This window comes from Mycobacterium sp. ACS1612 (assembly GCF_001667505.1).
In the GTDB taxonomy this organism is placed as follows: Bacteria; Actinomycetota; Actinomycetes; order Mycobacteriales; family Mycobacteriaceae; genus Mycobacterium.
In genome coordinates, this window is the sequence record NZ_LZHZ01000001.1 from 55858 (window position 1) to 111674 (window position 55817).

61 protein-coding genes (2 of these 61 only partly in view) are annotated in these 55817 nt (G+C 66.6%); 15 read left to right on the top strand and 46 right to left on the bottom strand.

The window, feature by feature from the left end:
- From A5724_RS00280 to alr, 14 genes are all read right to left on the bottom strand, one after another.
- A protein-coding gene (locus tag A5724_RS00280; RefSeq protein WP_067794392.1) for a hypothetical protein crosses the window boundary here: on the bottom strand, positions 1–353 show its 5' portion. Its footprint begins 118 nt before the window's first position; the window shows 353 of its 471 coding nt (coding positions 1–353); the start codon lies at positions 351–353; its stop codon lies beyond the left edge, outside the window.
- An 84-nt stretch (positions 354–437) separates the two neighbouring features.
- The gene (locus tag A5724_RS00285; RefSeq protein WP_067794394.1) at positions 438–986 is read right to left on the bottom strand and encodes a hypothetical protein; all 549 of its coding nucleotides are present in this window, start codon (positions 984–986) and stop codon (positions 438–440) included.
- Positions 987–1066: 80 nt separating this feature from the next.
- Positions 1067–1429, bottom strand: a complete 363-nt coding sequence (locus A5724_RS00290; RefSeq protein ID WP_067794396.1) for a hypothetical protein — start codon at positions 1427–1429, stop codon at positions 1067–1069.
- A gap of 193 nt (positions 1430–1622) precedes the next feature.
- Positions 1623–3155 carry an adenylate/guanylate cyclase domain-containing protein gene (locus A5724_RS00295; RefSeq protein WP_067794398.1) on the bottom strand — a complete coding sequence of 511 codons (1533 nt, stop codon included), beginning with the start codon at positions 3153–3155 and terminating at the stop codon, positions 1623–1625.
- Between the two features lie 98 nt (positions 3156–3253).
- Positions 3254–4768, bottom strand: a complete 1515-nt coding sequence (locus tag A5724_RS00300) for an adenylate/guanylate cyclase domain-containing protein (protein WP_067794400.1) — start codon at positions 4766–4768, stop codon at positions 3254–3256.
- Between the two features lie 127 nt (positions 4769–4895).
- Entirely contained in the window at positions 4896–6515 is a 1620-nt protein-coding gene (gene groL, locus A5724_RS00305; protein WP_067794402.1) for a chaperonin GroEL, read from the bottom strand.
- 78 nt (positions 6516–6593) lie between these two features.
- On the bottom strand, positions 6594–6896 hold the full coding sequence (groES, locus tag A5724_RS00310; RefSeq protein WP_015305122.1) for a co-chaperone GroES: 303 nt from the start codon (positions 6894–6896) through the stop codon (positions 6594–6596).
- 181 nt (positions 6897–7077) lie between these two features.
- Positions 7078–7533, bottom strand: coding sequence for a nuclear transport factor 2 family protein (locus tag A5724_RS00315; protein ID WP_067794404.1), 456 nt, complete (start codon positions 7531–7533; stop codon positions 7078–7080).
- Complete coding sequence (tsaD, locus tag A5724_RS00320; protein WP_067794406.1) at positions 7530–8555, bottom strand: tRNA (adenosine(37)-N6)-threonylcarbamoyltransferase complex transferase subunit TsaD; 1026 nt, start codon at positions 8553–8555, stop codon at positions 7530–7532. Before tsaD ends, A5724_RS00315 begins: the two co-directional genes overlap by 4 nt.
- Positions 8552–9004, bottom strand: coding sequence for a ribosomal protein S18-alanine N-acetyltransferase (rimI, locus tag A5724_RS00325; RefSeq protein ID WP_067794408.1), 453 nt, complete (start codon positions 9002–9004; stop codon positions 8552–8554). The genes tsaD and rimI overlap by 4 nt, the downstream gene beginning before the upstream one ends.
- Positions 9001–9594, bottom strand: coding sequence for a tRNA (adenosine(37)-N6)-threonylcarbamoyltransferase complex dimerization subunit type 1 TsaB (tsaB, locus tag A5724_RS00330; RefSeq protein ID WP_082964778.1), 594 nt, complete (start codon positions 9592–9594; stop codon positions 9001–9003). The genes rimI and tsaB overlap by 4 nt, the downstream gene beginning before the upstream one ends.
- Positions 9579–10046, bottom strand: a complete 468-nt coding sequence (tsaE, locus tag A5724_RS00335) for a tRNA (adenosine(37)-N6)-threonylcarbamoyltransferase complex ATPase subunit type 1 TsaE (RefSeq protein WP_067794412.1) — start codon at positions 10044–10046, stop codon at positions 9579–9581. The genes tsaB and tsaE overlap by 16 nt, the downstream gene beginning before the upstream one ends.
- A complete protein-coding gene (locus A5724_RS00340; RefSeq protein WP_067794414.1) occupies positions 10039–11160 on the bottom strand; it encodes an alpha/beta fold hydrolase in 1122 nt (373 codons plus the stop codon). The genes tsaE and A5724_RS00340 overlap by 8 nt, the downstream gene beginning before the upstream one ends.
- The gene (gene alr, locus A5724_RS00345) at positions 11157–12326 is read right to left on the bottom strand and encodes an alanine racemase (protein ID WP_067794622.1); all 1170 of its coding nucleotides are present in this window, start codon (positions 12324–12326) and stop codon (positions 11157–11159) included. The genes A5724_RS00340 and alr overlap by 4 nt, the downstream gene beginning before the upstream one ends.
- A 349-nt stretch (positions 12327–12675) precedes the next feature.
- Here alr and A5724_RS00350 point away from each other — a divergent pair, with 349 nt between their 5' ends.
- Entirely contained in the window at positions 12676–13380 is a 705-nt protein-coding gene (locus A5724_RS00350) for a TMEM165/GDT1 family protein (protein WP_067794625.1), read from the top strand.
- Here the strand turns inward: A5724_RS00350 and A5724_RS00355 are convergent.
- The 3 genes from A5724_RS00355 to A5724_RS00365 are packed head-to-tail and all read right to left on the bottom strand — an operon-like array spanning position 13377 to position 16696.
- On the bottom strand, positions 13377–14759 hold the full coding sequence (locus tag A5724_RS00355) for a glutamate decarboxylase (protein ID WP_067794416.1): 1383 nt from the start codon (positions 14757–14759) through the stop codon (positions 13377–13379). The genes A5724_RS00350 and A5724_RS00355 overlap by 4 nt on opposite strands.
- 12 nt (positions 14760–14771) lie before the next feature.
- Positions 14772–16184, bottom strand: coding sequence for an NAD(P)H-hydrate dehydratase (locus A5724_RS00360; RefSeq protein WP_067794418.1), 1413 nt, complete (start codon positions 16182–16184; stop codon positions 14772–14774).
- Between the two features lie 41 nt (positions 16185–16225).
- Positions 16226–16696, bottom strand: coding sequence for a CGNR zinc finger domain-containing protein (locus A5724_RS00365; RefSeq protein ID WP_232004647.1), 471 nt, complete (start codon positions 16694–16696; stop codon positions 16226–16228).
- A gap of 84 nt (positions 16697–16780) precedes the next feature.
- Here A5724_RS00365 and A5724_RS00370 point away from each other — a divergent pair, with 84 nt between their 5' ends.
- Positions 16781–17650, top strand: coding sequence for an alpha/beta fold hydrolase (locus A5724_RS00370; protein ID WP_067794423.1), 870 nt, complete (start codon positions 16781–16783; stop codon positions 17648–17650).
- Here A5724_RS00370 and A5724_RS00375 read toward each other — a convergent pair.
- Both A5724_RS00375 and glmS read right to left on the bottom strand, forming a co-directional pair.
- The gene (locus A5724_RS00375) at positions 17639–18016 is read right to left on the bottom strand and encodes a DUF1622 domain-containing protein (RefSeq protein ID WP_067794425.1); all 378 of its coding nucleotides are present in this window, start codon (positions 18014–18016) and stop codon (positions 17639–17641) included. The two genes, A5724_RS00370 and A5724_RS00375, sit on opposite strands and share 12 nt — an antisense overlap.
- Positions 18017–18070: 54 nt before the next feature.
- A complete protein-coding gene (glmS, locus tag A5724_RS00380; RefSeq protein ID WP_067794427.1) occupies positions 18071–19939 on the bottom strand; it encodes a glutamine--fructose-6-phosphate transaminase (isomerizing) in 1869 nt (622 codons plus the stop codon).
- 55 nt (positions 19940–19994) lie between these two features.
- On the opposite strand from glmS, the gene A5724_RS00385 reads away from it, so the two are divergent.
- Together A5724_RS00385 and A5724_RS00390 are read left to right on the top strand one after the other, a co-directional pair.
- The gene (locus A5724_RS00385; RefSeq protein WP_067794429.1) at positions 19995–20840 is read left to right on the top strand and encodes a dienelactone hydrolase family protein; all 846 of its coding nucleotides are present in this window, start codon (positions 19995–19997) and stop codon (positions 20838–20840) included.
- 37 nt (positions 20841–20877) lie between these two features.
- Positions 20878–21915: an LLM class F420-dependent oxidoreductase gene (locus tag A5724_RS00390; protein WP_067794431.1), complete on the top strand. Its 1038-nt coding sequence runs from the start codon at positions 20878–20880 to the stop codon at positions 21913–21915.
- Here A5724_RS00390 and A5724_RS34325 read toward each other — a convergent pair.
- A complete protein-coding gene (locus A5724_RS34325) occupies positions 21912–22115 on the bottom strand; it encodes a hypothetical protein (protein ID WP_067794433.1) in 204 nt (67 codons plus the stop codon). The two genes, A5724_RS00390 and A5724_RS34325, sit on opposite strands and share 4 nt — an antisense overlap.
- Positions 22116–22185: 70 nt before the next feature.
- Here A5724_RS34325 and A5724_RS00400 point away from each other — a divergent pair, with 70 nt between their 5' ends.
- A complete protein-coding gene (locus A5724_RS00400) occupies positions 22186–23058 on the top strand; it encodes a LysR family transcriptional regulator (RefSeq protein WP_067794435.1) in 873 nt (290 codons plus the stop codon).
- Here the strand turns inward: A5724_RS00400 and A5724_RS00405 are convergent.
- From A5724_RS00405 to A5724_RS00460, 12 genes are all read right to left on the bottom strand, one after another.
- The gene (locus A5724_RS00405; RefSeq protein WP_067794437.1) at positions 23021–23212 is read right to left on the bottom strand and encodes a hypothetical protein; all 192 of its coding nucleotides are present in this window, start codon (positions 23210–23212) and stop codon (positions 23021–23023) included. The genes A5724_RS00400 and A5724_RS00405 overlap by 38 nt on opposite strands.
- On the bottom strand, positions 23209–24567 hold the full coding sequence (locus A5724_RS00410) for a hypothetical protein (protein ID WP_067794440.1): 1359 nt from the start codon (positions 24565–24567) through the stop codon (positions 23209–23211). Before A5724_RS00410 ends, A5724_RS00405 begins: the two co-directional genes overlap by 4 nt.
- A gap of 3 nt (positions 24568–24570) precedes the next feature.
- Positions 24571–24876 carry a type VII secretion target gene (locus A5724_RS00415; RefSeq protein WP_067794442.1) on the bottom strand — a complete coding sequence of 102 codons (306 nt, stop codon included), beginning with the start codon at positions 24874–24876 and terminating at the stop codon, positions 24571–24573.
- Positions 24877–24920: 44 nt separating this feature from the next.
- Positions 24921–26258, bottom strand: coding sequence for a phosphoglucosamine mutase (glmM, locus tag A5724_RS00420; RefSeq protein ID WP_067794444.1), 1338 nt, complete (start codon positions 26256–26258; stop codon positions 24921–24923).
- A gap of 112 nt (positions 26259–26370) precedes the next feature.
- Complete coding sequence (locus A5724_RS00425; RefSeq protein ID WP_067794446.1) at positions 26371–26928, bottom strand: hypothetical protein; 558 nt, start codon at positions 26926–26928, stop codon at positions 26371–26373.
- 327 nt (positions 26929–27255) lie between these two features.
- The gene (locus A5724_RS00430; RefSeq protein WP_156752064.1) at positions 27256–27666 is read right to left on the bottom strand and encodes a hypothetical protein; all 411 of its coding nucleotides are present in this window, start codon (positions 27664–27666) and stop codon (positions 27256–27258) included.
- 236 nt (positions 27667–27902) lie between these two features.
- Positions 27903–28361 (bottom strand): 30S ribosomal protein S9, encoded by a 459-nt coding sequence (gene rpsI / locus A5724_RS00435; RefSeq protein WP_197518505.1) that lies wholly within the window; start codon positions 28359–28361, stop codon positions 27903–27905.
- A gap of 5 nt (positions 28362–28366) precedes the next feature.
- Positions 28367–28810, bottom strand: a complete 444-nt coding sequence (rplM, locus tag A5724_RS00440; RefSeq protein WP_067794451.1) for a 50S ribosomal protein L13 — start codon at positions 28808–28810, stop codon at positions 28367–28369.
- Positions 28811–28982: 172 nt separating this feature from the next.
- On the bottom strand, positions 28983–29252 hold the full coding sequence (locus A5724_RS34330) for a hypothetical protein (protein ID WP_232004648.1): 270 nt from the start codon (positions 29250–29252) through the stop codon (positions 28983–28985).
- 218 nt (positions 29253–29470) lie between these two features.
- Positions 29471–30532, bottom strand: coding sequence for an alcohol dehydrogenase AdhP (adhP, locus tag A5724_RS00450; RefSeq protein WP_067794454.1), 1062 nt, complete (start codon positions 30530–30532; stop codon positions 29471–29473).
- Between the two features lie 52 nt (positions 30533–30584).
- Positions 30585–32108, bottom strand: coding sequence for an aldehyde dehydrogenase (adh, locus tag A5724_RS00455; protein WP_067794456.1), 1524 nt, complete (start codon positions 32106–32108; stop codon positions 30585–30587).
- 87 nt (positions 32109–32195) lie between these two features.
- Positions 32196–33464, bottom strand: a complete 1269-nt coding sequence (locus A5724_RS00460; RefSeq protein WP_082964781.1) for a GAF domain-containing protein — start codon at positions 33462–33464, stop codon at positions 32196–32198.
- Positions 33465–33665: 201 nt separating this feature from the next.
- On the opposite strand from A5724_RS00460, the gene A5724_RS00465 reads away from it, so the two are divergent.
- Positions 33666–33863 (top strand): excalibur calcium-binding domain-containing protein, encoded by a 198-nt coding sequence (locus A5724_RS00465; RefSeq protein ID WP_067794634.1) that lies wholly within the window; start codon positions 33666–33668, stop codon positions 33861–33863.
- A 68-nt stretch (positions 33864–33931) separates the two neighbouring features.
- Here the strand turns inward: A5724_RS00465 and A5724_RS00470 are convergent, their stop codons facing one another.
- The 4 genes from A5724_RS00470 to eccCa all read right to left on the bottom strand — a co-directional run bounded on the left by A5724_RS00470 (position 33932) and on the right by eccCa (position 39403).
- Complete coding sequence (locus A5724_RS00470) at positions 33932–34228, bottom strand: WXG100 family type VII secretion target (protein WP_067794458.1); 297 nt, start codon at positions 34226–34228, stop codon at positions 33932–33934.
- Between the two features lie 10 nt (positions 34229–34238).
- On the bottom strand, positions 34239–34562 hold the full coding sequence (locus tag A5724_RS00475; RefSeq protein ID WP_067794460.1) for a WXG100 family type VII secretion target: 324 nt from the start codon (positions 34560–34562) through the stop codon (positions 34239–34241).
- Between the two features lie 87 nt (positions 34563–34649).
- Entirely contained in the window at positions 34650–35741 is a 1092-nt protein-coding gene (locus A5724_RS00480; protein ID WP_067794462.1) for a type VII secretion-associated protein, read from the bottom strand.
- Positions 35738–39403, bottom strand: coding sequence for a type VII secretion protein EccCa (gene eccCa / locus A5724_RS00485; RefSeq protein ID WP_067794637.1), 3666 nt, complete (start codon positions 39401–39403; stop codon positions 35738–35740). Before eccCa ends, A5724_RS00480 begins: the two co-directional genes overlap by 4 nt.
- A gap of 121 nt (positions 39404–39524) precedes the next feature.
- Between eccCa and eccD the strand changes: the two genes are divergently transcribed.
- Together eccD and mycP are read left to right on the top strand one after the other, a co-directional pair.
- The gene (eccD, locus tag A5724_RS00490; protein ID WP_232004650.1) at positions 39525–40817 is read left to right on the top strand and encodes a type VII secretion integral membrane protein EccD; all 1293 of its coding nucleotides are present in this window, start codon (positions 39525–39527) and stop codon (positions 40815–40817) included.
- Positions 40814–42187, top strand: coding sequence for a type VII secretion-associated serine protease mycosin (mycP, locus tag A5724_RS00495; RefSeq protein ID WP_082964783.1), 1374 nt, complete (start codon positions 40814–40816; stop codon positions 42185–42187). The genes eccD and mycP overlap by 4 nt, the downstream gene beginning before the upstream one ends.
- Here mycP and eccB read toward each other — a convergent pair.
- The gene (eccB, locus tag A5724_RS00500) at positions 42152–43510 is read right to left on the bottom strand and encodes a type VII secretion protein EccB (RefSeq protein WP_067794464.1); all 1359 of its coding nucleotides are present in this window, start codon (positions 43508–43510) and stop codon (positions 42152–42154) included. The two genes, mycP and eccB, sit on opposite strands and share 36 nt — an antisense overlap.
- 93 nt (positions 43511–43603) lie before the next feature.
- On the opposite strand from eccB, the gene A5724_RS00505 reads away from it, so the two are divergent.
- A complete protein-coding gene (locus A5724_RS00505) occupies positions 43604–44611 on the top strand; it encodes a DUF4331 family protein (RefSeq protein WP_067794466.1) in 1008 nt (335 codons plus the stop codon).
- A gap of 5 nt (positions 44612–44616) precedes the next feature.
- On the opposite strand, the gene A5724_RS00510 is transcribed toward A5724_RS00505, so the two are convergent.
- A complete protein-coding gene (locus A5724_RS00510; RefSeq protein ID WP_067794646.1) occupies positions 44617–45171 on the bottom strand; it encodes a CGNR zinc finger domain-containing protein in 555 nt (184 codons plus the stop codon).
- A 75-nt stretch (positions 45172–45246) separates the two neighbouring features.
- On the opposite strand from A5724_RS00510, the gene A5724_RS00515 reads away from it, so the two are divergent.
- The 4 genes from A5724_RS00515 (at position 45247) to A5724_RS00530 (ending at position 48369) form a co-directional block, all read left to right on the top strand.
- On the top strand, positions 45247–46245 hold the full coding sequence (locus tag A5724_RS00515; RefSeq protein ID WP_067794467.1) for a DMT family transporter: 999 nt from the start codon (positions 45247–45249) through the stop codon (positions 46243–46245).
- A 25-nt stretch (positions 46246–46270) separates the two neighbouring features.
- Positions 46271–46939 (top strand): cutinase family protein, encoded by a 669-nt coding sequence (locus tag A5724_RS00520; protein WP_067794649.1) that lies wholly within the window; start codon positions 46271–46273, stop codon positions 46937–46939.
- A 105-nt stretch (positions 46940–47044) separates the two neighbouring features.
- On the top strand, positions 47045–47638 hold the full coding sequence (locus A5724_RS00525; RefSeq protein ID WP_156752065.1) for a cutinase family protein: 594 nt from the start codon (positions 47045–47047) through the stop codon (positions 47636–47638).
- Positions 47639–47769: 131 nt separating this feature from the next.
- On the top strand, positions 47770–48369 hold the full coding sequence (locus A5724_RS00530; protein WP_156752066.1) for a cutinase family protein: 600 nt from the start codon (positions 47770–47772) through the stop codon (positions 48367–48369).
- On the opposite strand, the gene truA is transcribed toward A5724_RS00530, so the two are convergent.
- The 8 genes from truA to infA form a co-directional block, all read right to left on the bottom strand.
- Complete coding sequence (gene truA / locus A5724_RS00535) at positions 48366–49235, bottom strand: tRNA pseudouridine(38-40) synthase TruA (protein ID WP_067794471.1); 870 nt, start codon at positions 49233–49235, stop codon at positions 48366–48368. The genes A5724_RS00530 and truA overlap by 4 nt on opposite strands.
- A gap of 7 nt (positions 49236–49242) precedes the next feature.
- Positions 49243–49821, bottom strand: coding sequence for a 50S ribosomal protein L17 (rplQ, locus tag A5724_RS00540; protein WP_067794473.1), 579 nt, complete (start codon positions 49819–49821; stop codon positions 49243–49245).
- A gap of 61 nt (positions 49822–49882) precedes the next feature.
- The gene (locus A5724_RS00545) at positions 49883–50935 is read right to left on the bottom strand and encodes a DNA-directed RNA polymerase subunit alpha (RefSeq protein ID WP_067794475.1); all 1053 of its coding nucleotides are present in this window, start codon (positions 50933–50935) and stop codon (positions 49883–49885) included.
- 76 nt (positions 50936–51011) lie between these two features.
- Entirely contained in the window at positions 51012–51617 is a 606-nt protein-coding gene (rpsD, locus tag A5724_RS00550) for a 30S ribosomal protein S4 (protein ID WP_067794477.1), read from the bottom strand.
- Positions 51618–51632: 15 nt separating this feature from the next.
- The gene (rpsK, locus tag A5724_RS00555) at positions 51633–52049 is read right to left on the bottom strand and encodes a 30S ribosomal protein S11 (protein ID WP_067794479.1); all 417 of its coding nucleotides are present in this window, start codon (positions 52047–52049) and stop codon (positions 51633–51635) included.
- 4 nt (positions 52050–52053) lie between these two features.
- Positions 52054–52428, bottom strand: a complete 375-nt coding sequence (rpsM, locus tag A5724_RS00560) for a 30S ribosomal protein S13 (RefSeq protein WP_067794481.1) — start codon at positions 52426–52428, stop codon at positions 52054–52056.
- 140 nt (positions 52429–52568) lie between these two features.
- Positions 52569–52682: a 50S ribosomal protein L36 gene (gene rpmJ, locus A5724_RS32730; protein ID WP_003879483.1), complete on the bottom strand. Its 114-nt coding sequence runs from the start codon at positions 52680–52682 to the stop codon at positions 52569–52571.
- Between the two features lie 31 nt (positions 52683–52713).
- A complete protein-coding gene (gene infA, locus A5724_RS00565; protein WP_003418601.1) occupies positions 52714–52935 on the bottom strand; it encodes a translation initiation factor IF-1 in 222 nt (73 codons plus the stop codon).
- A gap of 257 nt (positions 52936–53192) precedes the next feature.
- Between infA and A5724_RS00570 the strand changes: the two genes are divergently transcribed.
- Together A5724_RS00570 and A5724_RS00575 are read left to right on the top strand one after the other, a co-directional pair.
- Complete coding sequence (locus A5724_RS00570; protein WP_067794483.1) at positions 53193–54893, top strand: FAD-dependent oxidoreductase; 1701 nt, start codon at positions 53193–53195, stop codon at positions 54891–54893.
- Between the two features lie 13 nt (positions 54894–54906).
- Positions 54907–55817 carry the 5' portion of an ATP-binding protein gene (locus A5724_RS00575; protein ID WP_067794484.1) on the top strand. The gene runs 580 nt beyond the window's last position, so 911 of the gene's 1491 nt are visible here — the first part of the coding sequence; its start codon is at positions 54907–54909; the stop codon falls past the right edge of the window.

Below are 55817 nucleotides of genomic sequence, written 5' to 3' on the forward strand. Positions count from 1 at the left end.
CCGTAGTCGAGTGTCTTCAGACCATCCCGGTGCAACGCACTGACGCCCTCGTAGCATCCGAGGCTGCCCGAGTTGCCTCCGCTGACGTAGAACTGCAAACCTCCGAAGGTAAAGTCGCACGCCCGGCCTTCCGGGCCGCGGGTGGATGCAGGTACCGCCCACACGTGTTCGCGGACTTCGCAACTCGCGCCAGAGCCGTTCCCGTAGATGTCGCAGACGATGTTCCCCGACGGCGTCACGAATTCGGCGCTCGGAGGGATGTCGCCACCGCCGCCGCAGGCGTTCGCGACGGCCGCAGCGGGCAGCGCCGCCGCGGCCGCGATCGACAGCGCGGCAAGCAGTTTGGTCTTCATGATCGTCCCTCTCCGGAATGTGTTGGTCCCCAGAGTGGACTGGACGTCTTGGCGGATCCTTGGTGCGAATCCGCGGATTTCAAATCAGCGCGGGACCATCATGCCGCCGGATCCCATCATCGGCCCCATAATGGCCGGCATCCCGTCGCGGACGAATCCGGTGACCTCGCGGGCATGTTCGCGGATTGCTCGAATGATGACAGGATCCTCGGCGGTCTCTTCAGCGATGACCCCGGTCGGAATGAGGGTGAGCTGGCGGCGGTACTCGTCGGCGGCACGGAAGAGCGTCGGCAGGCTCTGGCTCATGCACATCACCTCCGTTCCGTTTCCCAGCCGCGAGTACATGGCCGATACATGCGCCTGAAGTCGTGCGACCAAGTCCGGCGATGTCGATTCCGTGGTCGTGCGGACGCCGCCCGGGATCTCCTCGACAACGCGGTTGATCTCGGCATGGCGGCTGAACATCTCCATGTACGTCCGCATGTCGGCCGGGTCGACGCCCATCATTTCGCCGCCCGGCCCGTCGGCGAGCTGCGCCTGCGGCACGGCCGAGCGGCGTGCGAACTCGAGACCAAGCACACCGGCTACCGCCAGTGTTCCGAACGCTGCGAGCGCTACCCGTCGGGTCGTCATCACTTGAGGGTCCCGCTGGTCAAACCTCGCGCGGTAGGGACCTTCTGCCCTCAACCTGAGTGCTTGGGAACCCGATCCGATCAGGTGACCCGCGTCCACGGTTCACAGTTGTGCGACTCGAAGGCCTGCACCGTGGTGTTTATGGTGACGTACATCGGCCCAACCGACATATTCGTCGCGACGACATGGTCCTTGTTCGCATCGGGCGTGCTGTAGGTGAACCACAGGCACATCGAATCCTCTGTCGGCACATCGTTTATCAAGATCTGCCACGTCGATGCGGTCCCCTCCGTGTGGTACAGGCCCGGCGCGATATCCGGCCCGACCCGGAAGAACCCTTCACCGGGTATGGGGTCCACGGGATCCGCACCGGCCGGGGACGCGAACGCGATCGCGGCCCCGACGGCGACCAATCCGACCGCCACGCGGTTCTCGATACCCATCCCGGAAGTATTACGCGCTTGCGTCGCTACCGATCCCAATTCCGGTTGGATTCAAACGCCCATCTCTGCTGGTCGTGGGCGGTGCCCACCTGCACAAGGACAGCATCACCTCTCGGTCGTGGTTGCCGACGGAATGCCGTTTGTCTTCGACGGGTTCGACCTCACCGGTATGAAAGGCTCGAGCGGATTCCGGTCAACGCCAACGACTAGTGCGCGTGGCCGTGACCGGATCAAGACCGAAGACGTGGACGGGGGCTGATTTGCCTTTCAGGGCGTGGGCGCCTCGGTCGGTCAGTCCGTGCGGTGGGATAACCATGGCGTCGAGGGTGTTCCGGGTGAGCAGGATGGCGTCAGCGGTGGTCTTGGTGAGCTGCTCGACACGGGCGGCGACATTGGTGGTGTCACCAATCAACGTGAACTCCAGATGGCCTGCTCCGCCGATGGTGCCGGCGATCACCACGCCGGTGTTGATCCCGATCCCGATCCGAAGCTCTCCCCCGAATCGGTCGGCGACGAGTCGGTGTATCAGCACCGCGGCGCCGACCGCGGCCCCGGCATGGTCGGCGAGATCGGCGGGGGCGCCGAAAACTGCGAGGGCGCCGTCGCCAAGAAACTTGTTGACATGCCCACCGGCGTCAACGACAGCGGGCACGACAATTTCGAACAATGCGTTCAGCCGCGCGACGACATCCTCGGCCGGGTTGGCCTCGGCGAACGGCGTGAAATCGCGGATGTCGACGAACACCACCGTCACCTCACGGCGCTCACCGGTGAACACATCGTCACCCTGCTCGAGCAGCCGCGTCGCCAACGCTGGATCGACGTACGTGCCGAAGGCGGTCTGAAGCCGTTGTCGCTCAGCTAAACCCGCCTGCATCCGATTGAACGACGCTGCCAGCGCACCGAGGTCGTCGTCCTGAACCACCGGCAGACGCTGCGAATAATCCTCCGCTGCAACACGTTCAGTCCCCTCAGCGAGATCGCGAAGGGGTCTCAACGACGGTGCGATGAGTTGGCCGACAGTGATGGGCAACGCCAACGCCGTCCACCCACACGCGGTCGCGGCTATGGCCAGCACCGGAAATTGCGTGGATCGGTTCAACACTATTGCCAGCAGCGCTCCCCCGACGGCAAAGGTGAAAATGGCGCCCAGAATCGCAAGGTTCAACCACGCGGCAAAGGTCGGACGAGAGCGCGGAAGCGCGTCACCGATGGCGGTGTCTCCTGCGAGTGCCGCTCTGGCGGGCCGCAACATTCCCTGCACCGAAGTGTGTAAACCCATCAGCGCCATGGCAATTCCCAAGGCAGCGCCTAAGATGCCGTATTCGATCAGCCGCGGTCCGCTCACCGTCGAGAACGCTCCGACACCCACCAACAGCATGGCCGTCCAAACGGGTTGGAACCACAACGCCCGTACACCTGCCGCGCGAGTCCAGGTGTATGTGTCTTTCAACGCCTTCGCGCGGTCGACGTCGTAACCGGCCGCCCACCGCTGGACCAGGCGGAATCGGGGGCTACCGGGGAGAATCACCACATACGCGTCTACCACCACGGCGGCCATGGTGAAGACGATGGCTTCGACGTAGTGACTTGACCGCTCGAAGGCGACGACCACCGACGACAAGAGAACGTACGACAGCAGCATGGGGAGGAAAATGAGTGCGGAGATCGCCCAGGAGTATTTCGGCCCGTACCGATCCCACGCCCATTGCCAAATGCGATCCATGCCGAAAGAAAACACCCCCGGCCTGATGACCGGGGGTGGTTCGTCAGAAACTGCTAGTGCGCGTGGCCGTGATGACCGTGGTGGTGAATGTAAGCCCGTCAGCGAGTCATCGCTGGGTCGAGTCCGAAGACCTGGGTGGCCGCGGACTTGCCTTTCAACGCATGCACTCCCCGATCAACTAGCCCTGCTGGCCAAATAGCCAGCGCTTCGACAGATTGGGCGGTCAGAAGGATGGCGTCACCAATGTTTTTGGTGAGTTGCTCGACGCGGGCCGCGACGTTGACGGTGTCACCGATCAACGTGAACTCCAACTTGCTTCCGCCACCAATAGTGCCAGCGATCACCTTACCGGTGTTGATCCCGATGCCGATCCGAAGCTCACCGCCGAATCGCTCGGCGACGAGGCGGTGAATCAGCACGGCGGCGCCCACCGCGGCGTCGGCATGATCCGCGAGATCGTTTGGAGCGCCGAAGACGGCCAGCGCGCCGTCGCCGAGAAACTTGTTGACGTGCCCTCCGGCGTCGACCACCGCCGGCACCACGATCGCGAACAAGGAGTTGAGCCGGGCTACGGTGTCCTCCGCGGTGTGCGACTCGGCGAACGGGGTGAAGTCGCGGATGTCGATGAACATCACCGTCACCTCGCGGCGCTCGCCGGTGAACACGTCGTCGCCCTGCTCGAGGAGCCGCGCGGCGAGAGCGGGGTCGACGTAGGTGCCGAATGCCGCCTGAAGTCGTTGCCGCTCAGCCAATCCCGCCTGCATGCGGTTGAAGGACGCCGCCAGCACTCCGAGATCGTCGTCCTGAACCACCGGCACGCGCCTGCCGTAATCACCGACCGCGACACGTTCGGTTCCCTCCGCGAGATCACGAATCGGCCGCATCGACGGTGAGAAACCGACGCCGACGGCTAGCGGGATTCCGAACCCGACTGTCAACGCACTGCCGATCCCGAGGAACAGTAATGGCTGCGGGCTGGCCCCAACGATCGCGGCAACCAACATCGCACTGTCGACGGAGAAGACGAACGCAGTCCCCAGGACCGTCATGTTTGACCACGCGGCGATCGTCGGGCGAGCGCGGGGTAAGGAGTCCCCGATGCTTGTGTCGCCAGCGATCGCGATCCGTGCCGGCCGAGCTGTCGCCTCCAACATGCTGTGCACACTGATGAGATACGTCATAGTTCCGACCACGGCGCCCAGCACCCCGTACTGGGCAAGTCGCCCAACGCCCGCTCCGGCGATTGCACCGACGATCACCGACATCAGGGCGAAGGAGACCGCGGCTAACCACAGCACCCGAAAAACCGCGCTCCGAGCGAAGCTGTATGTGGCCTCCAGCGCTGTTGCCCGATCGACGTCGTGGCCGGCCGCCCATTGCTCGACTGGGCGGTAGCGCTTGCCGTCGGCGAAAGCCGCGTACAAATTCAGCGCCAGCAGGGCGACGAGGGTGACCACGGCTGCCTCGACGTAGTGACGGGAGCCTTCAACAGCGACGATGAGGAACGACCAGAATAGGTAGATCGGCAATCCTGCTGGCAATATGACGGCCAGACCCGCCCAGCGATGTCTCGCTCCAAACCGGTTCCACGCCCACTGCCAGATGCGTTCCATGTCCGGAGACTAGAGACCGAGCGCTCACCCTTCTGCGGATTGCCAAAGCAGCACATCGGTACGCGCGAGTCTGCTTACCAAAACACCCCCGGCTTAACAGGACCGGGGGTGTTTCGTGTCGAACTATCTAGTGAGCGTGGCCGTGATGGCCATGGCCGTGGTCTTCCTCCTCGGCGGGCTTGTCGACAACCGCCGTCTCGGTGGTCAGCACCATGCGGGCCACCGACGCGGCGTTGAGCACCGCCGAGCGGGTGACCTTCACCGGGTCGACGATGCCCGCCGACACCAGGTCGCCGTACTCCAGCGTGGCGGCGTTGAGCCCCTGCCCTGCCGGCAAGCCGGCGACCGTGTTCACCACCACCGAGCCGTCCAACCCGGCGTTGGCGGCGATCCAGTACAGCGGAGCCGACAGCGCTGCCTCGAACACGTCGACGCCCACCGCCTCGTCACCGGAAACGGATTCCCGCACCGCGGACAGCGCCTTGCGTGCCTGCACCAGAGAAGCTCCACCGCCGGTGATGATGCCCTCTTCGACCGCAGCCTTGGCCGCTGAGACGGCGTCTTCGACGGCTTCCTTGCGCTTCTTCAGGTCGGTCTCGGTAGCGGCGCCCACCTTGATGACGGCGACGCCACCAGCGAGCTTGGCCAGCCGCTCTTCGAGCTTCTCGCGATCCCAGTCGGAGTCGGTGGCCTCGATTTCCGAGCGCAGTTGCGCCTTGCGCGCCTCGATCGCGTCCTTGGTGCCTGCGCCGTCGACGATGACCGTGCTGTCCTTGTCCACGACGACGCGCCTGGCGCTACCGAGCACCTCGAGGCCGACCTCACGCAGCAACAGGCCGACGTCCGGGTTGACCACCTGGCCGCCTGTCACGACGGCAAGGTCATCGAGGAACGCCTTGCGACGGTCACCGAAGAACGGCGCCTTGACCGCGACGGCCTTCAGCGTCTTGCGGATCGCGTTGACCACGAGCGTCGAAAGCGCTTCGCCCTCAACGTCTTCGGCGACGAGCAGCAGCGGCTTGCCCGCCTCGGCGACCTTCTCGAGCAGCGGAAGCAGGTCCGGCAGCGAGCTGATCTTCTCGCGGTGCAGCAGCACCAGCGCGTCCTCGAGAACCGCTTCCTGCGAATCGAAGTCGGTGACGAAGTACGCCGAGATGAAGCCCTTGTCGAAGCCGACGCCCTCGGTGATCTCCAGTTCAGTGTTCAGCGTCGAGGACTCCTCGACCGTGACGACGCCGTCGGCGCCGACCTTGGTCATCGCCTCGCCGACCAACTCGCCGACCTGCTCATCGCGCGACGACACCGTCGCGACCTGAGCGATGGCCTTCTTGTCAGACACCGGCGTGGCGGCGGCCAGCAGCGCCTCCGACACCGCGTCGGCGGCCTTGCTGATGCCCGAGCCGAGCGCGATCGGGTTGGCACCCGCGGCGACCTGCCGAAGGCCGGCCTTCACGATCGCCTGCGCCAGCACGGTCGCGGTAGTGGTGCCGTCGCCCGCGACATCGTTGGTCTTGGTGGCCACCGACTTGACCAGTTGCGCGCCCAGGTTCTCGAACGGATCCTCGAGATCGATCTCCCGGGCGACCGTGACGCCGTCGTTGGTGACCTGCGGGCCGCCGAACGCCTTGGCCAGCACGACGTGCCTGCCGCGGGGCCCCAGCGTCACGCGGACCGCGTCGGCGAGCTTGTCTACGCCGGCTTCCATTGCGCGGCGCGCAGTTTCGTTGAACTCAATCTGCTTGCTCATATGAGTCTTTCGGTATGACGCGTTCCGCCCCGGACATCACCCGTGATTACGGGGATCTCCGGGGCGGGACACGAGTGCCTACTTGTTGACGACAGCCAGTACGTCGCGGGCCGACAGGATCAGGTACTCCTCGCCGTTGTACTTGATCTCGGTGCCGCCGTACTTGCTGTAGATGACGACGTCGCCCTCGGAGACGTCCAGCGGAATCCGCTTCTCGCCGTCCTCATCCCAGCGGCCCGGGCCAACTGCGACGACGGTGCCTTCTTGCGGCTTCTCCTTGGCGGTGTCGGGGATGACCAGACCGGACGCGGTCGTGGTCTCGGCCTCGTTGGCCTGTACGAGGATCTTGTCCTCGAGTGGCTTGATGTTCACGCTCGCCACGATGGAGCCCTCCAGTAGTTCGGGTTGTTGATCCGGAGCCAACCCCCGGATGCCAGCATTACAGGTGTTCGGCATGCGTCCGCGCCCTCGCGCCGTCGTCGCGGGTGCCGGAGCAGGGTTTGGCCGCGTGCCACCTAGCACTCTATACAGGAGAGTGCTAGCACTCAAGGTCCCCCCGGTACTAACGGTCAAAGTCGCGGGGGTCGAACATCAGGTGGGCGGAGATGTCGCCGATCATCTCGACGTCGACCTGGCGCCCGGTGAAGTACCAACCGTCATCGTCGCAGGTGAAGGTGTCGAAATAGCGGCCGACCACGATCGGCTGCAGCGGCACGGTCTCGGTGTTCTGGACGACGCAGAAGGTCGACCTTGCGGTGGCTGTTCGCTCGTCGCTGATCTCGACAATCGGGTTGAGCACGAGGTGCCGGGTGCGCGGTGTGTTGCCGTGACTGGGATGGCGACGGGTCGTCGCGCCGAACAGCTTGGCGATGTCCTCGGCGCCCGACGTCGATGCCGACCTGGTGCCTGCGAAAGTTGCCCGGGCCAGCAACCGGCCCACACCGTCGAAGTCTCCTGCGTCGATCAGCTCGGCGTAACGATAGAGCAATTCGATGATGGCGAGCTTGTCCTCGATCAAGCCACTTGTCCTTTCACCACCGGTAGCCCTGGGTCGCTGGCCGCGTCGAGCGGCGACGGCGACGCCCCCGCCGCGATCAGATGCGCAGCGAACGACGCGATCATCGCACCGTTGTCGGTGCACAGCCGCGGTCGCGGGATCCGCAGCGTCAACCCGTTGGCTCCGCACCGCTGGTGGGCCAGCTCACGCAGTCGCGAGTTCGCGGCCACCCCGCCCGCGATCAGCAGCGTCGACACGTTCAGTTCTTTCGCCGCGCGCACCGCCTTGAGCGTCAGCACGTCGGCCACCGCCTCCTGGAAGCCGGCCGCCACGTCGGCCTGCGGGGCGTCGGGGTGACTCTCCACATACCTCGCGACAGCGGTCTTCAGCCCCGAGAAACTGAACGCGTACGGGTCGTCGCGTGGCCCGGTCATGCCACGCGGGAACACGATAGCGTCGCGATCACCCGTGCGCGCCAGGTCGTCGAGCACCTTCCCGCCGGGATAACCAAGCCCGAGCAGCCGGGCGACCTTGTCGTACGCCTCCCCCGCGGCGTCGTCGACGGTGCTGCCGAGTTCGACGATCGGCTCGCCCAGCGACCGCACGTGCAGCAGGTTGGTGTGCCCGCCGGACACCAGCAGACCAACGCTCTCCGGGAGCGGGCCGTGGTCGTAGACGTCGGCGGCGAGGTGACCGCCGAGATGGTTGACGGCGTAGAACGGCACCTGCCACGCGGCCGAATAAGCCTTGGCCGCAGCCACTCCCACCAACAACGCGCCCGCCAGCCCAGGGCCGATGGTGGCGGCGACGATGTCCGGTTTGTTGATCTGCGCGGCCTGCAACGCGCGCCGCATGGTGGGACCGAGCGCCTCGAGGTGGGCGCGCGACGCGATCTCGGGCACGACGCCACCGAACCGGGCGTGTTCGTCGACGCTGGACGCCACCTCGTCGGCGAGCAGCGTCACGGCGCCGTCCTCGTCGAGCCGCGCGATGCCGACACCCGTTTCGTCGCAGGAGCTTTCGATGGCCAGGATGGTCGTCATTGCGGATCCCGTCTCATGGTGTACGCGTCGGCGCCGCTGGCCCGGTAGTACCCCCGGCGCAGGCCGACGTTGACGAACCCCAGACTTTCGTACAGTGCGATAGCGGGCACGTTGTCCGTACGAACCTCCAGATAAATCTTTCCGTCCGACGCATAGTCGAGCAGCTCGGTCATCATTCGCCTGCCGATGCCCTGGCCCTGATAGGCAGGGTCAACCCCGATGGTGTGAATCTCGTACTCGTAGGGCTTCTTTCGGCCGAGCCGCGAGATGCCGGCGTAACCCACGAGCTTCTGATCGACTCGCGCGGCCACATAGTGGATGTGCTTGGCGGCCAACTCGGCGAGGAACGCCCGAGCGGGCCATGGATCGTCGCCCTCGAACAGTTGCGCCTCCAACTCCGCGCACCGAGCCGCGTCGTCGCGAGTCAGCTGGGTGTAGACGACGTTCACTTGGTCACCACCGACGGTTTGGCATCGGGGCGGCGCAGGTACAGCGGCACCAACGGCGCAGGCTCGGCCGCCCAGTCGGCGACCGCGCGCACCAGGCCCGACACGGTCGGATACACCGGCGGGCGGGTCAATTCCTGTTCCGCGCCGGGCACATCGGCGGGCGCGTTGACGGCAGGGCCCTCGACACGGACACCGTCGTGGAAGCGCGCCCAATAGATCTCCCGGCGACGGGCATCGGTGACGACGAGCGCGTCCCCCGCGGTGAAAACACCGATCGCGTCGAGACTGCACACACCGTGGACCGGTATACCCAACGCGTGACCGTATGCCGCCGCCGTCGCCATGCCGACCCGCAGCCCGGTGAAAGGACCTGGGCCGCAACCGACGACCACGGCATCGAGATCGGCTACGGTCAGGCCCGCATCGGCCAGCGCGCCGAGCACGTTGGGCGTCAACTGCTCGGCGTGCGCCCTGGCGTCGACGGTGACGCGTTCGCCGAGGACATGCACTCCGTCAAGCCGGACCACCCCCGCGGTCACCGCGGGCGTGGCCGTGTCGATGGCCAGGATGATGGTCACTGCCGGCTCCAATGCCAGATCGCGGTCCGCACTTCGGTGTCGGCTCCACGCTCGAGCCGAATGTCGAGGTGGCTGTCCGAGAGCCGTTCCGCCAGGCCCTCACCCCACTCGACCACGACTACGGCGTCGTCGAGATCGGTGTCGAGGTCCAGCGAATCGAGTTCGGCGAGCAGGTCGACGGAGCCGTGGTCGAGCAACCGGTACAGGTCGACGTGAATCATCGCAGGCGCGCCGGCTTTCCGGGCGCGGTGCACCCGCGCGAGCACGAACGTCGGCGAGATCACCGGTCCTTCGGTGTCCAGCGCCTTGGCGATGCCCTTGGCCAACACCGTTTTTCCCGCCCCCAGCGGGCCGGAGAGCACCACGACGTCGCCTGCCCGAAGCTCACTGCCGAGTCGCGCGCCCAGCGCGATGGTGTCGTCGGCGGTGGCGAGTTCAGCGGTGCCAGAGGTGCGCTCAGCCATGGTTGCGCACCCGCTCTCGGACGCGGCGGGTGAGCGCGACCAACTTGGACGGGGTGGCCCGCTCGACCAGCCTCACCAGACCGTCGTCGATCGCCTCCGGCTGCTCGAGCTGCACCAGATGCCCTGCGCCGCCGACGATCACCAGCTCGGACTTGGGCAACGCGGCCGCCATGTGCTGCGAATACTCCATCGGCGTGAGCAGGTCGCGGTCACCGCAGGCGATCAGTGTGGGCACCTTCACCAGTGTCGCCAGCCCCGCCGTCTCGTCGTGGACTTCCAGCGCATGCAGGAACTCGACAAGGGTGGCGATCGGAGTGTCGTGCATCATCTTCTCGGAGAACGCGACGACGCTCGGGCTGATCTTCTCGTCACCGTAGGAGGCGGCCCGCAGGATGGGGGCGATCACCGACTTGGCGGCACCGCGGGTGCGGTGCACCGTTTTCGGCGCGTAGCGCACGGCGAACCGAGCCGCCTCGAGGGCGGGATTCTTCAGGATTTCACCGAGCGGTGACCGCGAAACCCCTTCAGCGGCAGAGGCGATGATCGCGGCACCGACCACCCGCGTCGGGTAGCGATGCGGAAACTGCCTGGCGTGCGACAGCACGGTCATCCCGCCCATCGAGTGTCCGACCAGCACCACCGGCCCCCGCGGTGCCATCACGGCCAGCACGGTTTCCAGGTCTCGGCCCAGTTGTTCGACGGTGTAGGACTCGGGTGACGCCTGACCCGAATGGCCGTGGCCGCGCTGGTCGTAGAACACCATGCGGACTTGGCGGCCCCACTGCTCGGCCAGTCGTGCGCGCTGAAAGTAGAACGCGCCCATCCGCAGACAGAAACCGTGTGCGAAGACGACCGTCACGAACGCGTCCTCCGGGCCGACTTCACGCACCGCGAGGTCCACGCCGTCGGGAGTGGTGACGATGTGGCTGCGGTCGGCCTCGAGTAGTTCAAAGTCCTCGTTCTCGTAGGGATCGTCGGTGCTCAAGCGCCGGCGCAGCGACCTGGCGACGGACACGCCCGCCGCGGTGCCGACCGCTGTCAACCCCGCGGTACCCGCCAGCCACGGCGCCGGAGACCGTCGGCGGCGTGGCGGCGTGATTTCGTTGTCAGTCAACGACTTTGGCCCGCCGCTCCGCGATATGTCCGGGTGACCCTGCCGCGGGGACTGGTGACCACTTCGTAGTTGATGGTGCCGAGCAGGTCTGCCCAGTCCTGGGCGGTCGGTTCACCATGGGTGCCGGGCCCGAACAGAATCGCGTCGTCCCCCTCGGCGACGTCGACGTCGCCGGGACCGAGATCGACCACGAACTGATCCATGCAGATGCGGCCGACGTTGCGCCGCAGTCGACCGTTGATCAACACGTCGATGCGTCCGCTCAACGTCCGAAACACCCCGTCGGCGTATCCGATCGGCAGTAGCGCCACCGTGGTGTCGCACTCCGCGACCCAGGTGTGGCCGTAGGACACCCCATCGCCGGTGCGCACCGAGCGGACCAGTGCGACAGGGCATTTCAGCGTCATGGCTGGCAGCAGACCCATATCGCCACGCTCGGGGATTGGCGTCTGGCCGTACACCGCGATGCCGGGCCGGACCATGTCGAACGCCAGGTCAGGTCGGGTCAGCGCGGCCGGCGAGTTGGACAGGTGCACGAGCTCGTAGCGCACCCCCTGCTCCTTGGCCTGCGCGACCATGCCGGTGAGCCGTTGCGCCTGTACGTCGTTGAAGGGGTTGTCCGGATCGTCACCGTGGGCGAGGTGCGACATGATGCCCCGCAGCCGGGCCGCGCCGTCGGCCTGTGCGCGACGAAGTATCGGCAACATCTCGAGATACTCCGCACCGCTGGCGCCGTTGCGACTCAGGCCGGTGTCGACCTTGACGGTGACGGTCGCCGTGTGGCCGGTTCGCTGTGCGGCGTCGAGAAGGTCTTCGAGTTGGCGCACCGAGGACACGGCGATCTCGACGTCGGCCTGCAGCGCGGGACCGAAGTCGGCGCCCGGCCTGTGCAGCCACGCCAAGACCGGGCCGGAGATGCCGTCGCGGCGCAGCGCCAACGCCTCCTCGATGGTGGCCACGCCAAGGTGGGTGGCGCCCGCGGCCAGGGCGGCGCGCGCGACCTGGGTGGCGCCGTGTCCATAGCCGTCGGCCTTGACGACCACCATGACCTGGGCCGATCCCGCGCGTTCCCGCAGCAGACGGACGTTGTGAGCGATCGCGCCGAGGTCGACGACGGCCTCGGCGGCCGCAGTCGGACTCGTCGAAAGCTCGGTCGTCTGGGTCATCGTCGCCATTGTCCCAGACCCGGGGCTCCGGCCGTCGCGGCCGGGCTGACAACGAAATAAGGGTACCCAAACTTTTCTTCGTCGTAACCCAAACTTATTGGGCCAGAACGACTTTCGAATCGGCCGAGTTGCATCGACCTCCGTGCCATGCGTAGCATGGCGGCAACGAAGGGGAGTAGCCCCGAATCGGGTGATCGACATACTGGCTTGCGGCTTCGGCTCAGGCCCGGTCACCCGGACCGGCACCACAACCGGTGGGCGAGACCTTCGGCCGGATGACCGTTTCGGTTGTCGGCCGGAGGCATCTCCCAATTCCTCCGGACGCCAGCCACCGACCGAGGAGTTGTTGGTGTTCGCCGCCGTGCTCTTGAGCTTCGCCGTCATCTTCGTCGCGGAGTTGGGCGACAAGTCCCAGCTGATGGCGATGACGTTCGCGCTGCGTCACCGCTGGTGGGTGGTGCTTGCCGGAATCACCGCCGCCACCACGGCGGTGCACCTGATTTCCGTCGCGGTCGGCCACTATCTCGGCGCGGCGTTGCCGACGCATCTGCTGGGCCTGCTGGGCGGCGTGGCATTCGTCCTGTTCGGGTTGTGGACACTGCGCGGGGATCGCCTGTCCGATGACGAGGCCACCCGCGCCCAGCGGTCCACCGCGCCGGCGTTCTTCGCGGTCACGTCGGCGTTCCTGCTCGCCGAGTTGGGCGACAAGACCATGTTGGCGACCGTGACGCTCGCCGCGGACCACGACTGGGTGGGCGTGTGGATCGGCTCCACCCTCGGCATGGTGGCCGCAGACGCGCTCGCCATCGTGGTCGGCGCGCTGGCGGGCAAACACCTTCCCGAGCGGGCCATCCAGCTCGCGGCGGCCGGTTTGTTCCTGTTCTTCGGCGCCTACCTGCTTCTCGAGGGCGTGTTCCAAACGGCCTCAGCACCGGTGATCGGCGGCATTGCCCTCGTCGTCGTCGCGGCGGCGGCGGCCGCGATGTTCGCGTTGCCGCCGCGTTGGCGGCCTGCGGTGATGCGCCCCCGGCCCGCGGAGACCGTCGAGGTTTAGTGCGCGAACGGCTGCACCTCGTCGAAGTGGCCACCGGGCTTGAGCTCGTCGAGGTGGTTGAGCGCGGTGGTCATGTCGTCGTGCAGCGCCCTGGCCAGGTCGGCGGAGAAGCCCTCCCGGACCACGATGCGCAACATCGTGATGTCCTCCGCGCCCGTCGGCATGGTGTAGGCGGGCACCTGCCAGCCATAGGCGCGCAGCGTGTGCGAGACGTCGAACTCGGTGTAGCCGAAGTCCCCGGCCAGCCGGAAGCTGACCACCGGAATCGCCGAACCGTCGGAGACCACCTCGAAGTGCTTACTCGCGCGCAGTTGATCGCCCAGCCAGCGTGCGGTGGTCGACAGGCAGCTCATCACCTGGCTGTAACCCTCCCGACCGAGCCGGAGGAAGTTGTAGTACTGGCCGACCACCTGGTTGCCCGGCCGGGAGAAGTTCAGCGTGAACGTCGGCATGTCACCGCCGAGATAGTTGACCCGGAACACCAGGTCCTCTGGCAGATACTCCTTGCTGCGCCACACCACGAAGCCGATGCCCGGGTAGGTCAGCCCGTACTTGTGTCCGCTGACGTTGATCGAGACCACCCGCGGCAGCCGGAAATCCCACTCCAGATCGGGGTGCACGAACGGCACCACGAAACCGCCGCTGGCCGCGTCGACGTGCACCGGGATGTCGCTACTGCCGTCGGCTGCGAGTTTGTCCAGCTCAGCGCAGATCTCGGCGATCGGCTCCAGTTCACCGGTGAACGTGGTGCCCAGGATCGCCACGACGCCGATGGTGTCCTCGTCGACGTTGTCCAGCACCTGTTCGGGAGTGATCACGTAGCGGTCTTCGGCCATCGGCAGATACCGCGGCTCGACGTCGAAGTAGCGGCAGAACTTCTCCCACACCACCTGCACGTTGGCGCCCATCACCAGATTCGGTGTGCGGCCCTTCCAGTCCTTGCCGACGCGTTCGCGCCACCGCCACTTCATCGCCAGGCCCGCGAGCATCACCGCCTCACTGGATCCGATGGTCGACACCCCCACCGCGCTCGACGGGTCGTCGTCACGCAGATCTTCGGCGTGGAACAGGTCGGCCACCATGCAGACGCAGCGCTGCTCGATGGCGGCGGTGGCCGGGTACTCGTCCTTGTCGATCATGTTCTTGTCGAACGTCTCGGCCATCAGCCGCTCGGCTTGAGGGTCCATCCAGGTGGTGACGAACGTCGCGAGGTTGAGCCTGCTGCTGCCGTCGAGCATCAGCTCGTCGTGGATGAAGCGGTATGCCGCATCGGGATCCATCGCGTCGTCGGGCAGCCGTAGCGACGGCACCGGCGCCATCGCCAGCCGCCCGGTGTAGGCGGGGGTGATGCTTGGGGCGTGAGTCAGCTTGCGCGGCATGGCAAGTCCTTTCTATAGCGAGGCGATAGCGGCACGAACATGAGCGAGGATGCGCGACGCCGACGTCGGCGCGGGACGCGGTCCAGGATCTGCGGCGGACAGATTGGCGGCGCGTGCGTGCACGAACGCGGCCGCAGCGGCGGCCTGTCCTGTCGGCAGCCCGGCGGCCAGCAGTGCCCCGATGATGCCCGACAGCACGTCACCGGATCCCGCAGTCGCGGCCCAGGATTGGCCGGCCGGGTTGAGGTAGACCGGTCCCCCGGGTTCGGCGACAATCGTCACGTTGCCCTTCAGCAGCACCGTGGCGCCGAGTCGGTCGGCCAACTTGCGTGTGGCGGCGACACGGTCGTGGCCTGGCGGAGCACCGGCGAGCCGCGCGAATTCACCTGCGTGCGGCGTCAATACGGTTGGCGCTGCGCGGCCTTCGACGAGTTCCGGATGCGCGGCCAAGATGGTCAGCGCGTCGGCGTCGACGATGACGGGCAGATCAGTGGCCAGAGCGAATGACAGCGCGACCGCCCCGGTCTCGTCGGTGCCGAGTCCAGGGCCGACAGCCCATGCCTGCACACGGCCCGATGCCTGTGGGGTCGGCGCGGCGATGACCTCCGGCCACTGCGAAAGAACCTGCGGGCCCGCGGATCCCGCGTAACGGACCATTCCGGATGTGGCGGCGACGGCGGCTCCGGTACACAACACCGCTGCGCCGGGATAGGTGGCCGAGCCGGCCAGGATCCCAGTGACGCCCTGGGTGTACTTGTCGTCCTTGGGGCCCGGAACCGGCCACAACGCGGCGACGTCGGCGGCGTCGAATCCGAGCATGTCGGTCGACGGCAGATCCAGTCCGATGTCGACCAACTCGACACGGCCGCATTCACCCAAAGCATGAACGGGTTTCAGGCCGCCGAAGGTCACGGTCAGGGATGGGTGTACGTGCGGACCGTCTGCGGCGCCGGTCTGCACGTCGATGCCGCTGGGAATGTCGACGGCGACGATCGGGCTGCGCACGTCGGCGAAGATTTCGGCCGCACCCGGTCGCAACGGTCCGGAGCCGGAGATGCCGACGACTCCGTCGATGACCAGATCAGTTGTCGCTGACACGTTTTCCACCAGCCTGCCGCCAGCTCGGGTGAATGCGGCGAGTGCCGACTTGTGTGCACGCTCGGGATTGAGCAGCACAGCGTCGGCGGAGGCGCCGCGGCGGCGCAGGAAGGTCGCGGCCCACAGCGCGTCGCCGCCGTTGTCACCGGAACCGACCACCGCGCACATCCGGCGGCCCGTGATGCCGCCGGTCAGCAGGATCAGTTCGCGGGCGATCGCGGTAGCCAACCCGAACGCGGCCCGGCGCATGAGGCCACCCTCCGGCAGGGACGCGAGCAGCGGCGCTTCGGCTTCGCGGATCTCGTCGGCGGTGTAGTAGTGCCGCATCCCAGCCAGGATTCCATGACTGGGACTTTGACAGCGACGTTTCAGCCCCGGCGGGTCCGGCTGTAGTGGCGACGCGCCTTCATCCGATTGCCGCATCCGCTCATCGAGCACCAGCGTGCGGTGCCGGCGCGGGAGCGGTCGAGGAGGAACAGCCTGCAGTCGTGGTTGGCGCACGGGCGCAACCGTCCGGGCATCTCCCGCTCCAGTTCGCCCCATGCGAGCACGACGCGTGCCTGCCAATCGGCTTCGAGCGTCCACTCGACTCCGTCGGGCCCGATGTCGGGCAGCTTGCGCGCATCGGCGAGGTAGCGGCGCAGCACCGATGCGTCGGATTCCATCCGGACGACTCGCTGCAGATCGTCGCGCACGGTCCGGACGTCGTCGACGTCCTTGGGTCCGCCGTGCGCGCGAAGCCAGCGCCCGTCGAGTTGGTCAACCATCTGACCCTCGATCACCGGTGTGGTGTTGAGCAGGTCCACCAGCACGATCTGCCAGTCCACCGTCGTACTCATGCTAACCATCATAAAAGTATTGACAGGTTAGGTTCAAGGGTGTTGACTGACACCTAACCGTCATAACAGCTTTAAGGGGTTAGGATGCTCACTCATCATCGCTTCGCCGTGATCGCCGGGCGCACGATCTTCTACCGCGAGGCCGGATCGCCGTCGGCGCCGGCCGTCGTCCTGCTGCACGGCACCCCGAACAGTTCGAGCCAGTACCGCAACCTCATTCCGGCGCTCGCCGACCGCTATCACGTCATTGCCCCCGACTACCCCGGCTTCGGGCACTCCGAGGTACCGGATGTCGACGATTTCTCCTATACCTTCGACAACCTCGCCGACCATCTCGACGCGCTTCTGGATCACCTGGGCCTGCAGCGGTACGCGATCTTCGTCCAGGACTACGGCGCCCCGGTTGGCTGGCGATTGGCGTTGCGCCACCCAGACCGCATCGCGGCCATCATCACACAGAACGGCAATGCCTACGTCGAGGGTTTCGTCGGCGACGTGATGGAGCCTCTGTTCACCTACGGGCGGGAGCGGTCCGAGACCAACGCCGCGCCGTTGCTGGACCTGATCAGCTTGGACGGGGTCAAATGGCAGTTCACGCACGGGGTTTCGGATCCCTTGGTGGTCGACCCCGATGCTTGGGTGAACGCGCATTGGGCGGTGGCGAGCAGCCCGCAGCGGGTGGCCGCACAGCTCGAACTGTTCGCCGACTACAGCTCCAACGTCGACCTGTATCCGAGCGTGCACGAATACTTCCGCACCTCTCAGGTGCCCCTACTGGCGGTGTGGGGGCGCAACGACCAGATCTTCGGGCCCGACGGGGCAGTGGCGTTCGCACGTGATCTGCCCGCGGCTGAGATCAATCTGCTCGACGGGGGTCACTTCCTGCTGGAAAGCCGACTGGCCGAGGTCACCGCGCTGATCCGGCCGTTTCTCGAGCGGCACTTACCCGGCTGACTGCCTCTGCGGCTTGTCGGAGGCCGTGGCGGAGCGCTGCTGCCAAGGCCACGACCCGGTCACCTCGAGTTGCAGAGAGAAGCTCAGGAACGTGCGGATCAACACGATGCCGCCGAGCACCGCGACGCTCTCAGCGCTCGGGGTGACGGCCACGGTGCGGATGATGTCTGCGGCGACCAGGAATTCGAGACCGAGCAGGATCGCGCGACCGAGGCGCCGCCGGAAGAACTCGTACGCGCCGCCGTCCTCCTGCCTCGCCCGCGCGATGGTCAGGATGACGGCGACTATCGCACCACCCGCGATGACGGCGACGCCGATGGCGTCGATCACGCTGCCGGTGCGCTCGATGATCTCGACGAGAGCCACGACGCCATCGTGACACCGCCGCCGCGGCTATTGTGCTGACACGCCGTCGGTCGTCTACTCGACGGTGACGGACTTCGCCAGGTTACGCGGCTTGTCCACATCGTAGCCGCGGGCCTGGGCCACACCGGCGGCGAAGATCTGCAGCGGGATCGTCGACAGCAGCGGCTGGAAAAGCGTTGACACCGCCGGTATTTCGATCAGGTGATCCGCGTACGGGCGGACGGTGTCGTCGCCCTCCTCGGCGATGACGAGGGTGATGGCGCCGCGGGCCTGGATCTCCCGGATGTTCGACAACAGCTTAGCGTGCAGGGTCGGGGCGTTCTTCGGCGACGGCATCACGACGATCACCGGCAGGTCGTCTTCGATCAGCGCGATCGGACCGTGCTTGAGTTCACCGGCGGCAAACCCCTCGGCGTGCATGTACGCCAGTTCCTTGAGCTTGAGCGCGCCTTCGAGGGCGACGGGATAGCCGACGTGGCGGCCGAGGAACAGCACCGCCGACGACTGCGCGAACCGATGGGCCAGTGCGGCGACCGGTTCGGCGGTCTCCAGCACCCGCGAAACCAGTTCGGGCATCGCCTCCAGGTCGCGGTATTCGCGCTCCACCTCGTCGGGGTACTTGGTGCCTCTGGCCTGCGCGAGGGCAAGTCCGACAAGGTAATTCGCCGCGATCTGGGCGAGGAACGTCTTGGTCGACGCGACGCCGATCTCCGGTCCGGCGCGGGTGTAGAGCACCGCGTCACACTCGCGCGGAATCTGGCTGCCGTTGGTGTTGCAGATGGCGAGGACCTTGGCCTTCTGCTCCTTGGCGTGCCGCACCGCCTCCAGCGTGTCGGCGGTCTCGCCGGACTGCGAGATGGCGACCACCAGCGTGTGGCTGTCCAGAACCGGGTCGCGGTAACGGAATTCGCTGGCCAGCTCGACCTCGACAGGCAACCGCGTCCAATGCTCGATGGCGTACTTGGCCAGCAGTCCTGAGTGATACGCGGTGCCGCAGGCAACCACGAAAACCTTGTCGATCTCGCGCAGTTCCTGGTCGGAGAGCCGCTGCTCGTCGAGCACGATGCGGCCGCCTGCGAAGTGGCCGAGCAGGGTGTCGGCGACCGCGGTGGGCTGTTCGGCGATCTCCTTGAGCATGAAGTACTCGTAACCGCCCTTCTCGGCGGACGACAGGTCCCAATCGATGTGGAAGGGGCGGGCGTTGGCTTCGTCGGCGTTGCCCTGGAAGTCGAAGATCTCGTAGCGGTCAGGGGTGATCACGACCGCCTGGTCCTGGCCGAGTTCGACGGCGTCGCGGGTGTGCTCGATGAACGCGGCCACGTCGGAACCGATGAACATCTCGCCCTCGCCGACCCCGACGACCAGCGGCGTGGAGCGGCGGGCCGCGACGATCATGCCCGGCACGTCTGCGTTGGCGAAGACCAGCGTGAAATGGCCTTCGAGCCGGCGCAACACCGCCAGCACGGAGGCGGCGAAGTCACCGGCGGTGTCGCCGTGTTGGTACTGGCGAGAAACCAGGTGCACCGCGACCTCGGTGTCGGTGTCGCTGGCGAACTCGACGCCCGCGGCCTCCAACTCGGCGCGCAGCGGCGCGTAGTTCTCGATGATCCCGTTGTGGACGACGGCGATCTTGCCTGCGGCGTCGCGGTGCGGGTGGGCGTTGCGGTCGGTGGGCCTGCCGTGGGTCGCCCACCGGGTGTGGCCGAGGCCGGTGCTGCCTGCGAGGCAGACGTCGTCCGTTTCGGCGAGGGCCGCCTCCAGGTTGGCCAGCCGACCCGCCTTTCGGCGCACGGTCATGCCGCCACGTCCGTCGAACAGCGCCACTCCGGCCGAGTCGTAACCGCGGTACTCCATCCGGCGCAGTGCGTCCACGACGATGTCACAGGCAGGACGCTGCCCGACGTATCCGACGATTCCGCACATAGCCATTCAGGGTAGTGCAAGAGCTGGGTCACACCTGCTGCGCTACGGTTCGATGGTGGCGCGCACGAAGAAGCTTTTCTCCGCTTTGACCCGCCGCGGACCGCACCGCGTTCTGCGTGGTGACCTGGCCTTCGCCGGGATGCCGGGGATCGTCTACACGCCGGAAACCGGGCTCAATCTGCCGGGTGTGGCATTTGCTCATGAGTGGCTGGCCAGAGCCGATCGCTACGAGGGCACGCTGGAGCACCTGGCGTCGTGGGGCATTGTCGCCGCGGCGCCCGATACCGAGCGCAGCGTCGCCCCGTCGGTGCTGAATCTGGCCTTCGACCTCGGCACCACGCTGGACATCATCGCCGGTGTGCGACTGGGGCACGGAAAGATCAGCGTCCACCCGGACAAGCTCGGGGTGGTCGGCCATGGTTTCGGTGGCTCGGCGGCGGTGTTCGCGGCCGCGGGCCTGCCGGTGAAGCCGAAAGCGGTGGCGGCCTTGTTCCCGACCGTGACCAAGCCGCCCGCCGAGGAACCCGCCGCGTCCCTGGCGGTGCCCGGGCTAGTGCTGACAGCGCCGGGCGACCCGATGATGTTGCGCTCCAACGCTGTTGAGCTGACACGGGTGTGGAAGGGCGCGACGCTTCGCACCGTGCACAAGGCGAAGGCAGGCGGCCTGATCGAGGGCAGGCGGTTGGCCCGTGTGGTGGGGCTTCCCGGTGCCGATCGCAGCACGCAGAAACTGGTGCGGGCGTTGCTGACCGGTTATCTGCTGCACACGCTGACCGGCGACAAGGCCTACGCCGACTTCGCCGACCCGGAAGCCGACCTGCCGAAGGCGCCTGCGGTCGACCCGTTCGCCGACGATCCGGTGGACATGGAGAACAAGGTCGTCGCGCTTTTGAAGCCCTGATGCGGCCCAACCAACCGGTTGGGTATATAACTTCGTAATGCGGACCGGGATTTTTCTCAACTACGCGGGCGGCTTTCTCGAGGCGGTCGACGAGGTCGTCGAACTGGAGAAGATCGGGGTGGACATCGCGCTGGTGGCCGAGGCCTACTCGTACGACGCGATCAGTCAGTTGGGCTTTCTGGCGGCCAAGACGTCCACGATCGAACTCGGCACCGGTGTCGTGCCCATCTACATCCGCACGCCGTCGCTGCTTGCGATGACTGCGGCGGGCCTCGACTACGTTTCCGACGGCCGCTTCCGGCTGGGCATCGGCACCTCCGGTCCACAGGTGATGGAGGGCTTCCACGGTGTGCCGTTCGACGCGCCGCTCGGCCGCACGCGGGAGGTGGTCGACATCTGCAGGCAGGTGTGGCGCCGCGAACGGGTCAACTACGACGGCAAGTACTACCAGGTGCCGCTGCCCGCCGACCGCGGCACGGGGCTGGGCAAGCCGCTGCATTTGATCAATCACCCTGTCCGCGACCGCATTCCGATCACGATTGCCGCCCTGGGCCCGAAGAACGTCGAACTCACCGCCGAAATCGCCGAGGGTTGGCAGCCGGTGTTCTTCGATCCGGAGAAGGCCGACGACGTATGGGGCGAGTCACTGCGCGCTGGCTACGCGAAACGCGACCCGTCGCTGGGGCAACTGGACATCATGGTCAGTGCGCCGTTGGCGATCGGGGACGACGTCGACGACCGATTGGGTTGGGTAAAGCCGCAATTGGCGCTCTACATCGGGGGTATGGGCGCTCGCGGCCGCAACTTCTACCACAACCTGGCGACCCGTTACGGGTTCGGCGAGGTGGCCGACCACATCCAGGACCTCTACCTCGGCGGCAAGAAGGAAGAGGCGATCGCGGCCGTCCCCGACGAACTGGTGCGCAGTGTCTCGCTGGTCGGGCCGCGCGCCTACGTCCAGGAACGGTTGGCTGCATTCACCGAGGGCGGTGCGACCACGCTTCTGCTGCAACCACTTTCGGGTGACCGACGTGAATCTGTGCGGTTCGTCGAGGAATTGCAGGGCATGCTCTAGACGAGCAGGGCGCCGCCGTCGACGGTCAGCACGATGCCGGTGCCCCACTGCTGCTCCATGCCGTACAGGTAGGCCAGCGCCGTGTCGGACACCAGGTGTTTGATGTCGCCGACGTCGGCGGCGAGTGCCTTGAGCGAGCCGGGGCACGGTCGACGCCGGATTGCCGCCGATGACGAGGCCTCTTGCGTCTTCAAGCTCATGTCTCCACTGTCGAGATGATTCGTCGCTAGGTCCAAGACTCTTCTCGCCGCTCGGCGATACCCTTGCGGTATGGCGGCATCCGATCTCGATCTGCGCAAGCTCCGCTACTTCGTGGCGGTGGCCGAGGAGTTGAACTTCGGTCGCGCCGCCGAGCGGCTTCATATCGCGCAGCCGGTGTTGTCGCGGCAGATTCGTTCGTTCGAAGGCGAACTCGGGGTGCAACTCTTCGCCCGTGACTCGCGGGGCACCGAGTTGACCATCGCGGGCAAGCAGCTGCTTGAGGATGCCCGTTTTCTGCTTGCTGAGACAAAAGCATTGCGGCAGCGGTTATCTCGGGTCGCCGACCAGACGGTGACGGTAACGGTAGGTGTGATGCCCGGCCTATTGGCGACAGCGGCCGCGACTGCGTTCGAGGCCGAAGATTCGACGCGGCGCGCCGTGGTCTTTCAGGTCGGGTGGGCCGACCAGATCGATGTCATTCGGCGCGGCGAGGCCGACGTGGTCTACGCGCGTGAGCCGATCGATCACCGGGGCCTGGGCAGCGCGCCGCTTCTCGAGGAGCCGCGAGTGGTCGCGTTGTCGGCCGGCGATCCGCTCGCCGCGAAGCCCGCTGTCCGGCTGGCCGACTTGGCGAGCAGGCGTCTGCTGCAGGATCCGGCCACGGTACCGGAGTGGTATGACATCGCGCTGCCCGAGTTTCGCCGCGGCGGCCAGACAGCGCACACCGTCGAAGAGAAGCTCGAACATGTCGCTGCGCGCGAGGGTGTCGTGATCCTGCCGCAGTCGACGGCGGCGTACTACCGCAGGCCCGATGTGCGGGTGCTGCCGATCGGGGACCTCGGCCCGAGCAAGGTCACGCTGATCTGGGATGCGACGACTGACAATCCGGGCCGCGACGCCTTTGTCACCGCGGCATTGGCGTGCCGGGAGCAGACGGTTTGACAGTCGGCTGCCGGTCCTTGGCGGCGATTTCGGCGAGCACGCCGCACACGGCGCCGCGACCGTCACCGAGTACGCAGTACGTGATCGCTGCGAGCGTGTAGATCAGCACCGTCACCGGAACGGCTGGGCCGGCGGCTTCGACCTCACCATTCACTCCCCCACTTGCGGTAGTTCGTCAGCCGCGATCTCACACGGCGTTTCTCCCGCAACCGGTTCCGGCTCAGGCTCGGGCGGGGGTGGTGGCGACGGCGACGTCGGCGCAGGCTCGGGTGCAGGGACCAGCGGCTCAACCGGCGGCGGCGGCTCGTCGGGCGGCTCGCTCAACGGCGGCGCGTCTTCGAGTGGGTCGCCGGTCTCACAGCGGTCCACTTCGGGGGCTAGCGGCTCTTCATCGGAATCAGCCTCTGTTTCTTCATCTTTCGGTTCGGCATTCTCCTCGTCGTCGAGTTCATCAGGCTCGTCGAGTTCGGGCGGGTCGGCCAGCTCATCGCCGGACGTTCCCAACAGGCCGCCGAACGCATCGGCAAGCTGCTGCCCGATGCCAGACAACCCGCTACCCAGGTCAGGCAGTCCACCCATAGGGGGCATCCCCGACGATGTGATCGGCGCGGCCGGCGGAGCGTCGGGCAACGCGGCCGGCGCAGGGAGCGGCCCCGGTGGGGGTGGAGGCGGCGTCGCCGCGAATCCCCAGGGAGGACCCGACGACGCCCCGCCCCATGCCGGCGGTGCACTGCCAACCGGCGATGGCGGCGGTGACGCCACGAACGATGCCGGCGTCGTCGCAACCGCTTCATCGGGCGGCGGCAGCCACCCCGGTCCGAGGTCACCGGGTACCGCGAACGTCGGCGCAGGTTCGACACCGAGCGTGGCCCCCGCGCCCTCGTAGGCATCAGTCACCGCCGCTGCCGCTGTACGCATTGCGGTCAACCAGTCCTGCCGAATGTCGTTGTCTATGAACGGCTTTATCTCCTGGTCGACCAGTTCACTGGCCGCCGCCCGATCACCCGATCCTGTCGTCACCGTCTGAGCAGCCGCCAACCAATCGGCCCGACGGGCCGCACTGCGGTCGGCGATCGCCAGCGCCGCAGCGACCTTCCCGTCGACGGCATGCCACAGGTCGTCGCGCAACGCGGCCATCGCATCGGCAGCGGTGCGAATCGACGCAGCCACGGCGGTGGCCGCCTCGCCGTGCCGTCGCAGAAACTCTCGCGACGCTTCAGCGCCGCTACCCTGCCATGCCGCCGACACCGCCGCGAGTTGCTGTTCCTGTTGCGCCCGGGCATCCTCGATTGCCACCACCACCGCCTCCAGCGCGGCGCAGTCCGCGTCCATCGCTCGGAGATCCAGCCCGTCCTCGCTGCCGTACCAATCGCGCACCTGCTCTGCATTCAGCGTCAGGTCCGGGTTCTGGTAGCCGAGCGATCGGCACGCCCACACGTAGTTCTGGACGTCGTCCACCGCGGGCCCGCCTTCGGCCAACCGCGCTGCCACATCGAACTTTTCGGCCACGGCTCACCCCAAACGGCTTGCCGCGCGCGCGTCGGCGTCGGCGTAGCGGTCGGCTGATGCGCGAAGCGCGGCGGCGATCTCCCGAGCGGCCCGCGACCACTGCGGTAACCGGTCGACGACATCGTCGACCGCCGTACGCACCGCATCCCCGCTCGCCACATGGTCGCGCCCCGCGGTGCCGCCGTCGAAGGCCAATCCGGTCAGATGCGTCCGCACTGCGGCGTCCACGATGTCTGCGGCTGTGTCGTATCCGCGCGCAGCACCGTAGAGCGCCGCAACGTCGACACGGGCCGCGTTGCGTTCTCCCATATTTGATTACGACGCAGGCGAGGCCGCGCCGGTTCCACCGAGTTTCAGCGGTGGCGGCTCACCGATTCGGCGACGCGGACGGCCACCTGCCGGGCGGTGTCCTCGTCGGCGGCCTCGACCATCACGCGGACGACTTGTTCGGTTCCCGAGGGCCGCAACAGAATTCGACCCGTGTCGCCGAGCTCTGCCTCGGCTTCGGCCACCGCGGACCGCACCGACGGCGCGTCCGCCACGGTGGCCTTGTCCGCCACCTCGACGTTAATCAACACCTGGGGCAGAGTGTGCATCGGCTCAGCCAACGCCGCCAACGTCGACCGGGTCTGCGCCATCCTGGACATCAGCCGCAAGCCGGTGACCACCCCGTCGCCGGTGGTCCCGAGCGCGGGCATCACGATGTGGCCTGACTGCTCGCCGCCGAGCGAATACTCGCCTGCGCGAAGCTCTTCGAGCACGTAACGGTCGCCGACGCCGGTGGTGCGGACCTCGATGCCCGCGGCGCGCATGGCCAGATGCAGCCCGAGATTGCTCATCACGGTCGCCACCAACGTGTTCGACGCGAGCTCACCGGCGTCGCGCATCGCGAGGGCGAGGATGACCATGATCGCGTCGCCGTCGATGACGCGGCCGCCGGCGTCCACCGCCAGGCACCGATCGGCATCGCCGTCGTGCGCCAGACCGAGGTCCGCGCCATGCGACACCACGGCGGCCTGCAGCTGCTCCATGTGTGTCGAGCCGCAGCCGTCGTTGATGTTGAGCCCGTTGGGCTCGGCGTTGATCGCGATGACGTCGGCGCCCGCCGCCCGGTACGCCCGTGGCGCGGCGGCCGAGGCGGCCCCGTGCGCGCAGTCGACGACGACGGTCAGGCCGTCGAGTCGGGTAGTGACCGCCTTCGCGGCGTGGCGCAGGTAGCGGTCCAGCGCGTCCTCGGCGTCGACGACCCTGCCGATGCCTGCCCCCGTGGGTCGGCTGCCCGGCCCCTGATGGACGAGTTCCTCGATGCGGTCCTCGGCGGCGTCGTCGAGCTTGTGGCCCCCGGGACCGAAGATCTTAATGCCGTTGTCGGGCATCGGGTTGTGCGACGCCGAGATCATCACGCCGAAGTCGGCGTCGTACGCGTTGGTCAGGTAGGCCACCGCGGGCGTCGGCAGCACGCCCACCCGCAGCGCATCGACACCCTCGCTGGTGATCCCTGCGATCACCGCGGCCTCGAGCATCTCGCTACTGGCCCGCGGATCGCGGCCCACCACGGCGATCCGGCGGGCGTGCCCACCGACGCTGCCGAGGCGGCGCGCCGCCGCGGAACCCAGGCCGAGCGCCAGCTCAGCGGTCAGATCCTGATTGGCGACGCCGCGCACCCCGTCGGTGCCGAACAGTCGAGCCATGCCGACAAACTTCTCACAGATGGCGGCCGGAGAGCCAACTGCCAGGCGGATGTGACCGAAAAAGCTCACCGCCCGCACTCGGGTGTGATGCGGGCGGTGAGGGTCTTTCCGGCTAGCCGAGCAAGCCGAGCAGCTGATTCAGCAGGTTCACGAACTTAACCAGGTCAGTGATGGCACCTGACGGATCGAGCAGGCCCGCCACTGCGCACAGCAGGTTGCCGAGCAGGTTCCCCGCCCCTGGCACCGCGGTGATGTTCAGATGCACGGTGTCGAGGTGCACCTCGAGGCCGAGCAGGTTCAAGTCGAGCGGCCCCAGCACGAGATCGAGGATCTCGCAGCTGGCCTGCGCAACCGCGGCAGGCATGGCAACACCTGGCTGCGATACATCCTGAGCACCGACGCCCTGGCCGGGTCGGATCAGCTTGCCCGTGAGGTCTCCGACCGCCTCCACGGGTGTGGGTGCGCCGGCAGCAGCCTGCCTGAACTGCGTCACCGTGAATTGGCCGTTGAATTTCGACCCGTCGTCCGCCGTGCCCCGCACCTGCACAGTCTTCTTACCGACGACCTCAGGAGGGGCCGCGCCTGCTGTCCCGGCGCCTATACCCCCGAAGAGCCCGAGGGTCGCGACGGCAACCATCAGGGCAAGTAGCCGCATGAACCGTGACGTCATAGAAATACTCCATTTCCTGTTCGGGGAAGCCAGTAACCCGGTCCCCCGACCAGCTCCGTGACGTCGCACCGGAGATGGGAGCGCTCGCCTGCGCGATTCGCACCCGTGCTTCCGCAGAGTTCTTTCCTCGATCAAGCAAGGTCCCAAACCGAAATTCGGAAGAAAATTTCTGAAGGCGTCAATAACTCTCACGGGCTAATTAGCTACAGCCAATACTTTGCAGTTCAGTTGCCATCGCCGTATTTACCGGCTGGCGAAAACAATCTCCGAAGAAGACTCACCGCCCGCACCAAGAGATGCGGGCGGTGAGGTGCGGTCTAGACCGAGCTACCTAGCAGTGGCGGTCGTCGGAGCCACGGTCGTCGGGCTCGACGGTTCCACCTGGTTCTGACCAGGCGCGTTTTCGGACTGTCCCGGGCTGTTCTGGGTGAACGTAAAGGTGAGACCACCCTCGGCCCCGGCGCAGGTGCCGGGCACCTGCGTTCCGTTGACATCGAGGGCCTGCAGGGCCCCGGCGGTGATCCCGCCGCTCGGGCAGGCAGAGGCGGCAAGGGCTTCTGCGCTGGCCAGCGACACGTCCTGGAGGGTGCCCACCTGCTGACCGTCTGCGGTCACGGTGACGTTGATTTTGCCGTCGTTGACGACGGCCTCGGCCGGCGGAGCGGCGTGCGCGAGTCCAAGGCCGCCGGCTGCCAGGAGGCCTCCACCCAGAACGGCGCCCGCAGACGCAAGCTTCACACGGTTATGCATCTATCTATCCCTTTCAGTCAGGAAGCAACGGCCGATCCCCCAACGAGCTGGCTGAGTGACCCGTATCGACGACAGATCGTCTGTCGAACGCACTATGGCGCCCGTGCTCCCGACGTGTGGGCTCCCCGATCACACCGAGTCTCAAACTCGATGTGACGAATCTTTCTGGACAAAATGCGAAACGCCGGGCGTGCATGTGCACACCCGGCGTTCCGATGAATCGATCAGCGCTTGCTGTACTGAGGCGCTTTACGGGCCTTCTTGAGGCCGTATTTCTTACGCTCGATGGCACGCGGGTCACGCGTGAGGAAGCCCGCCTTCTTCAATGCAGGCCGGTCCTCGGGCTGTACGAGGATCAGCGCACGGGCGATGGCCAGCCGCAGCGCGCCGGCCTGGCCGGACGGCCCGCCGCCGTCGAGGTGGGCGTAGATGTCGAAGCTGTCCACCCGGTCAACGGTCACCAGCGGAGCCTTGATCAGCTGCTGGTGCACCTTGTTCGGGAAGTAGTCCTCGAGGGTGCGGCCGTCCAGGTGGAACTGGCCGGTGCCCGGCACGAGGCGCACCCGCACCACGGCCTCCTTGCGGCGGCCGACGGTCTGGATCGGGCGGTCGATCACGACCGGCTCCCGCGGAGCGGCCTCGGTCTCGACCACAGCGTCAGTGGTCTCAGTGTTTTCAACGATCTCGGTCACTGGGCCACCTGCTTGATCTCGTACGGCACCGGCTGCTGAGCAGCGTGCGGATGGTCGGGTCCGGCGTAGACCTTCAGTTTCTTCTGGATCTGACGGCCGAGCTTGGTGTGCGGAATCATCCCGACGATCGCCTGCTCGACGACCCGGTCGGGGTGCTTCTGCATCAGCTCACCGATGGTGCGCCTGCGCAGACCGCCGGGATAACCCGAGTGGCGGTAGGCGTACTTGTTCTGGAGTTTGTCGCCGCTGATGGCGACCTTGTCAGCGTTGATGACGATGACGAAATCGCCACCGTCGACATTCGGCGTGAACGTGGGCTTGTGCTTGCCACGCAGCAGGTTGGCTGCCGCGACGGCGAGCCGGCCGAGCACCACGTCGGTGGCGTCGATGACGTACCACGACCGCGTGGTGTCACCCGCCTTCGGCGTATATGTAGGCACAGCGTCTACCTTCTTATCTCGGGTTGGATCCCGGTGTGACCCGGGTGCCGGTCAGGCGTTTCGGTGGGAATCCCTCGGCGACCGACGTTGACCCGAGGACCCGTGCGTCACCGCACGCCAACGGAGCAGCTTACCTGTGGGCGTCCTCGCAGGTCAAAACGCGTTCGTCGGGCTAGCCGCCGGCGAGGTTCAAGACGAAGTTGGCGTCCGTCTGGCTCGGCACATCTTGGGGTACCTGGACGGTCCCCGTGCCGGCTGCGTTGGCGTAGACCCCGGTGCCGCCGAGGATCGTCAGAGGATGAACATCGGGGGACGACAAGTCGCCCTTTCCCTGAACCGCGAGCTGGCCGCCGGCGAGATTCAACGTGGCAGTGCAGACTGTGTCGTCCGCGCTACGACTGCTCAGCGTGGTGCACGTGCCGCCGACGGTGCCTTGGAACATGCCGCCAGGACGGTCGAACAGATCGCCGGCGAAACTGAACTGACCGTTCCCCCCGCCCAGGTCCGACTGGTGTTGGAAGGTGTCGCGCTCGAACAGAGCGAGCGTGGTGTCCGCCGCTGCGGTCGGCGCGGACAGGCTACGCCGCTTGGCGGCTTCGCACCGCGTTTCGACGGCGAACAGGGCCCCGACATCAGCCGGGGCCCTGTTGACGTCGGCGACTAGCGGTAGTCGATGACGACGCGGCCGTCGATCTGCCCGCGTTCCATCCGGCCGAACACCTCATTGATGTCGTCGAGCCGTGCGCTCTCGACCGTCGGATGGATCAGCCCGCGGGCGTAGAAGTCGAGCGCCTCGGCCATGTCCTGGCGAGTGCCGACGATCGACCCGCGGATCGTCAAGCCCTTGAGCACGATGTCGAAGATCGGCGCCGGAAAGTCGCCTGGCGGAAGACCGTTGAACACGATCGTGCCGCCGCGCCGCGCCAGCCCGATCGCCTGGCCGAACGCCTGCGGGTGCACCGCGGTGACGAGCACCCCGTGCACGCCGCCAGTGGCCTTCTGCACCTCGGCGACGACGTCGCTCGTGCGGGCGTTCACGGCGACCTCCGCCCCGAGGCGAGTGGCCAGCGCGAGTTTGGCGTCGTCGATGTCGATGGCCACCACCCGCAATCCCATCGCGCGGGCGTATTGCACCGCCACGTGGCCGAGTCCGCCGATGCCGGAGATCGCCACCCATTGCCCTGGCCGGGTGTCGGTCACCTTGAGCCCTTTGTAGACGGTGACGCCTGCGCACAGGATCGGCGCGACCTCGAGAGGATCGGCCCCATCTGGGATGCGGGCCGCGTAGGCGGCATTCACCAGCATGTAGCTGCCGAAGCTGCCGTTGACGCTGTAGCCGCCGTTCTTCTGGCTCTCGCACAACGTTTCCCAGCCGGTGCGGCAGTATTCGCACGTCCCGCAGGCCGACCACAGCCACGCGTTGCCGACCTTGTCACCGACCTCGAGGTCGTCGACACCGTCACCGACCGCGACAACGGTGCCGTAGCCTTCGTGTCCTGGAATGAACGGCGGTTGCGGTTTGACGGGCCAATCTCCATGTGCGGCATGCAGATCGGTGTGACACACGCCGGAGGTCTCGAGTTTGACGAGCGCCTCGCCGTAGCCAGGTGTCGGTAGGTCGAGTTCCTCGACCTGCAGCGGGCGGCCGAACTCGGTGACGACGGCGGCGCGCATGATATCGGTGCTCTCGGGCGCTGCGGGCGCGCCTAGGGTCTGGGTCATTTCGTCATTCCAATCGTGAAACGGCTTGATCTGAAGGGTCTTTGGTCCCGGCTTAGAAGAAACCTTGGGCCTTGTTGCTGTAGGAAACGAGCAGGTTCTTGGTCTGCTGGTAGTGGTCGAGCATCATCTTGTGGGTCTCACGGCCGATGCCGGACTGCTTGTAGCCGCCGAATGCGGCGTGCGCCGGATAGGCGTGATAGCAGTTGGTCCACACCCGGCCCGCCTTGATGTCGCGGCCCGCGCGGTAAGCGACGTTGCCGTCTCTGCTCCACACCCCGGCACCGAGGCCGTACAGCGTGTCGTTGGCGATGTCGATCGCATCGTCGTAATCGGTGAACGACGTCACCGCGACCACCGGCCCGAAAATCTCCTCCTGGAAGATGCGCATCTTGTTGTCACCCGTGAAAACTGTTGGGGTGACGTAATATCCGCCGCTCAGATCGCCGCCGAGCTCGGCGCGTTCGCCGCCGGTGACCAGCTTCGCGCCGTCCCTTTTGCCGATCTCGATATACGAAAGGATCTTCTCCATCTGATCCTCGGACGCCTGGGCACCGATCATTGTCTCGGTGTCCAACGGATCGCCCTGCCGGACAGCCTTGGACCGGATGGCCGCGAGTTCGAGGAACTCATCGAAGATGTCGGCCTGGATCAGGCTGCGCGACGGGCACGTGCAGACCTCGCCCTGGTTGAGGGCGAACATCGTGAACCCTTCGAGCGCCTTGTCCTGGTAGTCGTCGTTTTGCGCGAGAACGTCGTTGAAGAAGATGTTCGGGCTCTTGCCGCCGAGTTCCAGTGTCACGGGGACGAGGTTCTGCGACGCGTATTGCATGATCAACTTGCCGGTGGTGGTCTCTCCAGTGAACGCGATCTTGGCGATACGCTTCGAGGACGCCAGCGGCTTACCGGCCTCGAGGCCGAACCCGTTGACGATGTTCACCACGCCGGGCGGAAGCAGGTCGCCGATCAACGAGAACAGGTAGAGCACCGACGCGGGTGTCTGTTCGGCGGGCTTGAGCACCACGGCATTTCCCGCCGCGATCGCCGGTGCCAGCTTCCATGTGGCCATCAATATCGGGAAGTTCCACGGGATGATCTGGCCGACCACGCCCAGCGGTTCGTGGAAGTGATAGGCGACGGTTTCGTCGTCGATCTGCGACAGCGATCCTTCCTGTGCGCGGATCGCGCCTGCGAAGTACCGGAAATGGTCGACAGCCAACGGGATATCGGCGTTGAGCGTCTCACGCACCGGCTTGCCGTTGTCCCACGATTCGGCAACGGCGATCGATTCCAGGTTCTGTTCGATGCGGTCGGCGATCTTGTTGAGGATCACCGCCCGCTCTGCGGGCGTCGTCTTGGCCCAAGCCGGCGCCGCCGAGTGCGCGGCGTCGAGCGCCTTGTCGATATCGGCCTCGTCAGAGCGCGGGATTTCGCAGAACGGCTGACCGGTGACCGGACTGGCGTTTTCGAAGTATCGGCCCGCCACGGGCGCGACCCACTCCCCACCGATGTAGTTCTGGTACCGGGTGTCAAAGGCCATCACTGAGCCCACAGCACCGGGTCGTGCGTACACCGTCATGGCGTTCTCCTTCGCGACGTGAATGTGTCGGACGTCACTGAAGGTAGGTTCACGACCGTTGCAGCACGGTTGCACGAACTGGGGAGGCTAGGCCAGGTCGAGATCCAGTCCGGCGAGATGACCACGAGCCTCTGACCGCATGGCGGAGCCCGGCGCGGCGTGGTTGTACAGCACCCGCCAGCAGTCGCGGTCGTCGCGGCCCTGCGGCAGCTCGAGCCAACGACGAAGCAGCGCAAGGTTTCCCGACGCGAGTACCGCGCCGCGCACGCTCGCGCTGAGCTCGGCACGCAGCCGCGCGACGCCAGGCGACACCGACTGCGGAAGTAGCTCACCGGTGTAGTGCGCCAGGGCGCGGTCCACATCGCCGGCATGCAGGGCGTCGCATACATCGTGGTAGTCGCTGGCGACCGATTTGAGAAGGCGGTACGGCCGGGAGTCGGTGTAGTCGGCCCCGATGACGCGACGCAGCCTCGACATTTCGGCGCGAATCGTCACCACGTCGAGATCTTTGTCGTCGAGAAGCACCGCGAGGTGATCGGCACTCAGACCTTCGGGATGGCGGCCCAGCAGTACCAGGATGTCGGCGTGCCGACCCGTCAGGGCGCGGCTCTCGGTCTCTGTTCGCCAGCGCGGCCGATCGGCGCCGAGCACCGTCAGCCGCGCGGTGGCCGGCGCGTCGGCAGTCGGCCGATTGAGCTGTATCAGCGCGAGATGATTCTCGACGGCGACAGCGGTCGCGCGGACCAAGGCAAGCGTTTGCGGCGAGGCAACCTGGGTTCCTCCGGTGAGGTCGATAGCACCGATGAGCACACCGGTGGCCGGATCGTGCACCGGCACCGCGGTGCAACTCCACGGCTGGACGATGCGCGAGAAATGCTCGGTTCCGCGGATCTGCAGTTCGGTATCGAGCGCGAGCGCCGTACCGGGGGCGTTGGTTCCGGCACCTTGTTCGCTCCAGTCGGCGCCTGGCACGAAATTCATCCGCTCGGCCTTGCGGCAGGCTTTCAGATCACCCTCGACCCAGAGCAGCGTGCCGTCGGCCGAGGAGACGGCGACCACGACACCGGCATCCGTCGCGTCGTTGACCAGTAGTCGGCGGATGACGGGTAGGGCTGGGGCCAACGGATGCGAGGCGCGCATGCGGTCGAGGGCAATTTCTGCGGCGGGCCTGGCACCAGCGAGGTCCGGGTCGACGCCGGTCGCCAGGCTGCGTCGCCAGCTCTCCGCGACCACGCGTCGTACCGGCGTGGAGTCGAGGTCCACCTGACCGGAGACGAAAAGCTCATGGACGGCGCGCAACGACTTCGACGACAGCCCGGCCGATGCCCGGCCGCCCGATGTCTTCGAGATTTTCACCGGCAGTCACGCTCCTCGCACGCGTGGGCGCCACGATAGCCCAACGCCGAGGATCGGGGCAGAGACTTATGGCCCCGCATGGACGGCAAACATAGGGAAACACCTGATTCCTTGCAGAGGGAATCAACCTAGCTTTCGTTACGACGACTCCGGAGTTTCCTGGACCGTCTCCCCGAAGTTCAAGATCACTACGGAGTGTCGATGTTTCGTGTCTTCATCGCTGCAGGTTTTGTTTGCTTGGCGGCCGCCGTCGGCGCGGCCCCGGTGGCGACTGCCAGCGGCCCGTACGCGAATTGCACGCAAGCGCATAAAGACGGCCGCTGGGACATCCCACAGGGCGATCCCGACTACTGGGATGGCGGCGATCGCGATCACGACGGCATCGCCTGCGAATCCTGACAGAACTGTGCGGTCCCACCCGGCTCCCCTCCAGGTGAGACCGCACAGAGCTCTGTGACGGCGGGGCGTCAGTAGCCCCACGCGTTCGCGGCGCGGCGATCGGTGGCCGCAACCTCATCCGACCCGTCGCGCACGGCGTTACCCAGGTTGACCAGGATCTCGTTGAGCGCCGCGGCGGCCTGTTCCCAGCGCGTCTGCTCGATGCGGTAGGCCTCGGCCGCCTCCCGCGTCCAGACCTGCTGTAGCGGCGCGATCTGCGCTCGAAGGTCGTCGAGCGCAGCGTTCAGCCGAGCGGACGTCGCGTGGATGTCCTGGCGCACCGCGTATTCGATTTCGTCGAAGTTGTATGTGAGCACGTGATCCATGTGTCAGCCCCTAGAGGTTGGTCGCGGCAGAACTGATTTGATGCGAATGGCTTTCGCCGGCTTCCCGCAGCGTGCGCTCGTTGTAGCGAATGGTTTCGGCGATCCGGCCGAGCGCCGTATGCAGCTTCATCGACTCCGCGTTCCACCGCTCCACGACATCGCGGAACCGCACCGCGGCAACGCCTCCCCACACCGAGGGCGCGACGCTGTTCATCCGGCCGATGAACGACTGCAACATCGCCCGGATCTCCTCGTTGCGGCCGTCGGTCTTGCCCGCGACGGCCGACATGAGGTCGAAGTCGGTGGCGAGCGGGCCGCCCCCAGGTGTCGTCATCTCCCATCCCTTCGTATCGTTCTGCGCGATCTGAAAGGTTGGACGCGCGCCCGCGGGCGCCGGTTCCGTCGAACGGAAAATTTCTTTTCAGAACACCGCGTGCGCGGATCGAATCGCCTCATCGCAGGCCTCCCGCACGGACGCCTCGCGTCCCGGCGCGCTCTGACACCCGATCGCGATCCGCAGCGACTCGTCGGTCAGCACGAACCAGTCGATGTGCCGGTCCGCGCGGGTCTCGCGGTACGTCAGCACGGCGCGGCCCGCTCGTTCGCCCGCAGGTTCGAAGTCGACGAATACGCCGTCGGGCGCCTCGCTAAACGCGCGTCGTAGCGCGTCCTCGACCTGCTGGCCAGACTGCTGCGGCGCGAGCGTTGACTGTGTGATGTGCAGGGCCACGTCGCGATCCTCGGGTGAAACAAGTTGCAGCCGAGCCGATCCCGGGCCCGGAGTGATGCGCTCGACGGGCCATCGCGCTGGCACCATCACGCCGAGGCGCCCCTCGACCAACAGCGTCATCGGAACGGTTGCCGCGGGTGCCTCGGGGCGCGCGACATACACGCCGCACAGCGCGGCCACCGTCAACAGGGTTCCTGCCACGACGGCCGTCACGCCGCGCCTGGGTTTCGGTCGATCCTCCTCGAAGCCCGTCGCCAGCGCGTCCTCGACCCAATCAGCTGCGGCGATCGTGACGTCAACACCATTACGCCGCAACCGATCCGCGATTGCACGCTGCCCATCCGAGACGTCCACCACGACGCGGCTACGCGGTGGAATCGCCGCCGCCAGCCTCTCCTCGTCTCTGACCACCGCGACCACGCCCGACGGCGCCGAGACGACCACGAACTCGGGTGCGGCCTCGATCAATACGGTCCGGTCATCGGGCAGCACCTGCGCACGCCGCATCACCATGACGTCGCCCGCGACGCTGTCGGCGGCCGCACGCACCCGCTCGACTCGCGCCGAGGACCACCACGTCGGGAACACCAACGTGACCGTGTCGACCGATCCGCCGACGGCATCGCGCAAGATCGTCCGCCACACATCCGCCACGTCGACGGGATGCTCGTCGATCAACACCAGATCGTCGTCGATGGCCTCGATGCCCGCCGAAACCCATTGCGCGCGTGCTCGACACGCACCTCGAACGGTTGTCGGGCCAACTTCGACCACGGTGGTCATCGCGGCGGATCGGTCCAGGCGACCTGAATGAGTTGGTCCGGCTGTCCGCGGGTGATCAGCGTGCCTCGCCCCGGCGGTTGCGCCGACGGACGGACAGCACCCAACAGCACACCCTCGTCCTGGCCGGCGCTCATCATCAGTCCCATGCAGCCGAGATCGCGCATCCGGGCCAACACCGGGTCGAACATCGCCCGCGCCGCGCCGCCCGAGCGCCGCGCCACGATGACATGCAGCCCGACGTCCTTGGCGTGTGGCAGGTAGTCGGCAAGCGGCGTCAGCGGGTTCCCGGTGGCGCCGGCCACCAGGTCATAGTCGTCCACCACGAGGTATATCTCTGGACCCGACCACCATGAGCGAGTGCGCAGTTGTTGCTGCGTCACACCCTCGTCCGGCATCCGCGCCTGCAATCGCTCGAGCAGCACAGGGACACGCGCCGCCAACGTCGCGGCCGACATCGAATATCCACTGAGGTGATTGGTCTCGACCTCACCGAGCAGCGTCCGACGGAAGTCGACGATCTCGATCTGCGCACCGCCGGAATCGTTGACGCGCATGATCTCTCGGCACAGCAGCCGCAGAGTCGCCGTCTTACCGCACTCCGCCTCACCCAACACGATCAGATGCGGATGCTCGACCAGATCCAGCGCGACCGGCTTCAACTCGGTTTCTCCGATGCCGATGACGATCTCGACCGCAGCATTGCCGTAGTCGTGCGGCACCTGCAGCGGCAGAAGCTCGACGCGAGGTGCACGCCGCCCTGACCCGTCGTCCGTGACCACGGCCGGCGTGGGCGTCGCGATGGCCATCTCCTTGCCGTCGCGGGTGATCCCTCGGCCCGGCGGCAGATCACCGAGCTGGCGCGCCCGCCTGCGGTCCATCTCGGAGTCCGCGGGGTCACCGAGCCGCAGCTCGATGCGGGTGCCGATCTGATCCTTCAGCGACGGTCGCAGCTCTGCCCACCGGGACGCCGTCAGCACGAGGTGGACACCGAACGAAAGTCCCTGGGTAGCAATGCCGATGACTCGCGGCTCGAGAGCGTCGAACTCCTGCCGAAACGTGGCCCAGCCATCGACGACTAGAAACACGTCGCCAAACGGATCATCGTCGTGCCGCATTTTGCGGTAGTCCGTCATCGAGTCGATACCTGCACGCCTGAACCGTGCCTCTCGTGAGCGCAGCACCGCTTCCATCTCCGCGATGACGCGTCGGCACAGTTCGGCATCGGACCGGCCCGCGACTGCGCCGATGTGCGGCATTGCGCCAAGCGGAGTCAATGCGCCGCCGCCGAAGTCCAGGCAGTAAAACTGGACGGCCGACGGGTCATTGGTGGCGGCCAGAGCCGTCAGCAGGGTGCGCAATGCCGTCGACTTGCCCGACTGCGGCGCGCCGACGATGGCCACATTGCCTGCGGCGCCTGCCAAATCGACCATCAACGCGTCGTATCGCTGCTCGAATGGGGCGTCGATCAGGCCGATCGGCACCGACAGCGGCGGCTGCTGATCCGGTGCGCAGGCGAGAAGAGCGTCCAGTGCAGGTGACTGCCGCAGTGGCGGCAGCCAGACCCGATGCGCTGCCGCACCGTGGCCGGCCATCCGATCCAGCACAGCGTCCATCAGCGAACGCGCCACCGAGGGGGCTGCGGCAGGTGACCGCTCAGACCGCGCCACCACCGAACCGACCGCCGCCGCGGTGAGCACCTGCGGTTCGGGCGACACACCATCTCCGGTCGGCCGCGAAACGCGTTGCGGGGCAGATACGTAAGCGGTCTGGAAGCGAATCATTTGTCCGTCGGCCGTCTTCAGGTAAGCGGCACCCGGCGAGCTGGGCAGGTGATGCGCATCGGGGATGCTAAGCACGGCTCGGGACTCGCTGGCGGAGAACGTCTTCAGACACACCCGGTATGACAGGTGGCTCTCCAGCCCGCGCAGCCGGCCTTCGTCGAGACGTTGGCTGGCCAGCAGCAGATGCATGCCAAGCGAGCGGCCGAGCCGGCCGATCGCGACGAACAGCTCCGCGAACTCGGGATACTGGGCAAGCAGTTCGGAGAACTCGTCGACGACGACGAACAACGCGGGCAACGGGGGCATCGTGAGCCCCCGGCGGCGTGCCTGCTCGTAGTCGGCCACGCTGGCGAACCGCCCTGCCGCCCTGAGCATTTCCTGCCTGCGGTTCATCTCACCGGCCAGCGCGTCCCGCATCCGCGAGACGAGAGGCGCCTCCTCGGCCAGATTCGTGATGACTGCTGACACGTGCCGAACCCGGTCCATGCCCAGAAACGTCGCGCCGCCCTTGAAGTCGACGAGGACGAGGTTGAGCACGTCCGGCGGATGAGACACCACCATGCCCAGGAGCAGGGTGCGCAGAAACTCCGACTTCCCAGATCCGGTGGCGCCGACACACAAGCCATGCGGACCCATACCGCCCTGGGCCGCCTCCTTGATGTCGAGCATCACCGGTTTTCCTTGCTCGGACACTCCGATGGGCGCTCGCAGCCGCCGCGGTTGAGGCCACTGTTCGGCGGCGCCGATGCGGTCGAGTTCGCGCACGCCCATCAGTTCGAGCCAGCCCATGGTCGCGGTGGTGCCGGCGTCGTCCAACCTGTGCCGGTAGGGCGCCAGCCGGCGGGCACACAGCGCAGCCTGTTGAACCGTCAGCCCGTCCAGTCGAGTGCTGTCGTCCACGTGCAGCCGCGGACCGTCGGTGAAGGGCTGTTTGATCAGTGGCACCGAGCCGTCGTCCACGACGACCACTACGTGTGGCGCCGTACCCTCGTCGGGCGGTCGACACGCGGTGATGGCCTCCGCCAGGCTGTGGTACGTCATCCTCGCGGGTCCCAGTTCATCGGCCAGCCGCCAATGCTGATGGTGAGCCAGCCATTTCAACCAATCCCAGTCCCACGCCGCTGTCGGAGCCACCACTGCGGCGATCCGGACGTCATCGGGACTGTGCAAGACGGTCAGTTGGCAGACGATCGCGCGTAGCAACGCGCGGGCGACTTCGGGATCCGCGTTCACCGTGAGCGCCGACGCCGTCCGTAGCAGCACGACGACCGGCACGTCGGCGACGACCGCCCTGCGGCGAATCAGCCGCCCCAGCGCCGCTGACGTCACCGGATCCTGCGTCTCGACCGGACCCAGTGAGGGCGCTATGAGTCTCGTGCACAGCGGTTGTTCGCCGACGCCGATGCGGACCTTGCAGTAGTCGAGATCCTGCCGGCTGCGCTCCCACATTCGTCGGCCACCGACCACCGTCCACAGGGTCGCGGGGTCGGGATGCGTCCAGTGCAGCGAATGATGCTGCGAGGCAGCGGCTCCGGCGAGCGTCCTGTCGAGACCCTCCAGGTATTCGAGGTAGCTTCGACGGTCGTCGTTCAGTTGCGCGGTGTGGTTGGCGGTCCTGGCGTTGTAGGCGAGCGAGCCGATGACGGAGACGGCCATCATCGCCGGAAAGAACAGGAACATCGGGCCACGGCCCGCTGACGCGCCGCCCGACGTGAAGTAGAGCAGCATCATGCCGCCCGCCGCGACGAGCATGGCCACCGGCAGCAGCCGGGCAATGGCGTTGGCTGGCGCGGCTTTCGGAAGCGCGGGCGGCGGGTCCACCGTGAGGTCGCCTTCGGCCATCGGTGGAGCGGGCAGTCGGGGCTCGCGGAAGAACTCCATCGTCTGATGGACGCTGCACATGGCGACTCGGTTCCATCCACACGTCGTCGAATTGCCGCGTCACCGGGTGACCGACGCGCGTTACCGTCAGATCGCGGGGGGTGATGTGATGCCTGAATCCATGTGCCGATTAGCCGTTCAACACGACTCACGGTGCGTAGCTCTGGCGCTGCCGGCAAATGCGCCTGTTGGCGTGCTTCTACCTGCCGTGGTCGACCTCGTCGGCGCCTCGGTCGAGGGTCGCCGGTGGCATCTGTCGCGGGTGGGCCAGCCCCGGTTGGACGAGGCGATGAGTCTGCGCGACAACGCTGTTCACGACGGCGAATTGCTGTTGCTGACCACCGACGACATTCCGCCACCCGCGGAACTGCCCGACGGGCCTGCCCAAGCGGTCATCGCGGCGGCCGAGCACCACACCGTTCCCGCCGGTGCCACCACTGCGGCGGCGTGTCTGTCCGTGGCGCTGCTCGGTGTCACGGCGTCGATGTGGGGCGGCATCACTGGCGATGCGGTCGGCCACGTCGTCGCCACAGGCATCACTGCCACCGCGGCAGCGGTCGGCGCGGTGGTGTTGCGGCGCGATCCGCTTCGCGGTGCCGTCCTGGCCGCCATCGCCGTCATGTTCGGCGCCGTCGCAGGTTTTCTCGCCGTTCCCTCGGGTCCGCCCGCCGCCAGACTGCTGCTCGCATCGGCCGTCGGAGCCACCGTAGCCATCCTGCTTCGGCGCATCGCCGACTGCGCTGACATCTCGCTGTCGGCAATGGCCACGGCGGGCATCCTGACCAGTGTGGCAACGGTGTGCGGTGTCGGCGGGGTGTTGCCAGTCGCCGCGACAGGCGCGGTGCTCGCGTCGTCGGCACTGGCCACACTCGGGGTGGCGGCCAGATTATCCATTGCGGCAACGGGTTTGGCGCCCCGCGTGGGCGATCCCGACGCAGGAGAAGATCACACCGTCGAACCCCGAGCGCGTGCCGCGCAGCGCGCGCTGACCGGGCTGGTCATCGGGTCGGCCGCCGCGACGGCGGTCGGTGCCGGACTCGTCGTCTGGGACAGCATTCCCGAGCGCCGGTCGAGTGCCGCCGTCTTCGCGCTGGTCGTCGCTTCGGTGTTGACGTTGCGGGCACGCACCCACATCGACATCGCCCGCCGCGCCGGGCTCATCGTGTGCGGCGCGGTGTCTTTCGCCGCTGGCTGCGCGATCGTCGTGGCCGCGGCGCCGCATCGCGCGCAGTGGGTCTGCCTACTGGTCGCGGTGGCGGTGGCCGCCATGCTCTTTCGCCCGTCCGGGGCGGCGAATCCTCTTGTCCGCCGCACCGTCGACGTGCTGGAGTACGCCGTGCTTGCCGCCGTGGTTCCCACCGCGTGCTGGGTCGGTGGCGCGTATGCGATGCTCCGTGGGCTCAGCCTGTCATGACGCTCATCGATCGGATGGCAAGGCTGTGCATCGCCTGCGTGCTCGCGGGCGTACCGGTGGGCACCGCGCCTGCCGCAGTGGCGGTGACGCCGCCTGCAGTCGACGATTCGATGTTGCCCAAGCCCGGACCGCCGACGCCGCCGCGGCCAACGGAGCAGCGGGAGCGGTGCGCGACCGCGGCTACAACACAAGAGGCCGGTCCGGCGGCCCGACAATTCAAAGGGATTGATCTGCGGCAGCTTTGGCGGCTCAGTCGCGGCGCGGGGCAGACCGTGGCGGTCATCGACACCGGCGTGGCTCGCCACCGGTTGCTCCCCCACCTCGTTCCCGGCGGCGACTACGTTCACACCTCCGACGGCACCGTCGACTGTGATGGGCACGGCACGGTGGTTGCGGGGATCATCGGCGCGGAGCCAGACCCGGACGGATCGAACTTCAGCGGCGTGGCACCGGACGCCACCATCGTCAGCATCCGTCAGTCCAGCAACAAGTTTCGCGCCACCGACGATCCGACCGGCAGCGGCTTCGGCGACGTGGACACACTCGCCCGAGCCATCCGTACCGCCGCCGACCTGGGAGCCACTGTGATCAACGTGTCGTCGGTCGCGTGCCTGCCCGCCGACGGCGGATTGGACGACCGTCCGCTCGGCGCCGCGCTCGCCTACGCCGTCGACGTCAAAAACGCCGTCGTGGTGGCCGCCGCCGGAAACGTCGGCGGCCCAGGCCAATGCCCCACACAGAATCCGGCCAGCGATCCGGCGAAGCCCGGCCAGGCGGACTGGGATCACGTCAGCGTGGTGGTCAGCCCCGCCTGGTACGACGATTACGTGTTGACCGTCGGTTCGGTCGATCCCGACGGGGCGCCCTCATCCTTCAGCCTCGCCGGCCCGTGGGTGGACGTCGCCGCACCCGGCGAAGGTGTCGTCTCGTTGGACCCGGACGGGGAGGGTCTGCTCAGCAGCATGACCACATCCGGTGACCCGACGCCCATCTCGGGTACCAGTTATGCCGCACCTGTGGTCAGCGGCATCGTCGCACTCGTGCGGTCACGGTCGCCCGAATTGACCGCGCGAGAGGTCATGCGGCGCATCGAAACGACCGCGCGTCGCCCGGCATCCGGATGGGATCCTGTCGTCGGAAACGGCGTCGTCGACGCGGTCGCGGCGCTCAGCACCGGCGCGACGTCCCCGCGCACGCAGAATCTCGAGCGGCCCCTGTCCCAACCAACCACAAGGCCTGAAGATGGTCGGGGTTTCGGATTCGCAGTGGGCGGTGCCGCGGTCTGTCTCGCCGTGTCCGCGGCGAGCATTGCCGTGACGGCTTCGACCGCGCGGCTACGGCGATCCCGCGACACTGTCCCGCGCGACTGACGCGGCGCGCTTGCTCAATTCGGGTCCGCGCGGCAGCCACGACAGCACCGGCCACGGCGCGGGCACGGCCGCCTCGCTGAGACCGATGTGTTTCGCGGTGTCCTCGTCGGCAAGCCCGAAGACAACACCAGAGTCGTTGACGTAGTACAACGCACCGGCATTCGCCTCATCGCCGCCGATTCCGGCCGCCCAAACGTACGCACTGCGGCCCGGCGTCATCGCGAAGGCGTCCACGGACGGGCCCTCCGCGTCAGCCTGCGCCAGCGACATCACCGCCATCGGCAGCGAATCAACCGATACCACACTGGATTCGGCTCCTGCCGCGGTGGGCTGCCACCGTGTACACACGATGGCCTCATCGGACACCCCACTACGCTCGGGGAAGTCTGCGACAGGCAACGTGTCGAGAATCGGCAGGGCCGCGACGGAATCGGGTGACACGGTGGTGATGTCTCGATCGTCCTGTGAGTCGGCGAACCGGATGAGGTCCGCGACCACCTCGCTGATGCGTTGCACACCCTCGGCAAGCAGGACGTAATACTCCTCCGCATCGGCACGGATCACCCGCACGACCGTTCCGACCGGCATCCCGCGCACCGGACTCGGCGAACCCGCACCGTCGATGCGGGGCGCCCGGAGAACTGGCGCTTCCGGCGTCGCGTCCAACAGAGCGCGCGAAACAGGGCGCGGGACAACGCCGTCCAGCCGCAGGGCCCGCACGACCGCGCGGTCGCGCAGATCCACCTGGGCGCGCCACCCGCCGTAGAGTAGATACGTGGTCGCGGCGCTTTCGGACCGCGGCGTGACCAGGACGCCGGCAGACGCGCTGCCCGGCAATGGTCCGGCGACCACGGTGGTCCTGGATTTCTCGTCGCAGACGGCCCAGCCTGATTCGTCGCCACGGAGCGGCGCGGAAACTCCGGCGGGTGCGCCCGGGATGCCGAGCAGTGGGCCGCGCTTGGCATTGTCGACAGCTGTCGCGCTCACCGCCTCGGGATTCGCCGGCGCACCGGCGATCAACCGGGCCGAGGTGAGGTTCGGCACGGGATGCACGACGTCGCCCACCCGGACGTAGAGGGCACCCGATTCGCGCACGATCACGATCTGCGCGTCGCCGAGCGTACCCGGCGGCCGAAGCAACGCCAGCACGATGCAGACCGCGGCGACGATCACCGCGATCACGCCGCCCGCTGTGAACGAAATCGATTGCGCGCGAATCGGATCATCGGGCATCCGCGTGTCACCGCGCACCAACGCGTGTTCCAGCCGGCGCAGCAGAAACCGGTACCCGCTGACTTGCAACTTCGTCGAGTGCCCAGCCATCAGTCCCCCATCAGCCAGCCTAGCGTCGGCCGTAGGGACCTCGGGTCACCATTTCCTCGGCGCGCCACTCGACTGCGATGTACGTTTTGCAACATGTCCAACCACTTCACCGGGCTGAGCCTCGGACCGCCGCTCGGCGACCAGCGACTGGATCTTTGCGACCTCTACGCGTTCCTGTCGCCGTCCGACCCCACCCGCACGGTGATCATCATGAACGCCAACCCGCTGGCCGACGCGCTGCACCCGGACGCGGTCTACCGGGTGGCGATCGACAACGACGGAGACCTGTTGAACGACATCGCTTTCAGCTATGTGTTCTCCGAACCGGTCAACGGCAAGCAGACCGTCGACGTCTACCTGGCGGCCAACGATGAAGCCGAGGAACCTGAGGCTGTCGGTGAGGTGATCTTCTCCGGCGTCTCGGTGTCGTTCGTCGGCGACGAGCCGCACATCGCGACATCCGGTGACTTCACGTTCTTTGCGGGCGCCCGCAGCGACGCGTTCTTCTTCGACTACGACGGCATCAAGAATCTGTTCGACACCTCAGGAAAGCGAAACTTCACCGATCTGACACTGCCCGGCGAATCACCCTGGACCGGAGTCGATTCCAACCTCGAAGCCAACGTCTTCTCCATCGCCATCGAGATGCCGACCAGCTTCCTTGGCGCAGACCCCGACATCAGGATCTGGGGCCGCTGCAGCGTGCGCAGGGACGGCAAGCTGATGCATGTCGACCGTGCCGGTCACCCATCGGTCAGCAGCTTCTTCAACACCGATGACACCAAGGAGGAATACAACGCCACCGAACCGGTCAGCGATAGGGAGCGCTGGATCGACATGTTCATCCACCAACTCGGTCACACCGGCGGCTACTCGCGGTCCGAAGCCATCAAGGCGATCGACACCGAGGGGACCCTGCCCGACATGTTGACGTTCAACCCCTCCAAGCCGGCGAAGTACCCGAACGGACGGGTCTTCACCGACGACGTCATCGACTACCGGCTTGCGTTTCTGACCAAGGGCGAATGCCCACCCTCTGGCCTGAGCCCGCACACCGACACGCTCACCGAATTCCCGTACCTGGGCCCGCCGCACCAGTAACGGCGCTACCCCTCTTTCGCGCGCCGCTCCCGATATGCGGCCACATGCTGACGGTTACCGCAGTTGCCGGTGTCGCAGAATTTGCCGGAGCGGTTGCGCGAAAGGTCGACCAGCACGGCCTCGCAATCCGGCGCCGCACACACCTTGAGCCGTCGCAACTCCCCGATGCGGATCAAGTCGGCCAGCGCCATCGCGATCTCGGCGCCCATGCGCTGCCACAACGGATCGTGCACCGATGCCAGATGTAGATGCCACTCCGGCTGTTCGGTGTGCCGGGTCAGCCACGGCGACGCTTTGGTGTCGCTCAGCAGCGCGTTCACCTGCTCGACGGCGCGTACCTCCGCGTCAGCGGCGTCCCAGATCTTGCCGAGCCGCTCCCGCAGCCGATGGATCGACGCCAACTCGGCGTCGTCGTGGTCGCGGCGGCCGGTCCAGCCGTAGCCGTCCAGGAAGTCGTCGAGGGCCGCCAGGTCACCGAGGCGCTCACCGTCCACCCGATCGCTGTTGACCAGCCCACATGCGGCGCGCAGTGTGAGCTCGGTGTCATGACTGAAAAGCATTTGACCCATGACCTCTCCCTGACGTAACGTCACGACCAAAGCAAATTTTACTCATGACATACCGGAGGTGCAGCCATGGCGACCACTCAGTCGACGGTCGACCACTTCCGGTTCGGGTTGTTGCTCGCGGTTGGCTCCGCCTTCGCCTTCGGGTCCTCGGGGCCGTTCGCCAAGTCGCTGATGGAGTCCGGCTGGAGCCCGACGGCGGCGGTCACGGCCCGGCTCGCGGGCGGCGCGCTGCTGATGGCGATCTTCGCGACGATCGTCAAGCGCGACTGGGTCAGTGAGGCGCTGCACCACGGCAAGACTGTCGTCGCCTACGGCCTCATCCCGATCGCCGGCGCACAGTTGTGCTACTTCAACGCCGTCGCGCACCTGTCCGTAGGTGTCGCACTGCTGTTGGAGTACACCGCGCCGATCCTGGTGGTCGGATGGGTGTGGGCCACCACGGGGCGTCGGCCCAGCGGCCTCACGCTGACAGGCGTAGCACTGGCCATTGCGGGAATCGTGTTGGTACTTAACGTCTTTGCGGGTGCCCACATCAACCTCATCGGCGTCGGCTGGGCGCTGGCCGCCGCCGTCTGCGCCGCTTGCTACTTCGTGATGTCCTCTTCGGTGGCCACCGACGGCGACGGCCTCGACCCGATCACCTTGTCGACCGCAGGCCTGATCGTCGGCGCGGCCGCTGTCGCTGTCCTCGGCGTCACCGGCGTGATGCCGCTGACCTTCACCACCAACACGGCGGTCGTCGCCGGAATGACGACATCTTGGTTGGTGCCGGTCATCGCATTGGCGCTCATCCCGACCGCGATCGCCTACACCCTGGGCATCATGGGTATCGCCCGGCTGCAGCCGCGGTTCGCGTCGCTGGTCGGACTGTCCGAGGTGATGTTCGCCGTGCTGGCAGCGTGGGTGTTGCTGGGCGAAGCCATCACACTGAGCCAGGCGCTCGGCGGCATCGTCGTTCTCGTCGGGCTGGCCCTGGCCCGCCAGGGCGATCGCAGTGAGAAGCTGGCCGAAGCGTCCTGGCCTGACGCCCCCGTCAGCGGATCCGCGTTGGGAGCAAAGGGTTAGCCCCAGTTGATCGAGATATGTGAAGATGACCGGCGTGACTTCGCTCCGCATAACGGCCCGGTTGGCCGCAATCATCTCCACCCTCGTCGGCGCGGCCACCACGCTGGCGGTCGCCCCGGTGGCAGCGGCGGATCCCTGCCCGGACATCGAGGTCATCTTCGCCCGCGGCACACATGACGCGCCAGGGCTGGGGAATCCCGGGCAGGCCTTCGCCGACACCCTCAGAGGGCTCGTCGGCGGCCGCACCCTCAGCACGTACGCGGTGGACTACCCCGCCAGCTACGACTTCCTCGAGGCAGCGACCGGCGCCACCGACGCCGCGAACCGCATTGCGACGATGGCTTCCTCCTGCCCGTCGACGAAGCTGGTCCTCGGCGGCTACTCGCAGGGCGCGGCCGTGGTCGACATGCTGGCCGGCGTCCCGCCGCTGGGCAACAAAATCGGTGACATCGGGTCAGCGCCTCCGCTGGCAAGCAATCTGGTGCCCAACGTCGCGGCGGTGGCGGTGTTCGGTAACCCGGCGACGAAATTCAGCAACCCGATCACCTCCTCGGTCTTCGGCGGTCGCGCCATCGACCTCTGCAAGGACGGCGATCCCATCTGCTCGCCCGGCCGGAACCCGTTTGCCCATAGCGATTACGTGAGCGCAGGGCTGACGGACCAGGCCGCGAACTTCGTCGCAGGCATCATTTAGCCCGGCTATCGGCTATCATTTGTCGTGCCTGTGAACCGAATTCGCCGCCTCGCCGTCGCCGCTCTTGCGGCCTACGCCGGTGTTCTCGCAACAACGGTGTCGCCCATGCCAATTGGGGTCGCGTCAGCCGACGACTGCCCAGACATCGAAGTGACCTTCGCCCGCGGTACCAATGACGCACCCGGCCTCGGCAACGTCGGCGACGCATTCGTCTCCGCGTTGCGCGGAAAGGTCGGCGGCCGGTCGGTGGGCGCCTATGCGGTCAACTACCCCGCCAACTACGACTTCCTCGCGGCAGCCGACGGCGCCAACGACGCCAGCGCGCACATCCAGTACATGGTGAACAACTGCCCGAACACCCGGTTGGTGCTTGGCGGCTATTCGCAGGGCGCGGCCGTGATCGACGTCATCGCCGCGGTGCCGATGCCGGTGCTGGGTTTCAACGACCCGCTTCCGCCGAACGTACCCGACCACGTCGCAGCCATCGCCGCATTCGGCAACCCCTCGGCCAAACTGGGCCTGCCCCTGACCGTCAGCCCGGTCTACGGCAGCAGGGCGATCGACCTGTGCAATGCGAATGACCCGATCTGCCAGACCGACGGTGAAAGCGTCGCGGCGCACCGGGCCTACCCGGGGGGACCGACCGATCAGGCGGCTAACTTCGTCGCCGGGCTGCTTCCGCAGCCAATCTCAAATTGACGCGAAGGTGCACACTCTCGGTTAGGATCGGCTAAGTGGGGACTGATCTTGACCCTCGCCGATGGGTCCGACGAGGTCTAATACTCTTCTGCGCAGCACTTCTCGCTGCTACCGGTCTAGTGGCGCCGGCGATGGCGCCGACTCGCGATGCCCTCCCGTCGGCGTCTGCGGCCTGCCCAGCGGTGGAGGTGATCTTCGCCCGCGGGCGGCTGGAGTCGCCGGGCGTTGGGGTGCTCGGCAACGCGTTCGTCAACGCGCTGCGTTCGAAGAGCAACAAGAACATCGGGGTCTATGCGGTGCGCTATCCCGCCGACAACCAAATCGATGTCGGGGCCAATGACATGAGCGCCCACGTGCAATCCATGATGAACAGCTGCCCGGATACGCGGTTGGTGCTTGGTGGTTATTCGCTCGGCGCTGCGGTCACCGACGTCGTGCTGGCGGTGCCGTTCGAGTTCTTCGGGTTCGACAACCCACTGCCGCCTGGTGCGGATCAGCACATCGCCGCCGTCGCGCTGTTCGGCAACGGCGTCGCCTGGGTGGGCCCGATCACCAACTTCAATCCGATCTACCGCGACAGGACCATCGAGTTGTGTCACGGCGCCGACCCGATCTGCAACCCGGCCGACCCCAACACGTGGCAGGACAACTGGCCCGCCCACCTCGCCAACGCTTACATCGGCGCGGGCATGGCGAATCAAGCCGCGGACTTCGTCTCGGGCCGCGTCTAGTCGATGACGCGCAGGTCTCGTGTGACGGCGGTGCGCGCCCCCAGTTGATCGTCGGGCGGATAATCCACCCCGATCAACGTCAGGCCGTGCGCCGGTGCCGCCGCGAAGTCACTGGACCGTTGGGTTGCGGTCAACAACCCTACGCACCAATCTGGTTCGCGTCGATGCTCGCCCACCGCCAGCAGCGCGCCGACCAGTGACCTCACCATCGACCAGCAGAACGCGTCGGCGCTGACGTCAGCGATGACCCGGTCACCGTCCCGTCTCCAGTCCAGCCGCTGCAGGTCGCGAATCGTGGTGGCGCCCTGACGCTGACGGCAGAAGGCGGCGAAGTCGTGCAGCCCTACCAGATGTCGTGAGGCCGCCGCCATCGCCTCGACGTCCAGCGGCCGAGGCCACGCCGTCACGAAGCGCGCCTCCTGAGGCTCGACGCCGTACGGGGCGGTCGACAATCGGTAGACATAGTGTCTGCGCAGCGCCGAAAAGCGAGCGTCGAAACCCGCTGCCGCACGGCTGATGTCGAGGATCCGGACATCGGAGGGCAGGAATCTGGCAAGGCGACGCACCAGCGGCAGGAACTCGCTGTCCCCCTCGCGGGTCGTACGCGGATACGCATTCGGCAGGGCGTCGCCAGGAACGTCCACGTGCGCCACCTGCCCCGTGGCATGCACACCCGCGTCGGTGCGACCCGCCGCGCGCAGTTGAACGGAAGCGCGGAACACCGTCGACAGTGCGTCGTCGAGAACGCCCGCGACGGTCCGCTGCCCGGCCTGTAGCGCCCATCCGGCGAATTCGGTTCCGTCGTAGGCGATATCGAGCCGAAGACGAACAAACCCGCCACCGGAATCGATGGCGGGCTCGTTCATGGCTTCGCTACTTGTCGTCGTCGGCCTTGTCCTCGGCCTTAGCCTCGGCGACCTCTTCGGCAGCCTCAGCGGTCTGGGCCTCCTCGATCGCCTCGTCCTCGGCCTTGACCTCGTCGACGGTCGGGCCTTCGGCGGCTTCCGGTTCGACCGCGGCCTGCGGAGCGGCCGCGGCAGCAACCTTCTTCGCACCCGCGGCGCGACGCGCCCTGTTGGCCTCGTCGGTGACCGTCTTCTCCCGCACCAGTTCGATGACCGCCATCGGAGCGTTGTCGCCCTTGCGGTTCTCGACCTTGATGATGCGGGTGTAGCCGCCGTTGCGGTCGGCGTAGAACGGCCCGATCTCGGCGAACAGGGCGTGCACCACGTCCTTGTCGCGGATCTTCTTCATCACCTCACGCCGGTTGTGCAGCGCACCCTTCTTGGCGTGGGTGATCAGCTTCTCCGCGTAGGGCCGCAACGCCCGAGCCTTGGGCTCGGTCGTCTTGATCCGGCCGTGCTCGAACAGCGACGTGGCCAGGTTGGCCAGAATCGCCTTCTGGTGCGAGGACGACCCGCCGAGGCGAGGGCCCTTGGTGGGCTTGGGCATTGCGACTTCTCCTATGTGGGGCCGACCCCCGTATCAGGTAGGGCCGGGACGGACTTCTTGTTTAGAGCTGTTCGGTTTCGGCGTAGTCCTGGTTGTCGTCCAGGTCGTAGCCGGCGTCACTGTTCCAGGTACCGGTGGCCACGTCGTAACCGGCGACCTCGGACGGATCAAACGTGGCCGGGCTGTCCTTGAGCGAGAGACCCAGCTGATGCAGCTTGATCTTCACCTCGTCGATGGACTTCTGGCCGAAGTTACGGATGTCCAGCAGATCGGACTCCGTGCGGGCGACGAGCTCGCCCACCGTGTGCACACCCTCGCGCTTGAGGCAGTTGTACGAGCGCACCGTGAGGTCCAGATCGTCGATCGGCAGCGCGAAGCTGGCGATGTGATCCGCCTCGGCGGGCGACGGGCCGATCTCGATGCCCTCGGCTTCGACGTTGAGTTCGCGTGCCAGACCGAACAATTCGACCAGCGTCTTACCCGCCGATGCCAGCGCGTCGCGAGCGGTGATCGAACTCTTGGTCTCGACGTCGAGGATCAGCTTGTCGAAGTCGGTGCGCTGCTCGACACGGGTGGCCTCCACCTTGTAGGTGACCTTCAGCACCGGCGAATAGATGGAATCGACTGGGATGCGGCCGATTTCGGCACCCGACGCCTTGTTCTGCACAGCGGGCACGTAACCGCGGCCACGCTCGACGACCAGCTCGACCTCGAGCTTGCCCTTGTCGTTCAGTGTCGCGATGTGCATCTCGGGGTTGTGCACCGTCACACCGGCAGGCGGAACGATGTCACCCGCGGTGACCTCACCCGGGCCCTGCTTGCGCAGATACATGGTGACCGGCTCGTCCTCCTCGGACGACACGACCAGACCCTTGAGGTTCAGGATGATGTCGGTAACGTCTTCCTTGACCCCGGGGACGGTGGTGAACTCGTGTAGCACGCCGTCGATGCGAATGCTGGTGACCGCCGCGCCCGGGATGGACGACAGCAGCGTGCGCCGAAGCGAATTACCAAGCGTGTAACCGAATCCGGGCTCCAGCGGTTCGATGACGAACTGCGACCGGTTCTCGGACTTGACCTCTTCGGACAGGGTGGGTCGCTGAGAAATCAGCATGTTTTCTTTCCTCCTTCGCGACAACCGCTATTTGATGTCGCGTGTCCCGGCCGCCATCCGGACGGCCGAGAAGTCTTTACTTCGAGTAGAGCTCGACGATCAGCTGCTCCTGCAGCGGGATGTCGATCTGCGCGCGCTCTGGCAACTGGTGCACCAGGATCCGCTGACGCTCGCCGACCACCTGCAGCCAGCCAGGGATCGGACGGTCGCCCGCGGTCTCGCGTGCGACTTCGAACGGCAACGTGTTCAGCGACTTCGGCTTGACGTCGATGATGTCGTACTGGGACACCCGGTAGCTCGGGATGTCCACCTTGACGCCGTTGACGGTGAAGTGGCCGTGGCTGACCAGCTGGCGCGCCATACGACGCGTTCGGGCCAGGCCGGCACGGTAGATCACGTTGTCGAGACGGCTCTCGAGGATCCGCAGCAGGTTGTCACCGGTCTTGCCGGGCAGCCGGTTGGCCTCTTCGTAGTAGCGGCGGAACTGCTTCTCCATCACGCCGTAGGAGAAGCGGGCCTTCTGCTTCTCCTGCAGCTGCTGGCGGTACTCGCTCTCCTTGACCCGCGCACGGCCGTGCTGACCGGGCGGGTAGGGGCGCTTCTCGAACGACTGATCGCCACCGACCAGGTCGACGCCGAAGCGGCGCGACTTGCGGGTGGCGGGTCCGGTGTAACGAGCCATAAGTCAGATTCCTCCCTAGACCCGGCGCCGCTTCGGCGGACGGCAACCGTTGTGCGGCTGCGGCGTGACGTCGGAAATGGCGCCGACCTCGAGGCCGGCGGCCTGCAGTGACCGGATGGCGGTCTCACGGCCCGAACCCGGGCCCTTCACGAACACGTCGACCTTTTTCACGCCGTGCTCCTGCGCCTTGCGCGCGGCGTTCTCGGCGGCCAACTGTGCGGCGAACGGGGTCGACTTACGCGAACCCTTGAAACCGACGTGACCCGACGACGCCCAGGCGATGACGTTGCCCTGCGGATCGGTGATGGACACGATCGTGTTGTTGAACGTGCTCTTGATGTGCGCGGCGCCGTGCGGGACGTTCTTCTTTTCCCTGCGGCGGGTCTTCTGGCCCTTCTTCGCCGCGGAGGCACCCTTTTTTGCTGGTGGCATCTACTTACCTGGCCTTCTTCTTGCCGGCGATGGTGCGCTTCGGACCCTTGCGGGTGCGCGCATTGGTCTTGGTCCGCTGGCCGCGCACCGGCAGGCCACGGCGGTGCCGCAGGCCCTGGTAGCAGCCGATCTCGATCTTGCGGCGGATGTCGGCCTGCACCTCGCGGCGCAGGTCGCCCTCGACCTTGAGGTTGGCTTCGATGTAGTCGCGCAACTGGGTGACCTGATCGTCGGTCAGGTCCTTGGTGCGCAGGTTCCGGTCGATGCCGGTGGCTTCCAGGATCTCCTGGGAGCGGGTACGGCCGACGCCGTAGATGTAGGTCAGCGCGATCTCCATGCGCTTATCGCGCGGAAGATCGACGCCCACGAGACGTGCCATCAGGCGGTGTTCCTTCTTCTATGCGGAGGTCTGGTCCCAGTCCGTTCCCTCGTAATGGGGTCCGGCCTCCGTTCCGGACGTAACTGAGCAGCCGATCCACTCAGTGGTACTGGGATTTCATCATTCAGTTGTCGGCAAGATCAGCCTTGGCGCTGCTTGTGGCGCGGATCTGAGCAGATCACCATGACCCGCCCATGCCGACGGATCACCCTGCACTTGTCGCATATGGGCTTGACGCTCGGGTTCACCTTCACGGCTGTCGTCGATCCTTCTCGTTCTGTCGTCTTACTTGTACCGGTAAACAATGCGGCCCCGGGACAGGTCGTAGGGAGACAACTCCACCACGACGCGGTCCTCGGGCAGGATGCGGATGTAGTGCTGCCGCATCTTGCCGCTGATGTGGGCAAGAACCTTGTGTCCGTTCTCCAGCTCGATGCGAAACATCGCATTGGGCAGAGGCTCGACCACGCGGCCCTCGACCTCGATGGCACCGTCTTTCTTGGCCATTGTGTTTCGGAGATCCTCCGTGTCCCTGTAGATCGTTGGCGCCCGGTCGGCGCAGCTTCGTCCGACTACAAAACGTGGGCCTGTAGCCAGAAATTCCAGCTTGTCGAGGACAGAGAGCACGCAGGAGCCGGCGCGGGAGCCGCACCGTCGATCTATGATACCCGTTCGGCGGCGTGCCCCAAAATCGCGGAAGGCCCAGGCCAGCGGGGCCATCTTAGGCCGATAACCGCTGGACAACGGGAGCATACTGATAACCGATGACTGCACCGGTCTCTACGCCCCGCAAACCCGTCTTGCTGACAGTCGACGACGACCCCGCGGTCTCCCGCGCGGTCGCGCGCGACCTGCGCCGCCACTACGGCGACCGTTACCGCATCGTGCGCGCCGAAACGGGCCTGGAAGCCCTGGAAACCCTCAACGAACTGAAGCTGCGCGGCGACACCGTCGCCGTGTTCGTGGCCGACTACCGGATGCCGCAGATGAGCGGCATCGAGTTCCTCGAAGAGGCGATGGACATCTACCCGCTCGCCCGCCGCGTGCTGCTGACCGCGTACGCCGACACCCACGCCGCCATCGACGCGATCAACGTCGTCGACCTGGACCACTACCTGCTCAAGCCGTGGGACCCGCCGGAGGAGAAGCTGTACCCGGTGATCGACGGCCTGCTCGAGGCGTGGCACGCCACCGGCGACCGCGCGATCCCGCACACCAAGGTGATCGGCCACCGCTGGAACGAGCGGTCCTGGGAGGTGCGCCAGTTCCTGGCCCGTAACCAGCACTCGTTCCGCTCGTTCAATGCCGACGAACCCAAGGGCAAACAGCTGCTGGACGCGGCGGGCCTGGACGGCTTCCAGCTTCCCGTCGTGATCACCGAGCAGGGCGAGACACTCGTCGAACCCACCGACGCCGAACTGGCAGGGATGCTGGGCCTGTCGACCACCCCGTCGCTGGAGATGTACGAACTGGCGGTCATCGGCGGCGGCCCCGCAGGTTTGGCGGCCGCGGTGTACGGCGCCTCGGAAGGCCTCAAGACCGTGCTCATCGAGGAGACCACCACCGGCGGGCAGGCCGGCCGCAGCTCCAGGATCGAGAACTACCTCGGTTTCGAGATGGGTATCTCGGGTGCGGAGTTGACGACGTCGGCGCGCCGGCAGGCCGAGCGGTTCGGCGCCGAGGTCATCACCACCCGCAAGGCCGTCGCGCTGCACGCCGGGGACAGCGGCACCGCACGCACCATCGAGTTCGCGGACGGCAGCACCATCGCAGCGCAGGCGGTCATCCTCGCTACCGGCGTCTCCTACCGTCAACTGCAGAACGTTCCCGGCTGTTGGGACGACCCCGACGACAACGCCTGCAACTACATCGGCCGGGGTGTGTACTACGGCGCCTCGGTGTCCGATTCCAGCGAGTGCGCGGGCGAGGACGTCTACATCGTCGGCGGCGCTAATTCGGCAGGCCAAGCGGCGATGTTCATGTCCCACTCCGCCAAACACGTGACGCTGCTGGTGCGTGGCCCGTCGCTGGAGGCGTCGATGTCCTACTACCTGATCCAGCAGATCGAGAAGAACGACAAGATCTCCGTCCGGGTGTGCACCGAGGTCGTCGACACCATCGGCGAGGACGACCACCTGACCGGTCTGGTGCTGCACAACAAGCAGAGCGGCGAGAACGAAACGGTCAACTGTGACCGGCTGTGCTGCTTCATCGGCGCCGAGCCGCGCACGGACTGGCTCGACGTGGTGGCCAAGGACGACCACGGGTTCATCCTGTCCGGCCCAGACCTCAAGGACGTTTCCGGGTGGACGCTGGATCGCCCGCCGCACCACTTGGAAACAAGCGTGCCGGGTGTGTTTGTTGCAGGTGATGTGCGAGCCGAATCCGCCAAGCGGGTGGCAGCAGCCGTCGGCGAAGGGTCGATGGCGGTGATGTTGGTGCACCGCTACCTAGCGGAAACTTAGGAAAGAAGTCGACATGGGCGAGACTGGAAGCAAATGCCTGCCTGACGAACTGCGGACGCTGTTCCTGTTCGAGGCCCTGACCGACGAGCAGCTGCAGATGCTATGCGAAAACGGTCATATCGAGTCTTTCGAACCCGGCCCGATCGTCGTCGAAGGGGAACCGGCGACCTGCTTCTACGTCCTGCTCGATGGTGAGCTGATCATGTCCAAACGGTCGGCAGGCATGGACATCGTGACCGGACGCACCTCGCAGCGAGGCGTCTACTGCGGTGCGTGGTCGGCGTATGTGCCCGCCGAGGAACACCTATATGAAGCCTCGGTGCGGGTGACCAAGCCGTCGCGGTTCTTCGTACTCGACGCCGAAGCGTTCGCCACCTTCATGCGCAGCCAGTTCCCGATGGCGGTACATCTGCTCGAGGGACATATGGTCGGTGGCCTGCGCCAGCGTCAGATCATCGGACAGCGGGAGAAGCTGCTTGCGCTGGGCACCATCACCGCGGGTCTGACCCATCAGCTCAACAACCCGGCCGCCGCAATCTCCCGCGACGTGTCGAACCTGCGCGAGAACGTCGGCAAGATGCGTCACAAGCTGTCGATGCTCGCCGACGGTAAGTTCACGCCCGAGGCGCTGCGCGTGTTGGTGTCCATCCAGGACGAGGTGGCCGAGCAGGTAGCCAAGGCCAAGACCCACGAACTCAGTCCGCTGGAGACCTCTGACCGCGAGGACGAGATTGGCGACTGGCTGGAGGACCACGGGATCGCCAGCGGCTGGGATTACGCGCCGACGTTCGTCGAGGCTGGACTCGACATCGACTGGCTGGAACGTGTTGTGGCGTCGATCGACGACGTCGACTGCTCAGCCACGTTGCAAAGCGCGATCGGCTGGCTGAAATACACCATCGACACGGAACTCTCTGTGAATCG

Coding starts and splice junctions, on each gene's coding strand:
- A5724_RS00285 (WP_067794394.1), bottom strand. CDS start 986: ATGACGACCCGACGGGTAGCGCTCGCAGCGTTCGGAACACTGGCGGTA.
- A5724_RS00290 (WP_067794396.1), bottom strand. CDS start 1,429: ATGGGTATCGAGAACCGCGTGGCGGTCGGATTGGTCGCCGTCGGGGCC.
- A5724_RS00295 (WP_067794398.1), bottom strand. CDS start 3,155: ATGGATCGCATTTGGCAATGGGCGTGGGATCGGTACGGGCCGAAATAC.
- A5724_RS00300 (WP_067794400.1), bottom strand. CDS start 4,768: ATGGAACGCATCTGGCAGTGGGCGTGGAACCGGTTTGGAGCGAGACAT.
- groL (WP_067794402.1), bottom strand. CDS start 6,515: ATGAGCAAGCAGATTGAGTTCAACGAAACTGCGCGCCGCGCAATGGAA.
- tsaD (WP_067794406.1), bottom strand. CDS start 8,555: ATGACGACCATCCTGGCCATCGAAAGCTCCTGCGACGAAACGGGTGTC.
- tsaE (WP_067794412.1), bottom strand. CDS start 10,046: ATGGCTGAGCGCACCTCTGGCACCGCTGAACTCGCCACCGCCGACGAC.
- alr (WP_067794622.1), bottom strand. CDS start 12,326: ATGACCCAGACGACCGAGCTTTCGACGAGTCCGACTGCGGCCGCCGAG.
- A5724_RS00355 (WP_067794416.1), bottom strand. CDS start 14,759: ATGCCGCGCAAGCTGACTCACGCCCCAAGCATCACCCCCGCCTACACC.
- A5724_RS00360 (WP_067794418.1), bottom strand. CDS start 16,184: ATGCGGCACTACTACACCGCCGACGAGATCCGCGAAGCCGAAGCGCCG.
- A5724_RS00365 (WP_232004647.1), bottom strand. CDS start 16,696: ATGAGTACGACGGTGGACTGGCAGATCGTGCTGGTGGACCTGCTCAAC.
- A5724_RS00370 (WP_067794423.1), top strand. CDS start 16,781: ATGCTCACTCATCATCGCTTCGCCGTGATCGCCGGGCGCACGATCTTC.
- glmS (WP_067794427.1), bottom strand. CDS start 19,939: ATGTGCGGAATCGTCGGATACGTCGGGCAGCGTCCTGCCTGTGACATC.
- A5724_RS00390 (WP_067794431.1), top strand. CDS start 20,878: ATGCGGACCGGGATTTTTCTCAACTACGCGGGCGGCTTTCTCGAGGCG.
- A5724_RS34325 (WP_067794433.1), bottom strand. CDS start 22,115: ATGAGCTTGAAGACGCAAGAGGCCTCGTCATCGGCGGCAATCCGGCGT.
- A5724_RS00400 (WP_067794435.1), top strand. CDS start 22,186: ATGGCGGCATCCGATCTCGATCTGCGCAAGCTCCGCTACTTCGTGGCG.
- A5724_RS00415 (WP_067794442.1), bottom strand. CDS start 24,876: ATGGGAGAACGCAACGCGGCCCGTGTCGACGTTGCGGCGCTCTACGGT.
- glmM (WP_067794444.1), bottom strand. CDS start 26,258: ATGGCTCGACTGTTCGGCACCGACGGGGTGCGCGGCGTCGCCAATCAG.
- A5724_RS00425 (WP_067794446.1), bottom strand. CDS start 26,928: ATGACGTCACGGTTCATGCGGCTACTTGCCCTGATGGTTGCCGTCGCG.
- A5724_RS34330 (WP_232004648.1), bottom strand. CDS start 29,252: ATGTTCCAAGGCACCGTCGGCGGCACGTGCACCACGCTGAGCAGTCGT.
- adhP (WP_067794454.1), bottom strand. CDS start 30,532: ATGACCCAGACCCTAGGCGCGCCCGCAGCGCCCGAGAGCACCGATATC.
- adh (WP_067794456.1), bottom strand. CDS start 32,108: ATGACGGTGTACGCACGACCCGGTGCTGTGGGCTCAGTGATGGCCTTT.
- A5724_RS00465 (WP_067794634.1), top strand. CDS start 33,666: ATGTTTCGTGTCTTCATCGCTGCAGGTTTTGTTTGCTTGGCGGCCGCC.
- A5724_RS00470 (WP_067794458.1), bottom strand. CDS start 34,228: ATGGATCACGTGCTCACATACAACTTCGACGAAATCGAATACGCGGTG.
- A5724_RS00475 (WP_067794460.1), bottom strand. CDS start 34,562: ATGACGACACCTGGGGGCGGCCCGCTCGCCACCGACTTCGACCTCATG.
- A5724_RS00480 (WP_067794462.1), bottom strand. CDS start 35,741: ATGACCACCGTGGTCGAAGTTGGCCCGACAACCGTTCGAGGTGCGTGT.
- eccCa (WP_067794637.1), bottom strand. CDS start 39,403: ATGGAGTTCTTCCGCGAGCCCCGACTGCCCGCTCCACCGATGGCCGAA.
- eccD (WP_232004650.1), top strand. CDS start 39,525: ATGTGCCGATTAGCCGTTCAACACGACTCACGGTGCGTAGCTCTGGCG.
- mycP (WP_082964783.1), top strand. CDS start 40,814: ATGACGCTCATCGATCGGATGGCAAGGCTGTGCATCGCCTGCGTGCTC.
- eccB (WP_067794464.1), bottom strand. CDS start 43,510: ATGGCTGGGCACTCGACGAAGTTGCAAGTCAGCGGGTACCGGTTTCTG.
- A5724_RS00505 (WP_067794466.1), top strand. CDS start 43,604: ATGTCCAACCACTTCACCGGGCTGAGCCTCGGACCGCCGCTCGGCGAC.
- A5724_RS00510 (WP_067794646.1), bottom strand. CDS start 45,171: ATGCTTTTCAGTCATGACACCGAGCTCACACTGCGCGCCGCATGTGGG.
- A5724_RS00515 (WP_067794467.1), top strand. CDS start 45,247: ATGGCGACCACTCAGTCGACGGTCGACCACTTCCGGTTCGGGTTGTTG.
- A5724_RS00520 (WP_067794649.1), top strand. CDS start 46,271: ATGACCGGCGTGACTTCGCTCCGCATAACGGCCCGGTTGGCCGCAATC.
- A5724_RS00525 (WP_156752065.1), top strand. CDS start 47,045: ATGCCAATTGGGGTCGCGTCAGCCGACGACTGCCCAGACATCGAAGTG.
- A5724_RS00530 (WP_156752066.1), top strand. CDS start 47,770: ATGGCGCCGACTCGCGATGCCCTCCCGTCGGCGTCTGCGGCCTGCCCA.
- truA (WP_067794471.1), bottom strand. CDS start 49,235: ATGAACGAGCCCGCCATCGATTCCGGTGGCGGGTTTGTTCGTCTTCGG.
- rplQ (WP_067794473.1), bottom strand. CDS start 49,821: ATGCCCAAGCCCACCAAGGGCCCTCGCCTCGGCGGGTCGTCCTCGCAC.
- A5724_RS00545 (WP_067794475.1), bottom strand. CDS start 50,935: ATGCTGATTTCTCAGCGACCCACCCTGTCCGAAGAGGTCAAGTCCGAG.
- rpsD (WP_067794477.1), bottom strand. CDS start 51,617: ATGGCTCGTTACACCGGACCCGCCACCCGCAAGTCGCGCCGCTTCGGC.
- rpsK (WP_067794479.1), bottom strand. CDS start 52,049: ATGCCACCAGCAAAAAAGGGTGCCTCCGCGGCGAAGAAGGGCCAGAAG.
- rpsM (WP_067794481.1), bottom strand. CDS start 52,428: ATGGCACGTCTCGTGGGCGTCGATCTTCCGCGCGATAAGCGCATGGAG.
- infA (WP_003418601.1), bottom strand. CDS start 52,935: ATGGCCAAGAAAGACGGTGCCATCGAGGTCGAGGGCCGCGTGGTCGAG.
- A5724_RS00570 (WP_067794483.1), top strand. CDS start 53,193: ATGACTGCACCGGTCTCTACGCCCCGCAAACCCGTCTTGCTGACAGTC.